Source organism: Vibrio sp. NC2 (genome assembly GCF_025195005.1).
Lineage (GTDB): Bacteria > Pseudomonadota > Gammaproteobacteria > Enterobacterales > Vibrionaceae > Vibrio > Vibrio splendidus.
Map to the genome: position 1 here is coordinate 173,015 of NZ_JANVFC010000007.1, position 57,191 is coordinate 230,205.

Here is a 57,191-nt window from a genome sequence, read left to right on the forward strand (position 1 = left end):
TCTTGCATTCCCTTTGATCATTTCACAGCTGATATCCATGGCTTTAGTCCTTACAGATGTTTGGATGATGTCGCGAATCAGCGTGTCAGCCCTTGCGGCTGGTGGCTTAGGCGCCTCTATCTACTTTTTCATCTTCATTATTGCGAGCAGCACCGTGGGTTGTGTCGCGAACCTGATCGCGATTGCTTATGGTCAGCGCGTCGCACGCCCAGAATTTGGTAATACGCAAATTAGATTGGCTGTGAAAGGCGCAACCATGTTGGCATTCGTGCTCAGCGTGACCTTAATGGCCAGCTTCTGGTTTGCTCCGTTGGTATTAGAAGCAGCCAAACAGCCGCCAGAAGTGATCACTTTAGCCATGGAATATGTACACGCCTTGAAGTGGGTGATGTTGCCTTCGCTTATCTTATTGGTGCTTCGCGGCTTAACCAGTGCGTTTGGCAATGTGCGCTCCATTCTTGTGATGTCTATTATCACCGTAATTCTGAATGTGCCAGTCAGCTACTTCTTAACCTTCCAATTAGACATGGGCTTAACGGGTTTAGGGCTAGGTACGGCTATCGCGGCATTTATCGTGATGGTTGGATACACAGTTTGGGTATTCAAGCGTGACGAATTCAAGCAGTTCGCCCCTTGGTTAAACACAGAAGAGTATTCAATCAAGTTGATGAGCCCGCTTTTAATGATGGGTTTACCTATCGGACTAGCAGCATTGCTTGAGCATGGCCTCATTTACGGCGGCACCTTGATGGCGGGAACGATCAGTATTGCTTCGCTAGCCTTACACCAAATTCTACTGCAATGCTTAAGCTTTACTTGGAACTTCAATTTCGGTTTCTCACAAGCTGCGGCGATTTTGGTGGGGCGTGATTTCGGTGCGGGAAACTACGAAGGTATCAAAAGAACCTCGATTCTCAGCTTTATCTTGGTGTCGGTGTTGAGCGTTGCGTTGTCTGCCGTGTTCATCATATGGCCGGAAATGATCGCGTCTATCTTTAAGCTGGACGATGGCACGGGTGCGATGACTTCACTATTGGCTTCTGTTATCTGGGTAGTGGCGTTGTGCTTTATTGTTGATGCTTGGCAACTATTGGCGATTAACTTGTTGAGAGGGATGAAGATTGTCTCCATGCCAACGGTGATGACTGCTATCGGTTACTGGATATTTGGCCTACCTGCCGCTTGGTATTTGATGCCAAAATTTGAATTGGCAGGGATCTGGGGTGGAATCGGCGTTGGTTTGGGCGTGACAGGTATTCTGCTGCTTATCCAATTGATGCGTGTCATTCAAAAGAACAACCAATCTCCAGATTTGTCGAATCATGCTTATACGTGATTTGCTAATGGTGTACTGAACACAAAAAAGCCGCAGTCATCATAATGACAGCGGCTTTTTGTTGTCTATTCAGATTATCCCTTTTCTGGGGGAGATGGGAAGAATCAATATCAGAATTAGGGGCAGCTATTGTCTACCAGACGATTTATTGCCAAACTATTTTCCACCAGACTACTTTCCACCAGAGAGCGCAGACTTCATCATGGTTTTGAACTGCTCTTTCTGCTCTTCAGTTAACACATTATAAATGTTGTTCTTGAGACGCATCTCTTGCATCACCATCGACTTCTCGGTTGCTTGAACGGTGTCGATGATCTTTTCCATCTCGGCTTCATTGAAATCAGGTTGAGTCACAAGGCTGATCTGTCTCTTCTTGAGCTCGATCGCGCTATCCATGTCAATCTGTGTTCTATCAGATTGGTAGCCTTCAACAAGGGAGATGACTTCCGCGTGTTGCTCTTCGCTTAGGTTTAAAGAAGCAATAACCATTTGCAGTGGGCTCACTGCGGGTTGTGGCGGTTGTTGTGGTGATGAAGCACTCACAAACGGAGCGGTAACGAGTAGAGCTGAAGCAGTTAATACACAAAGCGACTTTTTCAGTGATTTCATTGAATTTCTCCTGTTAGTGGAAACATGAGTATAGATGGCGAAGCTGAACTCGATATGAACACGCTGTTCAGTTAAGTGTGCTCAACGATTTATGTTCACTTAAATTCGTTCAGATAAGTACCTTCAAGTAAGTAGAGAGTGGGTTAGACCTTGGTCTTACAGAAACTGAGCGTAAAGGTGACTAGAATGATTTGAGTTGCTCACCGTTTTATCAAGGAATACACAAATGGAAGTTGGATTGTTCTGGGCTGAAAAAGGAATGTTAGTGCTTGGCGCACTGTTTGTTTTGACGAGCATGATGCAGTACGGAAGACGCAGTAGCGATTGGAAGGGCGTGATTACGATGTTTTATAAGCGTATCCCAATGAGTATCGCGGAATACAAATGGTATCGTTTGGGTATCGCTTTATTGGTGTTTGCTGTGGTTATACGTTTCGCATTACTGATCCTATGGCCTTCATATCAGTTCTAGTTATTCACATTACGTCTCTTATTATGGCTACATAAAGCCGATAAATGAATGAGCAAACCTAGCCTTAATAAACTCACTTATTAAGGCTACCATTTCATAAATTAGCTCTATTACTCTACCAAAAGTGCTATTACTCTATAATGACGAACGGTTATTACCTTTGTAGCATATTGTTTTTCATGAAGAATAATGCCGGATAATAGCTTACCTGCTTGTTTCATCATTCTTACTAATAATCTACACATAAATCCATTCACCCCGTACCTGATACCATAATGTTCTGTTACACTCGACCGAATTAGCTTTAATTTGTCGGTGGTGCATTTATGTCGTTCCCAGTTCTTATATGTGATGATTCTGCGTTAGCAAGGAAGCAGATGGCTCGATCACTGCCTAGTTCTCTAAATGCAGATATAACTTTTGCTGTTCATGGGCTTAATGCACTTGAAGAGTTAGCTCAAAACCAATTTAAATTGATGTTCCTCGACCTCACCATGCCGGAATTAGACGGCTATGGCACTTTGGAAGAGATGCAACGTTTGGGTGATACCACGCCCGTTGTCGTTGTTTCGGGTGACATACAACCAAAAGCACAACAGAAGGTTCTGGATCTCGGCGCCAAAGCGTTTTTACAAAAGCCAATCGATAAAGAAGCGCTAAAAGCTATTTTACGTGAGCATGTCGAGCCGCCAAAACAGCCTCAGATCATTACTCCAACCGCCTTAGAACTGCCAATACTTCGCAGACGCGATATCTATATGGAAGTCGCGAACGTGGCGATAGGCAGAGCAGCCGATGCATTGGCCCGTCACTTTAATGTATTTGTTCATTTACCACTGCCGAACGTCAACATCTTCGAAGTGAGTGAATTGCACATGGCACTTCGTGACCTAGCCGACAACGACCAAGTGTCGGGTGTTTGCCAAGGCTTTAGCGGAGAAGGCATTGCAGGCGAAGCATTAGTCTTGTTGAGTGATTCTAGTGTGAGCGATCTTAAGAAGCTCATGAAGGTACCAACTGAAAGCGAGCAGCTAGAAGAGTTAGAGTTGCTGATGGATGTGTCGAACATCTTAGTTGGTTCATTCTTGAATGGGTTAGGGGAGCAATCAGAAGTTCGTTTCTTCCAAAGCTCACCTGTGCTGCTTGGGCAACATATCTCGATTGATTCTGTCATTGAAAATACCAGCGGCTCGTTTAAGAAGACCATGACCTTTGAAGTCAGTTACAACATTGATGGCACTTCAATCCGTTGTGACCTTCTATTTATGTTCGTTGATGAGTCTCTGCCTCTTCTAGACAACAAATTGGCCTACCTAATGGAGGAGTTTTAATATGCTGAATCTTCCTGCTGAATTTGAACAGTTCCACTGGATGGTGGACATGGTTCAAAACGTCGATATGGGGCTGGTGGTCATTAACCGTGATTTTCAGGTACAAGTCTGGAATGGTTTCATGACGCACCATAGTGGTAAGCAATCGCATGATGCGATCGGTAAGTCGATCTTTGAACTGTTCCCTGAGATCCCAGAAGAGTGGTTTAGGCTGAAAACCAAGCCAGTCTACGATTTAGGCTGCCGTAGCTTCATTACATGGCAACAACGGCCTTATCTGTTTAAGTGTCGTAACGTTAGGCCTGTAACTCAACAAGCTGATTTCATGTATCAGAACGTGACGCTAAACCCGATGCGCTCACCAACAGGACAAGTCAGTTCATTGTTCTTGTCTATTCAAGATGCGACTGCAGAAGCGTTAGTCTCTCAAAAGAACTAACACTGCTCTATTTACTAAACAGCACTTTTCTATGTGTGTATTAGCATCAGTCTAATCAGCGAATAAAAATGGCTAAGGTTAATTACCTGAGCCATTTTTTTGCTTTTATTCTTCAAATCTTATCTTTTCCCCCAGTTTTTCACGTCAACCAATCCTCTTTTTTTGAGCGCTTTGCAGAGTATTCTAGGTTACATGAACGAAAGGGCGACGACGAAACGTGCTTTTGGAGCCGTAATGCTATGGGTGAGTAGAAATTGGATTTATAAAGTCCAAGCTTGAAAGCTTCATTTAATGGAGTGCGAGGGCTCGACTCTCAAACCCAAGTGAATATTGGTCTCTAGATTGAGTCCTTTTCACTCTACTTTTCCAAGTGACCGCAAAACAGAAACGTCACGAGATTAGCCAATTTGGTCAAAAACAGATAAAAATTGGAAAATAATCGAATTTATTTAAGAAAAAAGGCACTTTTTTATTGGAGAAAAGTGTGGTTTTTATGTGATTTCGAGGCACTTTCTTCACATATTTGCTTTGTGAGGGGGACATTACGTAAAAAAGGGACGAAAACGGTTGCGCAATAAACCAACAGTGTTTGCGTGAATGGTTCGCTAAGTTATTAATTAATAAGAATTTAGTTGGGAAGTGTAACTGAGAGGGTTTTAGCGGATATGGAATCTTTGAGAGGATAGCATAAAAAAAAGTGAAATATCAGACTTGCTGTTACTAAATCACGACCTATAATGCTGAAAACCGGAGCGTCTGCCAACGCTCCGGTTTTTTTGTGTCCGAAGAAAAGTAAACTCGTCTGCCAACGGTTTTACTACGCATTTCGCGAGAGACACATAATTTTATGAATCAAGGAAAACACCATGCGTATCGAACAAGAACTTAAGTTAGGTTTCAAAGATGTACTCTTCCGTCCGAAGCGTTCTACCCTTAAAAGCCGTTCTCAAGTTGAATTAACCCGCGATTTTACATTCAAGCATAGCGGTCGTCAATGGTCTGGTACTCCAGTAATTGCAGCTAACATGGATTCGGTAGCAAGCTTTGAAATGGCAGCTGCTCTAGCAGAGCACGGTGTTATGACTGCAGTACACAAGCACTACACAGTAGAGCAGTGGGCTGAGTTCGCTAAAACAGCAGACAAGAAAACACTGAACAACGTATTTGTATCAACAGGTACATCTGAAGCTGAGTTCGAGAAAGTTAAGAAGATCATGGCTCTTAGCGAAGAGTTTGTATTCATCTGTATCGATATCGCTAACGGTTACTCAGAGCACCTTGTTGAGTTCGTACAGAAAGTACGTGCAGAATTCCCGACTAAAGTTATCTCTGCGGGTAACGTTGTAACGGGTGACATGGTTGAAGAGCTAATTCTAGCTGGCGCAGACATCGTTAAGGTTGGTATCGGCCCTGGTTCTGTTTGTACTACACGTGTTAAAACAGGCGTAGGTTACCCTCAACTTTCTGCAATCATCGAGTGTGGCGACGCGGCACACGGCCTTGGCGGCATGATCATCGGTGACGGTGGCTGTTCATGTGCGGGTGACGTATCTAAAGCGTTCGGCGGCGGTGCTGACTTCGTAATGCTAGGCGGCATGCTAGCAGGTCACTCTGAGTCAGGCGGTGAAGTTGTAGAGCAAGACGGTAAGCAATACATGAAATTTTACGGCATGTCTTCACAGTCGGCTATGGACAAGCACTCAGGTGGTGTTGCTAAGTACCGTGCTGCCGAAGGTAAAACTGTTTTACTTCCATACCGTGGTTCAGTTCATTACACGATTTCTGACATCCTTGGTGGTGTACGTTCAACTTGTACATACGTAGGCGCAGCAAAGCTTAAAGAGCTAACTAAGCGTACGACTTTCATCCGTGTACAAGAGCAAGAGAACAACGTATTCGGTAAAGAGTAATCTGAACGAGTTCGAATAGTTTGAAAATCAAGGGCCGCTTTTTAGCGGCTCTTTTTTTGGGATGTACCGTCCTAAATATGGTTGACACACTTCCAACATGAAATTGGAGAGTGTCATGAAAACAACAAGTAGACGTACTCAACGAGATTATTCTCTTGCTTTTAAATTGGCAGTCGTAAGCCAAGTTGAAAAAGGCGAAATGACTTATAAGCAAGCTCAAGAACGTTATGGGATCCAAGGTCGCTCTACCGTTTTAGTTTGGCTTCGCAAACATGGTCAACTAGATTGGTCTAAAGGAATAGAACAATCGAGAGCGTTAGGAGCGACTATGTCAAACTCTTCCTCAACTCAAACCCCAGAGCAACGAATCAAAGAACTCGAGCAGCAATTAGAAGAGACTCAGCTCAAAGCTGAGTTCTTTGAAGCGGTTGTAAAAGTCATGGATCGAGATTTCGGTGTCCGAATCTCAAAGAAGCGCAAGGCCGAGTTATTAAGGAAAAAACGGTCAGAAAGTTGACCGTCACTAAAGCTTGTCACTTCATAGGTATTACACGACAAGCTTTCTACAAGCGCTGTGTTGCAGAAATTCATCAGACAAAGAAAGATGAATCAGTACTCGGTTTTGTGAAGGATCAAAGGATGATGCACCCTCGTATAGGGACTCGTAAGATCAAGTATTTACTTGCTCAGAACGATATTGAAATCGGGCGAGACCGCTTATTCTCTCTGCTGAGAATGAATCGATTATTAGTGCAGAATCGAAGGGCTTATCATCGAACCATTGTCAGTTAGTGTAAAAACTCATACATATCCTGTTGATGTGTATTTGCATTACCTATAGTTATCTATAAGAAGCTGCCTAGAGTGCTTCATTACATTTATAGTTACTAACTTTCTTAATTTACTTTTATATCCTTTGCTTACGGAAGAACAATTAAAAAGAGGCTCTACATGTAGAGCCTCTTTTCATATCAGTAATATATTGATCGTTATACTCGCTTTGGCTGAAGATCTTTTTCTTCAACTTCTTTTATGTCGAAGCGTTGCTTCAACTCTTTCTCGATGCTTTCTAAACTACGATTTGCCGTTTCAGGAAGAATTTTTACCGCAAACCAAATCTGACTAAGAAGGATAATCGCGAACATGATGAACAATGCCGATGTTCCAAATGATTCTCTAAAAGCTGGTGTAAATGAGTTCAAGATAACACCTTGAATCCAGATTGCTGCCGTTGTTATTGAGACCGCACGGCCACGGACTGAAGTTGGTAAAATCTCAGCTGAAATCGTGAACTTCAGAGGACCTAAACCTAGTGCTGTGAAGGCAACAAAGAACGCCATTAATCCAACAATCAACATCGGTGGAGTATCCGGTCTGTCGAAGAATATCGCTAGGCCGATAAGACAAACGAAACAACCAAGCGCAGAAGTTATCAGCATTTTTCTGCGGCCTACTTTATCAATGAATACCATTGAAAGTGAGGTGAAGATGACACTTACTAGACAAATCCAACCAAATCCGCCAAGTGCTGACCCCTGACTTCCCATAATTTCTTCTAGCATGACTGGACCGTAGTACATAACAACAGTCACACCAGACCATTCAGACCAGATTGCCAGTAGTACACCCGTCATCAAGCCAAAGCGCATTACAGGATTTTTGACTAATTGTTTGTACGATCCTGCTTTTTCAGAGCGAATTACCTGTCGACATTCAATGATAGCTTCTTCCGCTTCGCCTTTAGTTAGGAGCTTTTTAAGAATGTTAGCTGCTTCTCTCTCTCTCGATTTAGATATCAACCAACGAGGGGACTCTGGAAAAAATACGACCAAAGCAAGGAAGATGACTGCCGGCAGAAACTCAACAGAGAACATGCCACGCCAGTTTTCAGTAATAAAGAAGTGATCAAGGTAATGACCTGTGACAACGGCAGATTGGCTGTAATTAACAATGAGTGTGTTGGTAACAACCGAACACGTTAAACCGATAACGATGGCAACTTGAAATAGGTTGCTTAGTTTTCCTCTATGTCTTGCTGGAGAAACTTCTGCAATGTACATCGGGCAAACTACAGTTGCGATACCAATACCAAAGCCACCGATGATACGAGCCCAGATCAGTAAGTTGAATGAGTCTGCGTACATACAACCAAGCACCGATACGATAGCTAATAAAGCACCTAGCATCAGAGGTTTTTTACGCCCAGCATAGTCCGCAATAGGGCCAGCAATTATACTACCAAATAGGCAGCCAACGAGCGCTGAAGATACATACCAGCCCTGTTGTAAGGACGATAACTCGAACTGTTGTGTGATTTGTGTAATCGTACCGCCAATAACTATAGTGTCCATTCCAAATAGGAATCCACCAATCGTTGCCGCGGCGCAAATGAATGTCAAAAAGAACATTTTCTTATTACTTTCACTAAGAATCATTTGATCTCTCCATGAGAATTGTAGGGTACATGGGACGCTGTTCTAGTGCGTCTGGATTACGTAGTCTGCGTTTGATTCGTATTGTTTTATTTTTAACGCATTGACTAGATCCACGCGCTCGGTTTTATCGAGCGCCTCTTGTTTCGACTTTCCACCAGCCAGATGTCTTGATATTAATCGCTCTCTGAGTACTTCTTCACTTGCTGTGAGAAAGATCTTCAAGTCAATTAAATCACTGACTGGTCGCCAGTCTTCGTCGGTTGAGTAGATGTAATTGCCTTCGAGTAAAATAATTTGAGTGTCTGGCTCAATTAAAAAACCTTCAACAATTGGATCGTGTAACTCACGACAGTATTTCGGCCAGAAGAATGCGTCAGTGTTTGGCTTCACCGCTTTGGAAAGCAAATGTGCCAATGAGGTTACATCAAATGTTTCGATGCTACCTTTGACTGACGTCAGTCCTTTCTCTTTCAGTACCGAGTTGGGGTAGTGAAAGCCGTCCATTGGACACAGTTGGGCTTTAAACCCTAACTGTGACAGTCCAGATAGTAGGGATTCAGACAACGTTGATTTACCCGTCGCTGGTGCACCAGAGATACCGATGACAAGAATCTGTTTCCCAGACTCTTGGTAGGTGTTGGCGACCAGTTGAGGAACGCTTGCAATGTCATCACCCGTTAGCGAATATGTTTTAGCCATGATCTGGTTCCTAATTCGGTACATGATAATGCCGCTATGTGACTGGCTTTCTTTAGAGAGTCACGGAAATCTTGACTCTCTGAGTAGTAGTGACAAAAAGCTCCATGGAAAATATCCCCGGCACCTAGCGTATCGATAGCGTCAACTTTAGGTGCAGGGATTACCCCGCTACCTGACTCATCACTATAAAAAACACCTTTGTCGCCCAGCGTCATTGCCCACTTTTTGATCCCGTATTGGTCGCAAAGTGCCTGCATTTTATCTTTGTCACCATTGGTGAATTCCTCTGAAACAATAGGAATAGTACAGAGAGATAAAAACTGTTCGCTGTGCGATTTCCAAGTACCAGCGTCTAACACAATATCCCCAGTAAACTCAGCCAAAGCTTGCACGTTTGCGCTAACAAACGGATGCTCATATTGATCAAGTAATACGAGCTTTGCATTATCTAGCCACTTAGGGTCTAAACTCATCACCTTTTCGCAATCAGGCTGACTGGCGTTAACGATGAGCCTAGATGCAGTTTGCTTTGCAGAGATAATGTTCGATAGTGGTAGCTGGTATTCATCGTCTAAACTTAAATCCACAACCGAAATTTCGTGTTCATTAAGCTCTGCTGTCACTATCGATTTATAGAGGTGCTCTTTACCTAAACATGTCCAAAGGTGTACATCAGAGCCTAATGAGTTGCATGCAATGGCAGCATTGAGTGCAGACCCACCACCACCAATAAAATCAGCAATCGCATTCACCTTTTGATCAGGATCAGGCATCACTTCAACAAAGCTCATCAAATCAATCGTGCTTCTGCCTATAAATACACAATTTCCCATACGTAGAACTCCTTTGAATTACAGCTCACCGCTGGCGTAGCGTGCAGCCATATCATCCATAGAAATTGGTGTAATCTTGTCACCGTGACCAGCACAACCAAATCGTTCAAATCGGTTTAAACAAAGTGTCGTTAGTTCATCCATTCCTGCTAATAGGAACTTACGAGGATCAAACTCTTGCGGATTTTTCATCGCTAATTCTCGGAAGCGACCAGACATCGCCATACGGCAATCAGTATCGATATTTACCTTGCGAACACCATGTTTGATACCGCGCTCAATTTCTTCGATTGGCACACCATATGTTTGAGGCATTTCACCGCCATTCTCATTGATCATATCTTGAAGGTATTGAGGAACCGATGAAGCACCATGCATAACTAGGTGAGTCGTTGGGAGCTTCGAGTGAATTTCTTCGATTACGTTCATCGCTAAGATATCGCCATCAGGTTTGCGAGTGAACTTGTAAGCACCATGGCTTGTGCCACAAGCGATCGCTAATGCGTCAACCTTTGTTCTTTTAACAAAATCAACGGCTTGATCTGGGTCTGTTAGCAGCTGGCTCTTTTCAAGGATACCAACAGCACCAACGCCATCTTCAGCTTCAGCTTCACCGGTTTCTAAAGAGCCAATACAACCTAACTCACCTTCAACTGAAGCACCAACCCAGTGCGCTGATTGAGCGATACGAGAAGTAATATCTACATTGTAGTCGTAGCTGCTTGGTGTTGATGCATCACGCTCCAATGAGCCATCCATCATGACCGATGTAAAGCCGTGGCGAATTGCTGACAGACATGTTTCTTCGCTATTGCCATGATCTTGATGAAGAACGATTGGTGTTTTCGGGAACATTTCAGCAAGTGCACAAACCATCTTGTAAAGCATCACATCACCTGCGTAGCTTTTACGAGCATTGATACTCGCCTGTAGGATGACACCTGAATTACATTTTGCTGCAGCGCGAACAATGGCAAGTCCTTGCTCCATGTTGCTGATGTTGAAAGCTGGAACTGCATAACCATTTTCTGCTGCGTGATCCAGTAGTTGTCTTAGTGTAACGATAGCCATTTTCTTCTCCAATTGAGGTTTAATTGTTTCTTGCAATTAAATCTATTTCATTTAATTGCAGCTGGCAATTAAATGAAATGTAGAATGTGAAAAGGATCGTGTTTTTGTTTTGAGGATCGTTATTTGAGTTGGATAAAAAGGACTTTTTTTCATGGAATACTTTTTGAGGAACAAAAAAGCCCAGCAATAAGCTGGGCTAAAAAGAAGAAGGGGGAAGCTGAATCAGTTATTCGGCAACACTTTTCATACCGAATGTTTTTAGTGTCTCAATTCTAGCATTGCCGTTCTTAGCGTATACATAGAGACCTGCACTGTCTTCATCAGAGAAGATGTTATTGGTCATCACAGTACGACCTCCATCGGTAAAGACTTCCACAGAAATACTGTCCATAAAGATACGGATGTTTGCTCGATCTTTACTCGCACACTCTAGTGGGCATGTTCTACGTAAGGCTGAACGACTGCCCGATTGAGTACGATCAAAGGCCAGTTCGCCTTTCTTTAAATCCAACTCAATCAGTGTTTTCTGCTCACCTTTACTGCGAATTTCAAATACAATGCTATCACAGTCGCTTGCGGCTAGATCGATGTCAGCAATGATTTCACAGTGAACATTATCACCTGCTTCAAATGCGAATTTTTCACCATCGTTTAACTTGAGTTCAGTATGCCTTTTTGGTGAATGACGCAATTTTTCAACTTCTTGTACTGGTGTGAATTTCAGTTTTCCGTCATGACATAAAGATACTTCACGAGCCAGAGAGATGCTCCCATACCAACCAAGTTCACTGGTGTCGTAAGTTCCATCACACCATGGCATGAACGGCCATGAACCAATCCATGCTTGGATTAGAGTACGCCCATTTTCATCATCGAATACTTGTGGTGCATAGTAGTCAAAGCCCCAATCTAATGAGCCCATTGTTGACCAATGGAATTTGCCTGTTTGGTAATCAAGGTCACCAACAAGGTAGACCACCTGACGTTGCTGCATACCCATAGGTGAATACATGAGTACGTGCTTGTCACCCAATTTGAAAATATTTGGACACTCAAGCATTGTGCCTAATTCACCCATACTCTCTACACAGTACCCTACGAATTCCCAATCGGTTAAGTTTTCCGAGCGGTGTAGACATACTTTACCGAAACCGTTGGTCTCGTAGTTTGATGGGTTAATTAGATCGCTCACGCCATCTGTAACACCCGTCACCATGTACCATGACCCATCGTGTTTCCAAACCTTTGGATCGCGGAAGTCATGCAGGTTAATTCCCTCTGGCGGATCAGATAAGATTGGATTACCGTCGTACTTGTCAAAGTTAATGCCATCAGTCGATGTTGCCATGCATTGAACTTGGCGAGCTTGAGCACACCCAGTGTAGAAAAGTGTCATCACACCATCATTGTTCACAGCACTACCAGTAAAAATACCTCCGCCATCCCAGCCGTCATATTCTTCACTTGGTGCTAAAGCTTCTGGCAGTGTTTCCCAGTGAATGAGATCTTCGCTGACTGCGTGTCCCCAGTGCATGGTTCCCCACTTGCCAGTGAAAGGATGGTGTTGATAGAAAAGGTGATATTTACCCTGATATTGAATCAATCCATGCGGGTCATTAATCCAGCCTACCGGTGCTTGGTAATGGTAATGCTCACGCCAATGGTGCTGCTTAACCGTATCTTTATGCTCAGCGATGTATTCTTCAACTTGATCAATAATTGCCTGATGCTTCTTCTTATCGAATACCACAAGGACCTCCAATGTTATCGAAATATATTTAATTGCAACCTGCAATCAAATATATTTCATTTAATTGCAGCTAACAAATATAGTATGATGAACTTGAGATTGCGCTCACATAAGTAAAGTAGGCTCAATTTCTAACTATATGATTTTATTGAATCTTAACTTTTTCTATATATTGTGTAGATCCATTGGAACGTTATTGCAGATCAAATTGGTCGGGAGAACTATGAATAAGCCTATGAGAAGCGGACTGGGCGTTTCGTTAGATGATGTACAAAATCATAATAAGCGCGTCATTCTCAATGCACTTCACAATAGTGGTAGTTGCTCCAGAAAAGAGATCAGCCAATTGGTTGGACTTGACCAAGCGACGGTGACGAGAGCGATAAAACCTTTAATAGAACAAGGGCTTATTGTTGAAACGGGTGTGCGAAAAGCGGCACGTGGTCGAAGCTCTATCTATCTGGGGTTCAATACCCAACATCTACGAATTGTGTCCGTTCGAATACAGCGTACTAACTTCTCAATTGATACCTACGATCTCAATGGTGTTTCGCTAACCAACGTAGTCAAACCCATTAATACTGATAATAGCCCAGAAGAGCTGATCGAGTATTTGACTAAGCAAGTGAGTGATGTTTTAAAAGAGCAGGAATGTGATATTTTGGGGGTTGCAGTGGCGATGCCTGGTCCATTCTTAGAGCAAGATAATAAAATAATGCTGATGACTGACGCTAAAAATTGGCAAGATATTGATTTCATTTCCCACATGCGAAAACAATTTCCAGACTATCCAATTTATGCTGGCCATGATGCAAAACTGGCAGCACTCGCGGTTTGGCGCCAGCTACAAAGCACTTATGAAGCAAGCGTTTTACTGTATGTCTCTCTTGGGCAGGGTGTAGGTTCGGGCTTAGTGATTGAAGGGCAGGTTTATCACGGCAGTTTAGGTACTGCCGGGGAGATTGGCCACACATCGATCAATTTTCAAGGGCCGCAATGTAAGTGTGGCAATCTAGGTTGCCTTGAGCTGTATACCTCGACGACGGCTTTAGTGGAACGCTACAAGCAAGAGGCGTCATTAGTATCCGCGGACTTTGAAATGGTAGTTAATGCATTTCATGACAGAGAATCTACTGCGATAAACGCAGTTGATTACTTAGCTAAGTGCTTGGCATATGGCTTAGTGAATAACATTAACCAATTAAACCCTGATTTAGTGGTGATTGGTGATGAAATGACGCAATTAGGGGCTGATTTCTTAAGTCGTGTAAAGGAATACACATTTCGTTTATTACTTCCGGATCTAGCAAGCAATATCGAACTGGTTCTTGATGAGAGTGATGAAGATTTGGTTCATAAAGGTAACTATCACAACGTGATGTCAAATGAGCTACTTCTGCCTTTGGCACACTTAGGAATAAAGGCGTCTAAGAGCTGTTAATATGCAGTTATATATTAAGACTTTGCCATACGTTACATAATTCATTAGTTACTAAATTAGCAATAGCGCTAACTCACTTTTGTCCAAAAGTGAGTTATAGCTGAAGCTAGAGCAACTTTTAAATGATAGGGAGGTGAGGCCTCCCTCCCTAGTGACTTACTCAGATATATCTGAGAAATTAACCCTCTACATTGGTCATTTTGTGTATTTCTGGCTCTTGAGCTAATGCGGTTTTATAAAACTCAAATATCGGTGTGATATATGGCTGGGCATAGTGTTCTTCTAGGGCAGCTTGGTCCACCCAGTTTTCAACCAAGATCAGCTGATCTTTCGCTTGGTTTTCATATAGCTCAAAACGCAAGCAACCCGCTTCTTCTCGAGTAGCAGTTAAAATGCCTTCAGCTTTTTGTTTGCACTCTGCATAAAATTCACTTTTTGGGGTAATAAAAGCCACAACACTAAGCATTGTTTTTCTCCTTTTGGGGTGTAAATTGACGCATCAATTTTTGGGTCAATACCATGATTGGTTTATTCAACAAGTAGGCCGCTGCAAACGAAGCAGGCCAAGCATTAATAAAGGCAAAGCCCCATCGGTTGATGAAATCTTCTGGTAAACCGAGATTGATGTAAGTGACCCACGCGGACACCATACTTGACATCGCGCATGAGAACAGAGCAGTGAAAAAAAATTTTGTCATAGCGCTTCCTCCTGTCTGTATACTGTATGGATATATCGTATCGTCGGCCATACGAGCTTTAGAACACTAAGATTGCGGAAAACCTTATGCTGGATGATTTTTTATTATTTGTTGAAGTAGCCCGTCGAGGCAGTTATTCAAAAGCGGCACGAGACTTAACAACTACCGCGCCTACCTTGTCCAAACGCATCTTATTGTTAGAAGAGAGATTAGGTGAGTCACTATTTATTCGCTCCTCTAGGGGAGTCAAACTCACTAGCTTTGGCAAAGGGTTATTTGAGCAGCTTGGCGAGACCACCCTAAATCTTCATCAGGCCGTGACTGAAAGCTCGAAAAGTGAAGCGGTTTCCTTCGTCTTACATTGCCCGCAAAACTTAATCATTGGCCAACTATACCCAGCGCTTGAAGCCTTTCTGCTAGAAAAAAGTCATGTGGATGTCGTTATTGAGCCTGCCAACACAAATGTGCTGCTTAGCCAAACTTCTTTTGATTTAGCCATACGTAGTGGAGAGCAAAGAGACTCGTCTTTTTACCAGAAAAAGTTAGCCAGCATTGCCGTATGCCTTGTCTCAAGACGAGACTGCAAAAGCCGAGAGCGACTCATTATGCCGTACTCTAAGACGCAAATTTCAGGGCAAGACTTGCTAAGTATCGAGCGGCAATACTCTAAGGTTTCTCGGGTCAACGACATTACCTTGGTACGTAAACTGGTCGCGTCAGGCATGGGTGTAGGCCTATTGCCTATGACAGAGATCGCCGATTTGTATAGTGAGATGTCCGGGCACGTTCAATACGACTCTGAGATACTTTTTACTCGGCCTATGTATGCCTTGTGGGCGAATAAACCAAAGCCTTCGTCACTGTCCCAAGATCTGATCACATGTATCGAGAGCTGTGTTCAAAACACTCCTGCTTTACAAGGGCGCATGGTTGATTTGACGTGATTGGGTTGGCTGCTACGGGAAGGTAATTTCTCCATATATCAACGATTGTTGGTGAGGTGATAATAAACCGACCGAGCCAAGGTTATTTGTCTTTATAGACCGCATCATACTGTTTTCCCTACAAAACTTAATATCAAGTTCATGGATAATTTACTTACCATCTTTAATCGAAGTAGATGGTGTCAAGGTTGTTGCAATAGACGAATTTGGGGGCGATAGATATTAAGCTGGAGAAAATATTGATATCCGTTTATCAGTCGGCCTCCACTATGAAGACGAAGAATGGGAGTCAATATTTTCAGGTAACCCCGAAGCCAAGAAAGAGCTAAAACATCATTGGGGCTGGCGCTATCGGGCATCGTGACAAGCATAGATCCTGAGGTAATAGTTGATGTGGGTATTGCACATCTATCAGCACCTATCGAGACTAGTGATCCAAGAGTGGTAGGAGAAAGCATTGCATTTACCATCGATAGACTTGATGCGCACAGCAGTTAGCAAGGCGCTGCTGTTGGACAACTTTTCCATACTCCAATTAATCCGTTACATTCTAATTTAGTAATGTAGCTAACAAACTTTTGTCCATTTCCTTCCAATTACAATCGTGATGACCAAATTAAAAAGGAGGTCATCATGGTAGTTTTCAACAAAACGAAACGAAGTGGCGTCAAAAAGCCTTTTCGGCTTGAGGAAATTTGGCGGATCAGAACCAGATTAGAAATTGAAAATAATTTGATGCAGCTTGCGTTGCTCAACTTAGCTATTGATAGCAAACTTAGAGCAAGTGATTTGCTCGTTCTCAGAGTTTGCGATGTATCTTCGCAAGATAGGATATTTAACCGCGTTAAGCATATCCAGCGCAAAACAGATATTGAAGTTCAATTTGAGATAACGACAAGAACTCAACAGAGTCTAATGAAATGGATTTTGATGGCTTCGCTACATGACAGCAATTTTATTTTCCCAAGCCAAAGGCGAAAGCAACAACCGATTAGCTATTCGTACTATCGATACTTAGTGAGGAGATGGGCTTCTAATCTGGGGTTGGATCCTAACTTGTATGGCACTCACTCGATGAGGCGAACAAAAGCGACGTTAGTCTACGCAAAAACGAAAAATATCCGAGCGGTGCAGCTACTACTTGGTCATACCAAGGTAGATAATACAATCCGCTATCTTGGGGTTGAATTAGAAGATGCATTGTTGCTTTCAGAAGGTACTGAGTGTTAATCGAAAAGGAACCTAAATACTTAGGTGTTTCAATTGCTATTACGCTGAAAGTTGTTACCCATTCACCGCTACACTTGATTATTTTCAATACGTTAAGTGCAAATACTACTAATCTGTCCAAGGTTTAGAGGACCTTGAACAGATTAGGTATACACAAGCTTAAATTAAACGTTGGAACGCGCGATTTTCTTCTTTGATTTATAGGCTTTCATTGAAATTTTTAAAGCAAGCTGTTTTTGTTTAATTGAAATGAGTTGTCTAGTTACGACCTTATGGTGTAACTCTGTGATAAAGTTTTTTTCCCAAGGCGTAAGGCGGTCAAACCTCAATAAAATAGTGTCATTGAGTACATTGAACAACTCGTATTGGCTTTTATCCATTCGACTGCTAAGCATTCAATTAGAGCACTTAGCTAGAGAAATGACGTTAAGGCTTTCTACTTTCTCATTTTTTCCTAAGGTAATGATTCGATAAGATATCCCACTCTCTAATAGTGGTCTTATTTCGATGCTGTCACAAAAACTAACGGCGACTTTTTCTACTAAGCGGTCCATATTCAAAGTTTTCTTTTTTACGAAAACAAGAGTGACACTATCGCCTTCTGACTGTGCATTTACGAGTGTGATTGAGCCTAACTCTTGTGGAAGTTGGCTTGAAATAACTGTCGCTCTATAATCGGCAAGTCCATTAGATTTTATTGGGCTTATCTGACAACCGTTAAGCATGACACTGACGAAGAGAATTACAGTTGTTCGTAGCATTATGCGCTCCTTCTTCCTTTCTTCTCCATTTAGGTGGCTTAAAATATTTATGGATATAACGTGAAGACATAGAAGATAAGAGCGCACTGTAATCTAAACTGAATGTGACTTTTTCCCCTACAAATAGTGGTTTCTGTGAGGATTCAAGGACAAGATGATCACTGGTTGAAGACATGATCTTAATCCCATTCGGAGCCTTAAGCCCGCTGACACAAACATCTTGGCGGCCTAATGCTAGAATAGCTTGTGAGACCTCCCCTCTATCTTGAAGGTTTTCTTTTTCACCAAAAGCATTTAACCCCCGACTCCCCCAAGGCAAAGTCGGTTTAGTCTTGGATTCAATCACTTCAGCGGTCAAAGAAACCGCATCCGTATGTAAGCCTTTGATATTTTCGTGCTCTAAAGGCTCACAGCCTAAAAAAATTGCTTCTCCTATACGAAGGTTATTGACTCGAGTTAAGCCTGTTCTCTGAAGAGCCCAGTTAACTGAAGCAGAATTACCCCCTGAAATAATTTCTAGACTGACCCCAAATGTAGCTTCAATTCCATCGGCAAGCTCAGAAAGAATACTCATATTTTGATCATCTGGAGCGACACCATACCGACAGGCTAAATTCGTACCAATTCCTTTTATCGTGATGTTTGGTAAAGAAATAATCTCTCGGATAAAATCAATCACGCGATTTGGCATCACACCTTCTCTGAGATCGCCAAGCTCAACCATAATAATGATACCGTGACAGCAATTTTGTTGTTCTGCTGCATGTGAAAGCCTCTGAATCACTTCAACTTCAGAGTTTAAACTCATATCACTGTATTTTATTACGCTCGCCACTTGACTGAGCATGGGTGTACGTATCAGCATTTTAGGGATAGCAATGCCAGATTCAGTCATCTTTTGAAGATTTTCGATTCTTGAATCGGCTAACATTGTTGCGCCAGCATCAATAAGAACTTGTGCGATGATAGGGTGGCCGAGGAAGGCTTTTGTTACAGGCGTAACGGATATATTTTTCAGTGAGAGCTGAGAAATCAGGAACTGAGCGTTATGATGAACTTTCCCACAATCGATGTCTAACCTAGGGTAGTTCACCCTTTTTCGGCCAGTTTACTTGCTATTATAGGAAAGGCTGACGTTACGATGTGCAGTAGATGTTCAACAGGCTGTGACAAGACATCAGTAACCGGTAAACCAAATTCGGTAGTGTAAGTGTCTATCGCACAACGTGTTTCATCCAACGACATATCTTCATGATTCAGTGTTAGTCCAATAACATTGGTATTAGAAAACGTTTCGATAAGATTGATTTCTGAGGCAATCGAAGGCATTGGGCAATCAGGAAAATCACTACGATATAAACGTTTAGGGGCATGTTGCAGTATCACACCCGTTGGACAACTGCCACGTAAGATAAAAGCGCTGGTTGAAAACGCAGGGTGACTCAAGGCTCCTTGCCCTTCAATAATAATCAGATCCGGATTTTCTTTTTCATAGGCCTGTACAATGACAGATTCCAACTCACCGGCACAAAATTGTGAAGGAACAGCATCGAGTGCAACGCAGTATTGTGCGCCCTGCATAATGCCTGTTTGACCAGTGGCAATCAGAACGACGTTAAGGCCTTTTTTAGTCAGTTCATTCGCCAATATTGTTGCTGTTGTTCGTTTTCCTAGCGCGCAATCCGTCCCCATTACAGCAATTCTCGGACATTTAACGTTGTGTATTTTCCCGCTAAACGTTTTCAGATCGCCTTTATTTTTGGGTTTGCGAGTATCGAATATTCGAACGTTATTCTTTAAGCTGGCTTCTAAAAATAGAGGATCATCGGTTAGGAATTCATGTAAGCCATTTACGATGTTCATTCCTAGTGACATGGCATTTAAAATGATGCTTTTATCTAAGTCAGATAAAAAACCACTTGATGGCGCAATGCCAAAAATGAAGTAATCGGGAATGCTTTCTGCGTGAATGATAGCTTCTTCAGCATTAGCAAGGATAGGTATTCCATTGGCTTTGTTATCAAGAACTTCACCAGCATCTAAGCCAGCAGACTCACTATCAATAACCGATAGAATACGATAGCTTAACGAATGCCTCACTAACCCGTTAGCGGTTTTACCATCAACTTTACCAAAATTACCTTCGCAATATATAATCGCAGAAGGGATGACAGGATTTACTTTTTGAGCAAGTGGTAACCAAGGTGCGAAATGGGGTACGTCGTTGTTGATTTCTACATTTTCAATTCTAGTGAGTTTGAAGATGTTTCTTAACTTTTGAGTTGAAATGGACATAATTAAAGCCTGCGGTGAGGCTTAGGAGGGCAACTAAGGAGTGCCGAGATGCGAGTTCGGAAAAGAAAAGAAGTCCCCACTAAGCGGTAGGGATAACAACCAAGGTAACACACTCACCAGACTTTTGTTGGTTATTATTCATACGCTTTCTAAGTCTATCATTTTCAGGCTTCACCCATACTAACGTGACTGATTAGAGATCTAAGACTCATTGTTCAACGTCGCCGTAGCAACCTCTCAGCTTTAAGGTTTCAAGATACTTTTTCTAATATCAGTTAAGTGAATTAGAGTTTTGAGTTTAACGCGTTTTTGTCCAGAAATGTGTTTGAGGTGCCCTGTAATTTCGGACAGTTAAACCTCAAGTCTCTTCTACGTCTCATCATTCGAAGGAAACAGTGCTCGTTTCGCTTCTTCATCACGTTCAGTTTTAAATTCAACGCAAAAAGCCTCTGATGGTATGTCAGAGGCTTGATGGTGTTCATTGTGTAGGGAAGGCTAGGGAGCCTTGATGATTACCCTATTAGAAGCGGAATTCAGCGCTTAGTGCGTAGCTGTTGTCTACGATTTTTGCTTCGTACATTGTGTATTCCAGTGCAACACGAACAGGACCTAGAGTAACACCCGTACCCACACCGTAGTAAATGTCGTCTGTATCACCTAGGTTACTTTGGAAGTGACCGATGCCTAGACGACCGTATACGTCAAAAATCGTAATAGGTAGTGTTAGTTTTGTACTTGCTAACCATGCATCTGAATAAATGTGTTCGAAGTCTTTGTGTGTATCGACAAAATCCGCGTATCCAGCTTCAACCGATAGTAGGTCATTAATCTGGTAGCCTAAGTAAAGGCTGTAGCCGCTATTCTCATCACTGAAATCTGTATTGTCGCTTTCAGCTTGGTACTCAGAATATAGGTAGCTAGCACCAATATATGGGTCAGCGCTTGCTTGAGTTACGAAGAAGATAGCAGCGATAGGAAGAATAAATTTGTTCAGTTTCATGGTTTAAAGCTCTTAATATAAAGGTTAACTAATGTTCCCTAATCCTTCAGCGGGTGATGTGTCTACATCAATTCTTATGTCCTTATTGCAAGTGACTACAGGGAACGTTATGCCTTTCTCTCGTTTGCATGTCGCCCCTCACTTGCGGTGTGGAGCTATCATGCAGATTTTGTAATTCACTGACATAACGTAAAGCTCACCAGTTCATAAAATTTCATAACTTCAATATCAAGAAAATATAAAGTTAATTATTACAGCTAGTTAGGCTCCATTTTAATTGAGAAAATTTTAAGGCAACTCGTATTAATTTTTTCTTGTTCTGGGTTTTCACGATAACCGCCGTGAATTTTATGGAAATGCCTCTGAATGATGTCGGCTGAAACGAAAATTGTGAAAAATCACACACAACAGGTCGAAATTATCAGCAAAATCATTGGATTGCAGCTATGTTTAGACGATAAGAAGAGCCATAAAGAGTGAGTGAACGTGAATGCTTGAGAAAAACATCAGTTTTATCGTAGATGAGTGGCAGTTTATGCCTAACGAAGGGCAGATTCAGTTTGCTGATTCGTGTATTACGATTGATAACCGCCTCACTAAATTGCTTGAGTTCTTATGTTTGAACCCGGGTTTGACTCATACGCGTGATGAGTTAATTGAGGAGGTTTGGAATGGCAGTGTATTAACTGATCAAGTTGTCACTCAGGCGGTATTTGAACTACGAAAAGTTCTGAAAACACACAGTAAAAGGACAAGTAGTTATATTGTTACCGTTCCAAAGCGTGGCTACCGATTTGATGGTGAAGTGAAAGTTGAGAAAGTAGAGCTCCAAAAACCTGATTTCCTAAAACCAGCTTCCCAAAAACCTGCTCTCCAAAAAACTGAGCAGCTTGATGTTAATGAACGCCAAGCAACGCTTGAAACCCAAGAGTTTGTCGAAAGAGAAGGTCGGGAAGAGAGATATGTAAAGCCATCAGAAAATTCTCCAAGAAGTAGAAAGCTGCATTACATACTGGCGCTTTTGGCGGTTGTCATTGTTTTACAATCATCATATATGTGGTTTTCTCAGAACAAACAAAGCCCTTCGCAAGCAAGTTCGACTCACTCATTAAGTCATTATGAATTTCGTTATGTTGTATTGAATGTAACGGAAGAGGTTAAGGCACAGCCAGAGCTCTATGGGATCGTAATTAAGCTGATTGAACATATTGGTTTTTATAGCAATATCAGAGTGGTTAAGTCTGATGAGCATAAGAAGTTGGCCGCGATTGAGTTTAATATCTCTACGGCGAAAAGCAGTGACGGGAAGAAAACACGGCTATTGGTGAAGTATGTCAACCGAGCGTCGGGAGGCGTGCATTTAAATCGTCGTTATTCCACCAACTTTGCTCGTTTCCATGAGACGTTTCCAGCGATGATCGACGATCTATTGCGTGCTATGTATATCGATGTACCTGAAGAAGAGTTACAGCGCAATATTTCTGTGTTCCCACAGGATAAAGAGTCGGTTAAGGCGTTGATGTCTGCGACTGGGGTTTCTTATAGCACCGTGGATTTTGATATGGCGCTTAAGCATTTTCGAGAGGCCAGAGCGCTGGCTCCAGATAACGCTTATGCTATTTCAGTGAGTTACATAAGTGAAGTGCTGGCGGTTTTCTCTAAAGATGAGGAAAATATTCAACCTAGAATTAAGGCGTTGAACGAGCAATATTCCTCATCTTTGTCTGCCATTCTTAAGCGAGGAAACAATCCTCGTGTTTGTGAAGCGAACGCAATATTAGCGCTGTCTCAAAGTGATCCTGATAAGGCGTTACAGATTTTGTTGTCGATTCCTTACAATCAACATACCCCTCTGACTTATCTGTTAATGGCTAAAGCAGAAGAGGCGCGTGGCCATATCACGGGTGCCAAAGAGTTGTATCTGCAAGCGACACAAAATACCTCTTCACCGATTGCATTGACGCTAGCCGGTCCGTTGTTCTTTGACAGTAATTTAGACAAACTGATTGAACAACTTCAGGGCGTCAAACTCGATGTTGACGGTAAATAGTGAAAGTTAAAAGCAGATAAAAGCGGTAGCACTAGAATTAGCAGCCGCACTGGAAATAGCAATCGCACTAGATACAGCAATCAAAAGCTAACTAACGCGTTTCGTTTCTCTACTACATGATAAGGCCTCGGTTACCGAGGCCTTTCTGTACGCGGAGAGTTCTTCTTTAAGACCTTAGTTACGCTTTTCTGCAACAGCAGAGAATTTGGGTAAGCAATTAAGTTACCGCTTGGGTGCTTGATTAGGGTATGAAACATCTTAATCTCAAGGATTTTTCCTTCGATATCATCCCCATCTGCAACAATTATTGAATCGCCAATTCGGTAAGGGAATACGAAGAAGATCAGAAAGCTCGCGGTGATATTACTCAGAATTGACCATTGGGCGATGAAGGCGACACCAAAAACCGTCACCAAGGACGAGATGAAAATGGTGAAGTTCCCATAGCCAATTCCACTGACGATGATATAGGTCGCAAACAGCAGTATGAACGAGAAAATGTTGAAGCAGCGAATGATGAACATTGTTCGTGTCGATGCGACAGACTTTACCTGTGCAAGGTTGATAACGGTTGTCGAAATAAAGCGCTTGAGAAGCCAATAGGCAAGAACAAATACAAGGGCAAGCAACAAGTCATATTGCTTTAGTGTATTAAAAATATGGACTAGAAAGTTCGGCATAACGACCTCTATTGTGATGAGCCGTTATTGTGCATAGTTGTTTGAATGTGCGCATCATCAAACGATTATCGTTTTATAATATGAGAAATGAATAGAAGTCTTTTTTGATTTCAACAAACCTGGTCGTTATGGGTCCGAGTGACAAGTTATTGATAAATATTACTTTATCTTTTGTTTATATTTTTATAACTGATATGTAAGCCTTCTGTGATGTCTGATGTCATTCAATTTGTAGAATAAGCGCCCCTTTGTTCATCATCGAGTTAGTCATGACAATCATAGTTATAAAGTTAGTGTTTATTTATATCCATAAAAGGCGAAAAACCAAGCAGTCAAAGCCGTTAGAAATGAGGTTCTTTTAAGATGCTGACCTTACTCATTACTCAATTTGTTATTTTCTGGACAGTGGTTGGTCGTATTCGCGCAACGTCTGTTTCTACACGCTTGAAATCGAGAATCGGTACTGCTTCTAAAGGCTTTAAAGGAAATAGATAAGAATTGCTTTATAACAGGCGAACTTGATTGAAGGATGAGCCTAACTCACCATTCAAGCTCAGTTTTGACAATACGGCTCAGCACGGAACTGAGCTTCGTATTCATGTTCTGAACGCTTAACTGGTGAGTGTCGGTAATAGAGTTCTTGTTACTGTTCTTGTTGCTATTATTGCTATTCAGCGAAGTTAGACGGGAATAACGCTCTAAGCGCCTCTTCATCACGTTCGGTTTTAAACTCAATGCCTTTGCCGATTTCGCGGGCGCGGAGTGCAGCAGGGCGAGTGTTGATTGCATCGAACCAGCGCTTCAAATTCGGGTAAGGTTCTAGGCCTTCTTCACCAAGCACAACCGGTGCTTTATCAATCCAACCCCATGCCGCGACATCGACGATGGTGTACTCATTTCCGACGAAAAACTCACGGCCTTCCATATGTTTCTCTAACACTTCGTAGTGACGTTGCGCTTCGCGTAGATAACGATTTACCGCGTAATCTAAGCCTGCTGGCGCAGCATGACGGAAGTGTACTGCTTGGCCAGAGTATGGACCAAGTCCGCTGGCGATAAACATCATCCAAGATAATAGTTCAGCTCTGTCTTCTGGCTGACCAGCTAGCTTGCCTGTTTTCTCAGATAGGTACAGCAGGATAGCGTTAGAGTCGAATACACGTTGTCCTTCGTCTTCAATCGCAGGCGTTTTGCCATTTGGATTGATTAAGCGATATTCCGGTGAATGCTGCTCACCCTTTAAGGTATCGACAGGAACAAGTTCAAAATCTAGGCCTGTCTCTTCCAAAAACAGAGCGATCTTCATTGGGTTTGGTGTTTGGTGAAAATAGAACTTAAGCATGGGGTAACTCCTTGTATTGGTCATTTATTAAAGCATCACTTGAACGATCGTTCAATGATTGATTTTTGAATTTTCTGTGAATTGACTGATTTGATATCACACTCTGTGCTTTTTGAACTTGGTTGAGCAAACGTGAATGAGCGTCGACTTGTAGAGAGATAGCGTTTTAAGTTGCTGAAATAATGAACATAAAATGCACATTTAAGTTTGATGTTGAGCTTCGAAACTTACGGATTTAGATGGAATAGGCAGGTGGGATTCGAAGTTAAATATTCCAAAGTAATCAAGGGAGTTCCTCATAACTCGAAGCTATCTGGATATTTGAGCCTACTCTGGCGCATAAAGTCGTGATCTGCAGCCACATCTTATGCAACAAATGAATATAAACCTTGGAGAATAAGGTTTGGTTCACGGTTTTTTAATCTTGGCGGCTTACATTGGTGAGCAAATCTGATGTGAACACTTAACGACACAGGATCTTTCCATGAAAAAGAACATTATCGCCCTCGCTCTTGGTGGCATGCTCGCTTTTGGCGCAACACCTTACTCTTTTGCTGCTAACGATGGCGCTGTACAGGCTTCTGCGGATTACGCGCAGTTGGTGACTAAGCGACAAGTTGTCGACCAACTACTTCTTGATGCGTTGCAGGCGTTTAAGTCTCCGGCAAGAATTTCACACGCGGGCTTCACGGCTAAAATGCCAAGCAACATGGAAATTGTGACCAACCGATTGTTAGAAGCGTACCAGTTAGAACCTTACCGTACCGATTTGCTGATCTCGGCTGCGAACGCTCAGATCTACAACAAGAATGCAGAGCGCGCTATTAAGCTATTTGAACAAGCATTGACGGTTGCGCCAGACGATGTCGACCTTCATGCGTATCTAGCGGTTTGGCAGAGATTTGAAGGCAATGACGGTGAATCCAACAAGCACATGGAGAAACTGGAAAGCCTGAACAAGGGCAAAGCAGAAGACATCAAGCGTATTTTTGCTACGGTTGACCGCGTGTTAGAAACACCACTGAAAGAGTCGGCAGACAAAGGTTTATTGGATGACCACGGTGCCATCGTCACTTTGGGTTACGCGCTTAACCCTGATGGTTCTATGCATGAGATCTTGATTGAACGTCTTGAAACGACATTAGCAATGTCTAAAGCTAACCCAGACGCGATGATCGTGTTAACCGGCGGCGTGCCTAAGAACCACAAGACTGAAGGCAAGTTAATGGCGGATTGGCTTATCTCAAAAGGGGTAAGCAAAGATCGTATCATTGAAGAGAACTACGCGACCAGCACGGTGGGCAATGCCTTGTTCAGTAGCTATGCGCTTGCTCGTCATGATATTAAACATGCGACCATTATTAGCTCAGCAAGCCATGTTCGTCGTGGTCAAACTCTGTTTGAGATCGCGAGCTGGCAAACGGGTCCTCAGGGCATTACCTTCGATACGGTTTCTTACCCAGACAAGCCGCTAGAAGATCTTAAGAAAGCGAGCAGTGGTGAGCTATTAGGTATCTACCGTGATGCTCTAAGAACTTATGGCATGTGGAGCTACCGTTCTTACCCATTGGAATCTCGTTAAGCCCAAGCATTATTTGCGTTTGGGAAAAGCACAGTTCGCGTTAAACCAAAGCTTCACTTGTTAGTACAATCGAGCACAGCTAGATGATATGCTGTGCTCCTATTTAATTTAGTGTTTCAAAGGCAAAAAAATGAACCCGATTTTAGCAATGTTGAAAGAGAACAATATCAGCGACGAGCAGATCAGCGAGATTTTCAAGACGTTGACAGAGAACCCTCTTGCAGCAATGGCGACAATCAGCCAACTTGGTTTACCTCAAGATAAACTTCAAATGCTGATGGGTCAGGTAATGCAAAACCCTGCGCTAATCAAAGAAGCAGTTGAAGAGCTCGGCCTAGATTTTTCTAAGGTTGAAGCGGCTAAAGAGCAACTTCAAAAATAATCGAGTGTGATCTAGCGATTGAGATCATGAGCGATAGCCGGTTTGGCTAACGGTTCTTGGCAGCGCTAATTAGACTCTAATAAAAAGCCGTTTGAGCATTGTGATTGATGCTTGAGCGGCTTTTTTGATCGCCATTAGAATGGGTTAGGGTACTAACAAATGCCAACTCGATGTGACTCACTTGTTCAAATCATGTACTTTCGTGCTTTAACTCGTTCTGAACCGATCTACTCTGGCGTTGCTCATGAAATCTAGCTTAAGCATTCGATCTTACACCAAGCAATTTAATACTCATGCTCATGATGACCATCATCAATTGGTATTGCCGATCCAAGGCAGTATCAATATCGAAATGGTGGGGTATGTAGGCAAAGTGGCCGTGGGAGAATGTGTGGTGATTCCGGTAACCACAGCGCATGCGTTTAAGGCGGATGAAGCAGCGCGGTTTATTGTCGCGGATATGGCGGAGTTGCCGCAGCACTTGTTAGAGCATGAGCTCTCGGTTTTCACGATCACACCACCTTTGATGAGCTTCTTGCTGTTTGTTGAGAAGCAGTTGGAGTATCAGGTCGATAGTGGTATTGAGTCATCAATCGTGGAGGTGTTTTCACTGCTGTTAGAGCAACAACAAGTGAGTAAGAGCATCGACCCAAGAATCCGGGCGGTACAAAGGTTGATAGCGGATAACTACACCCAGCCGTTATCCATTCCACAACTTGCAGAAACGGCCTGTTTGAGTCCCACTCAATTCAAAAAACGCTTCAAAGAGTGCTTGGGCATCAGTGCGCTTAAATACATCACTCGCTATCGTATGGAGAAAGCCCAAGCCTTGTTAACTCATACCGATTTACCGGTTCAATTGATTGCTGAAAATGTGGGCTATAGTGATGTGTCTGCTTTCAGTCGTCGCTTCTCTCAGCACTTTGGCATGTCTCCAAGGGCGTTTCTAGGCTCAATGAAAGACAGTCTTTAGAAACAACAATAGCGTCCTTTCGGCAAACTAACTTTTATCAATCTTCACTATTATCTATTTCAGAACTGAAAATTGGGTAATAGAAATGAATCTTGCCATCAATCGCGTTAACGAATTCCAAACGGGCACTTTAGCCATCTTGTTTGCTTCTATTTTATGGGGCACGACAGGCACCGCTGCAAGCTTTGCTCCTGATCTAAGCCCATTAGCAATTGGTGCTTTCTCTATGGGCGTCGGTGGCCTAATGCAAGCCGGCTTGGCGTATCGAAAAATCCTATTCGCTTTCGATAAACTTTTGCAGAACAAGAAGCTGCTGACAGTGAGCGCTTTGGCTTTGGCGGTCTATCCTTTAGCTTTCTATTCTTCAATGAAATTATCAGGCGTAGCGGTTGGTACCGTGGTTTCGATTGCAACCGCACCTTTCTTTTCGGCACTGTTAGAGTGTCTGATTAGCAAAAAGAATAATATCAACAAACGTTGGCTCACTAGCTTTTCGATTGGTGTGGTAGGTATTGGGTTGTTGGTGTTTTCAGAATCTTCATCGACGAATGAATCCGGTGATGATCTCAAGCTGTTAGGTATTGCTTTAGGTCTGGTCGCTGGGTTGTGTTACGCCATTTATTCTTGGGCGACAAAAGCACTGATAGATAAAGGGATTAAGTCACAAGCGGCGATGGGCAGTATTTTTGGCCTCGGCGCGATGCTGTTGCTGCCGACGCTCTGGTTTACGGGTGAGAACCTGTTTTCCTCGCAGATTAACGTATTAGTCATCAGTTATCTGACGTTAATCCCACAATGCTTGGGCTATGTCTCCTTCAGTTTTGGTTTACGCCATGTGACCGCGAGCAGTGCCAATCTGCTGACTCTGTTTGAACCAGTAGTCGCAGCGGTGCTTGCCGTCTGCGTTGTCGGTGAGCTGATTCCTTTTATAGGTTGGCTAGGTATGTTTCTGATTGTGCTGTGCTTGTTGATACAGTCGAAGCCAGCTAAAGGAACGCTATAAGTATTTGTTTTGTAGTGCCTAATTGAAATTTATTCATGCGTAATTCTTATAATTGAATAAAATCAGTATCTCAGTTGTGAGAGTGCTGTTACTATCGCTATCAATAGTCGGGGGGCATATACCTTATTTGGTGTTTGCTGAGATCGTTAGTCGAGACCCGTTGAACCTGATTCAGTTAACACTGGCGTAGGGAACTATAAGCACTCGATCTACGTCTGCACTCATGAAGACTGTTCATGAATCTATTGCGACTTCTCCTTCGATCGGTGTTCGTTCTCCTACGTCTTGTAAGATAGTAGGAGCGACAATGACACACAGTTCTATTTCAAAAGATTTAACGCCAAAAGCCTCAACATTACAGCACTCTGCCGAAGACACGATTCGCACGAACACTCCGATTGTTTTAACTATCGCGGGTTCTGACAGTGGCGGCGGTGCGGGTATCCAAGCGGATATTAAAGCTATGTCTGCGACAGGTAGTTTCGCTTGTTCGGTAATTACCGCTATCACTTCCCAGAACACTCAAGGCGTGTCAGCCATTTTCCCTATTCCACTCGACCATGTTGCTAGCCAGTTAGATGCGGTTTTCACTGATCTGAATATCGTGGCAGTAAAAGTCGGCATGTTGGCTGATTCTCAAATCATCAAAGTCGTCGCGGACAAAATCAAACAATACCAACCTAAACACTTAGTGATTGACCCTGTAATGGTCGCGACAAGTGGTGACCTGCTGTTAGAAAACTCGGCTATCACGACGCTAAAGCAAGAGTTGATTCCGCTGGCAGACATCATTACTCCTAACTTGCCAGAAGGTGCGGCGCTAACAGGCAAGCCGGTACCTGAAAGCGAAGCTGAAATGCAGGGCATGATTGAAGATTTACGCGCACTAGGTGCTAAAGCCGTTCTTCTCAAAGGCGGTCATTTAGAGAAAGATGAAAACAGTAACGATCTACTGATTCTCCCGACGACGTCTGCCTTGATTAGCGCGAAGCGTTTCCCGACTAAAAACACCCACGGCACGGGCTGTACGCTTTCATCTGCCATTGCTTCTTTCTTGGCTCAGGGCAACACGCTCTCAGACGCTGTTGACCTAGGCAAACAATACATTTCTCAGGCGATTGCTCACGCTGATGAGTTACAAGTCGGTCAAGGTCATGGCCCGGTAAATCACTTCTTCCCTGGACACGGTAATGTTCGTTAATACCGTTGGTGTTCAGCTCAGCAATGCCTCCTTACGTTATAACGACAGTGAGCACGCGACCTTATCTGGGTTGTCGCTTAGCTTAAACGCAGGTAAGTGGACGGTATTGCTGGGTCGAAGTGGTTGCGGAAAAACCACGGTATTGCGTTATCTGGCAGGCTTGCTGGACGATAAGGTGGAGTGTCAGGGCACATTGGCAACGTCTGATGAATTGCCTTTAACGGATCGCATCGCTTACATGGCGCAGCAGGATTTGTTATTGCCGTGGCTATCGGTCATCGACAATGTTTGCCTGAGTCATCGTTTTCAAAATCCAGCTTCTGATAAAGCCCTGCAAACCAATCAAGCACTCGAGTTGTTAGCTGCGGTTGGTTTGGCTGATTACGCGAATGCGATGCCGGATCAATTGTCTGGTGGTATGCGTCAGCGTGTTGCTTTGGCTCGAACCTTAATGCAAGACAAGCCAGTGGTGCTGATGGATGAACCGTTCTCTGCGCTGGATGCGGTAACAAGACACAAGCTGCAAAGTTTAGCGTGTGAACTGCTAAAAGGTAAAACCGTTGTGTTGATCACCCATGATCCACAAGAAGCGGTGCGTTTGGCGGACAATTTGTATGTGTTGAAAGGCACCCCTGCGAACGCTCAGTCTTTATCTGTGCCCAACACGGCCACACCAAGAGTGTTAGATGGTGAATGTGCTGAGTTACAACAAGCGATCTTAGATCAGTTGGAGCGTGACTATGAATGATCTAACGCGAAGCGAAGCTGTGGCTCGTTCAACCGACATACAGGCTAGCACTGAACGTCCTCGCCAGATGAATCCCGTTATGCGTTTGCTTATCAGCAGTGCTGTGATTCTCGGTTTGTGGCAAATGGTGGTCGTTATCTTCGAGATGCCGAGCTTCATTCTGCCAGCGCCTGCAGAAGTCTTTATTAAGCTAATCGAACGTTACGATGTGTTACTCAAACATACATGGGTGACTGCGCAAGAGATCTTACTTGGCTTGCTACTCGGTTTGTCGATGGGGCTATTTTTCGCCCTGCAGATGTTGATGTTCGAACCACTAAAACGCTGGCTGTTACCTATCTTAATCGCTAGTCAAGCGATCCCTGTGTTTGCGATTGCGCCAGTATTGATGCTGTGGCTTGGTTATGGCATCGCCTCAAAAGTGGTGATGGCGGCGATCATTATCTTCTTCCCTGTGACCACATGTTGCTACGACGGCTTACGTAATACACCGACAGGCTATCTCGATCTTGCCAAAACGATGGGCGCATCGAAATGGCAATTACTGCGTTATATCCAACTGCCTGCTGCGCTGCCAACATTAGCGTCTGGCATTCGTGTAGCGGTGGTTATTGCCCCAATTGGCGCGGTCGTCGGGGAGTGGGTGGGTTCGAGTGAAGGGTTAGGTTACCTAATGCTGCAGGCCAACGCGCGCATGATCATTGATGAGATGTTTGCCGCCTTGTTTATCTTGGCGGTGCTGTCTATCTCGCTCTACTTCATCACAGACAAGTTACTCAAAAAAGCTATCCCTTGGGAGAACCAGTAATGGTTCGATAACACTTGTTTAATAAAGCTTCGCTCACGCTATTTATCTAAACAAAACTTCGTTAAAAATTAGCTCTATAAACACAATAATAATATTCAAAAGGAAAGGTTAACCGTGAAAAATACAAAATTGATAGGTGCAGTGGCACTGCTTGCTTCATTGGTTTCAGGTCATGCTCTAGCGGACTCTGAACAAAAGAAACTGACACTGATGTTGGATTGGTTTGTGAACCCGAACCATGGCCCAATTGTGATCGCTCAAGAGCGTGGCTACTTTGCTGACCAAGGCTTAGACATTGAAATTCAAGAACCAGCTGACCCAAGCACGCCAGCAAAATTGGTTGCGGCAGGTAAGGTCGATTTAGCGGTAACTTACCAACCAAGTTTAACTATGGATGTGGCAGCGGGTCTTCCTTTGGTTCGTGCATCAACCCTTATCGCGACGCCACTGAACACACTAATGGTACTGGATAATGGAAAGAACGATTCACTAGCGGATCTGAAAGGCAAAAAGATCGGTATTGCGATTGCGGGTAACGAAGAAGCGACTATCGGCACCATGCTAGCACAAGAAAATGTTGCGTTTACAGACGTGCAAACCATCAATGTCGGTTGGGCACTTTCATCTTCATTGGCATCAGGCAAGGTAGATGCAATCTGGGGTGGCCTACGTAACTTCGAAACTAACCAGCTAGCCCTTGAAGGTTTTAAATCAAAAGCGTTCTTCCCAGAAGAGCACGGTGTCCCAGCTTACGATGAGCTGATCTTTGTTGCGAACGCAAAGCAGCACGATGATGAAGCGATCAAAGCGTTCAACAAAGCATTGGAGCAAGCAACAACTTACATCGTGAACCACCCACAAGAATCATGGAGCGAGTTTGTTGCGTACTCTCCAGATACGTTGAACAACGAACTTAACCAACGCGCATGGAATGATACGCTGACTCGTTTTGCACTTCGCCCTTCTGCTGTTGACCTAAAGCGTTACGACGATTACGCACAGTTCATGTTCGACAAAGGCATCATCAAATCACTACCAAAAGCCGCTGACTACGTACCGACTTTTGATTAAGGAATCTCATGAAATACCAAGACTTAATCCAAGCCTGTCAACAAGATTGGCAAGACTACACAGAGCATGATTTTGTTAAAACGCTAGCAAACGGCACGCTCGCTCAACCATGTTTTCTGCATTATCTGAAGCAAGATTTTCTGTTCTTAAAACAGTATGCTCGCGCTTATGCATTGGCGATTTACAAGGCAAAAACCTTGGCTGATATGCGTCGTGCACTGCCAAGTGTTCATGCTCTGCTAGATTCTGAAATCTCTCACCACGTGACTTACTGTGGTCAGTGGGGTTTAACCGAATCTGACCTAGAAAATGAGCCGGAAGATTTCGGTACAGTTGCTTACACGCGCTACGTTCTGGATGCAGGCATGACGGGTGATCTTGTCGACTTATATGCGGCACTGGCTCCGTGTTCCATTGGTTACGCTGTGATCGGTAAAGCGCTGTTAGAAAGCAGCGATACTGTTTTAGAAGGCAACCCATACGCGAGCTGGCTTCAGCTTTACGGCGGAGAAGAGTTCCAATCTGGCGTGGCATCGGGCGCAGAATACTTCAATCAGCTGCTTGCTGAAATTGATATCAACAGCGAGCGCGGTCAGAACATCGTTCATATCTTCAAAACGGCAACGCGTATGGAAGTGGCTTTTTGGCAGCAAGGGCTGAATGCACTTAATGACTCAACCTCGGCTTAAAAGCGACTTTTACGAATAAGGATTTATCCATGCTAACTGAACAAATCATCCAATCGTTGCGCGCAGTACGAGAGCAAAAACCACTGGTTGTGAACATCACCAACTACGTCGTGATGAACAATACGGCCAATGCGTTATTGGCGATTGGCGCTTCGCCTATCATGGCGCACTCGCAGCAAGAACTGGCTGAGATGATGTCTTTCTCTGGCGCGCTTGTGATCAACATTGGCACGCTCGACAGTGTTTGGACGCCAAGAATGTGTTTTGCTGTTGAGCAAGCGAACGCGAACAACAAGGTGGTGGTTCTTGACCCTGTGGGTTGTGGCGCAAGTACGCTGCGTACCGAGACTTCTCGTGAAATTGCACGCTTAGCCGATAAGTTGATCATTCGTGGTAACGCGTCTGAGATTATCGCGTTAGCGGGTGAGCAAGCACAGAGCAAAGGCGTTGATGCACTAGATAGCAGTGATGCTGCATTAGGCGCAGCGCAATGCTTAGTGGCTGAATACGGTGCGAATGTGGTGATTTCTGGCGAGACAGATTACGTTGTCACTAAAGACAGCGTTGTGACGTTAAACAACGGGCACCCAATGATGCCGTATGTGACGGGCATGGGTTGTACCTTAACGGCATTGACTGGCGCATTTGCTGCTGTTGGTGATGAAAGTGGTTTGGCAGCCGCAGCGGTATTGGGCGTGGTTGGCGAAATCGCAGCTGAAAACTCACGTGGCCCAGGTAGCTTGCAGATGAACTTACTCGATGAGCTGTATCAACTAGATGAAGAGACACTGATTCAACGTTTGAAGATTCAGTAGATTCAATCTAGATCTGCATTCGTAGCTTATTAAAAAGCCCTCAACACATATGTGTTGAGGGCTTTCTTATTATATAAACCGTGTTCGCCATGTTTTCAATAAACGAGGCTCTAAATAACAGAGACAGAAAGTCAGCTAGGTTCTAAATCGATTTACTTGGCTCTCTAGGTGATGAGCAACCTCGGTTAAGTCACTCGCGGCACCAGAAATGCTGCTGACCGACTCTTGGTTGCTTTGTGCGATGGTATTTGCACCTTGCGCGTTTTCACCTAACGACTTGGTCAGACAATCTTGCTCGTCTACAGATACTGCGATCTGGCTGTTAGCCTGATTCAGATCTTGGATGTGTTGGTTAATCACATGCAAGTTTTGAGAAGCTTGTTGTGCCTGAGTCGAAGCATCTGAAACAGTGCTGTGGCTCTCTTTGATCGACTCTAACGCATCTTTAGCGCCGCGTTGTAGCGATGTGATGAGTTCATCAATTTGGCTAGCTGAATCTTGGGTACGCTTAGCGAGCGTTCTTACTTCATCGGCTACGACAGCAAACCCACGACCTTGTTCACCTGCGCGCGCAGCTTCGATAGCCGCGTTCAATGCCAGTAGGTTGGTTTGCTCAGAAACGCCTTTGATTACTTCAAGAATGGCGCCAATATTCATCGACTCTTTGTGTAGGTCAGTCACTTTTTGGCTGCTCACCTGCATGCTTTCATCGGCGCTGCCAATTTCATGCAGTGTTTTGTCTACTTCTTTGAGTCCCATCGCGACATTCTCGGTTGCTTGGTTGGCAACTTGAGACGCGTGGTTAGCACTTGCAGCAATTTCTGATGTGCTTGAAGCCAATTGATCAACGGCAGAAGAGATGTTGATCATTTCACTGTTCAATTGTGTTGCATTGGTCGAGCTGTTGTTTGTCACTTGATTGAGTGACTCCGACATCTCACCAATACGCACGCTAGAGCGGTTCACTTGGCCAACAATATCGCGCAGAGATTCAATGGTGATCTCCATATTAGTCAGCAGTTCACCAATCTCATTTTTGCTCTCAATGTTCACTTCCACATTCAGGTTGCCCTGAGAAAGCTCATTGGTGATCTGTTTAACTTGTGCGATGCCTTTGGTGATAGAGCGAGTCACCAAAACGGCGCTCGTCATGCCAATAACTAAAGCGACACCCGTTAGCAAGAAGATGATTTGAACTGAACGTTTTTCACTGGCTTGCAGTACCGGCGTGAGCGCTTGTTTCTGTTGCTCGAGAATACTTTGAGCATCCGCGACCGCAATCGCTAAGCTGTCACCAATAGAGGCAAGGCTAGCGGTTCTTTGAGTGTTCTCAAGCATCTGTTGATGAACTTGCTCAAAGCCTTTTGCATACGCTTCACGTTGGTTTGAGAAGTCTTCAATCAGCTCACTTTGATAAGGCGATGATTTGAGAGATTCAATATCGCCTTCAATACCTGGTAGCGCGTATTCAAAGATATCTTTACCCGCTTCATAGGTTTTGAGGTCATTGTTGTTTGAATAACTGAGTACGGTGATCTTGGCTGCGAGGAAATTCTCCATCAACATGCCCGCGTATAAGCTCGCGTTAGGATCATTGTTATTGTATGACTCATACAACAAACTCTGAGCCGCTTTCAGTGCGTTGGTTTCTCGTTGGACCATCTCAACGTTGACCAGTTGGTCTATGAGAAGCTCACTCTGTTTCATTGAACCATAAGCCACATCAAACGCCGCCACACTGTCTTGCACTAATTGCAGGCTAGCTAGGCTATCGGTTTTGGTGGTGGATTGGATTAAGTTGTAGAGCAGTTCATCAATCGCAAGTTTGCTTGATTGATAATTCGTTTCGTACTGTTCATCCAATGACTCTAAGTAACGTTCAGAAGCTAAACGCATCTGAAGAAAGTGCACTTGAATGTTGCTTGATAATGTCGCTTTTTGGCTGAGCTCACTGTATTGGCTAAAGCCGTTCGACAAGGTTTGGATACCTTTGTAACTCACAAAGCCTGAAATGACGAAAAAGAGCAAGCAGATGGCATAACCTAGCTTGATCTTAAACGCTATAGAAAGGTGGCGCATAACTATCCCTATATTTACCTGATTCCTTCACAGCGGAGTATTTCATAAAACAGCGTTCTGGGCATGCTTGAAGTGAATACTTTGTGTAATAAGTAACGCTTTAGTTAAAAGATTCAGGTTTTTCGGCATGCTTTCAACGAGTTGCGTATTCGATGGTGCGTGTGTAATTGAGCTAATTTAGTATTAACTTCCATGCACATGATGCGATTTGTCGGTAAAATAGTATAACGCCAATTTTAGACATCGACTCCAAAGGTACGATATGAACCCTTATAAGCTCTATTTAGTAACGGATGACCAGCAAGATTTAGAAACGCTTAAGTTTGTGGTTGAACAAGCGGTCGCTGGTGGCGTCACTATGGTTCAAGTAAGAGAGAAACATGGGGATGTAAGAGCCTTCATTGAACGAGCACAAGCCGTAAAGTCGATTTTGGTTGGCTCAGGTGTTCCGCTGATCATCAATGACCGAGTGGACGCTGCATTGGCTGTCGATGCCGATGGTTTGCACTTAGGGCAATCGGATATGCCTGCAGAGTTAGCACGTCAGTTGATTGGTCCGGATAAGATTCTTGGGTTATCGATTGAAACTGAACAACAGCTACAAGAAGCTGATAGCTTGCCGATCGATTACATTGGCCTCAGTGCGCTTTTTGCCACACCGACTAAGACAAATCTTAAGAAACATTGGGGCTATGATGGAATTAAAATGGCGTTGGAGACAACGAAGCTACCGATTGTCGGTATTGGTGGAATTAACGAATCGAACATCCCGCAGTTAGTTGAGAGCGGTATTCATGGGTTAGCACTGGTATCTGCGATATGTCACGCTGAAGATCCAAAACAAGCGACGCGGGATCTGTTGTCTCTGATGGGAGAGTGAAGGGGTTATAGACTAGAAAACAAATGAGGTTAACCATTTGTTTTCTAGTTAAAGAACAGGCTCATAGAAAGGCTAAATTGGCCTATCGCTTGAGCTTTTAAGACAATTTATTTAATACACAGTTTGGTTTACTGAGCGCATAAAGCAACAGTACCGATGATCATAATAACGATCGCGGCATACCAACCGTATTGTGCGGTCTTATCAGCAACAAACACCTTAATATAGTTGAGCTCTTCATGCGCCATTGCAATGAAGTCTGTGTAGTTAATCGATAACTCACGGCTCGCTTCTTTCAAGTCATGCTGAAGTTTGTTGAAAGCCTCATCGATGAAGCCTTTTGTTTCTGAAACAGACGGAGTAGCAACCAAAGTTAAGCTATTCCAAACTGCCATACGCGATTCATACTCGCTTTCACTGACACAATTAAGTACGCGTAAATCATACTCTCGTTTGTTACGCTCTTTACCCATTTTCTCAGGGCAAATATTTCTTAAAACGTTCACGACAAATTTTCCAAAAGGTTCATTTAGATATAAAAAAGCACTCGAAGAGCGCTCATAAACTGGGTGCGAATCAATATTCAAAAGTGATCTATTTGAAACCGGCATAAGCGACTGCAAGACAGAGCGTTTATCTGGGAGATTTGAAGTTGGGTCAGTGGTGTTAAAGAGCGATTTGGGTCTGTCTAAATTCGTTTGAAAAGACACACCCGGTTGGGATCGCAGTGTAGTTAGGTCACTTTTGGACATCAACTAAGGTGTTTTATCCAGACGACAAAGATATTTATCGGCACGACAAGCGGAAATGAGGTAGTGCTGGAGAAAACACCACCGTCATTGACTTAGGATTCAGTTGCTAAAATAGGCTGAACTCAAGAATTGGGGGAGATTAGTTGGCTTGCCATTGATTGTTCTCTAATGAGTGGCCTTTTAGTTTTTGAAGTAAACTTGTTAACACTGGGCCATTGATATGGCTGCGAGACACTAAGCAACCCACTGGAGTAATCCAACCACCATGCTCGTGTGCCACTGGCAGTGCTACGAGATCGCCTTTCTGAATGCCTTCCATCACCATCATTTCAGGCACATTTGCCCAGCCAACGTTCTGTTCAACGAGATCGATGATCGTTTTGTGGTTGTTGGCATACCAAAGCATCGAGCTAATGCCATAGGTGAACCACAGTTCGCGCTGCTTTGAACTTCGATGCACACATTGGCGGTAACGCTTTAGATCTGAGTCTTGTACTACCGACATTTGGCTGAGTTCGTGGGTGGCGGAGCTAACCGTAAGAAAGCGGGCTTGGCCCAGTAAGAAGAAGTCCATATCCACTTTAAGTTCACCATCCGCATAGATGATGCCAATCTGCGCTTCGCCACGTCTCACCAGGTCTTCAACATCGAAGGTTGAGGTCGTAATAATATCGAAGTGTGTGATTGGGAACTGATCGGCCAGTGAGCTGATTATCTTAATGAAATTCTTATCTATGATGCTTTCATCAACCGCAATGATCAGTTCGTGCTCATCTTCTTGTGTGAGCGATTCTACTTTTTGGTCGAAGTACTTTTGTTGGTCGAGAATCGACTTAGCGACAGGTAATAACGCTTTACCTGTGTTGGTCAAAACGGGGATGTTTTTCTCTCGGTTAAACAGCTCTTGGTCGATGGCAATTTCTAGGTTGGCGATCGACTGGCTGACTCCAGACTGAGCGCGTTTCAGTTTGCGAGCGGCGGCAGAGAAAGAGCCACTTTCACACACAGTGACGAAGACTTTTAGTTGCTCAAAACTGTACATGTTATCTCTCGCTCAATTCAAAATGGGGTGTTTATACTTAAGCTATCACTATTCGTGATGGCTGTTAACTTTCTCTTATTATTTCAGGTGACATAATCTCGACCAATCCAACACGTAATAGATTATTTAGAGGAATGTATGAGTACGTTAGAAAGAGTGTTCCACTCTGTGTTATTTGAAGTACTGGCCGTAACACTATCAATTATAGGCTTAGCGATATTTACCGATCATGATGTGAATACCTTATCAGGAACCATGATAGTTGTTGCGACCATCGCCATGATTTGGAACTACTGTTTCAACCGCATTTTTGATCGCTACTTCACGGGTGAAAAATCAAAGCGTTCGCTAAAGTTACGTGTTTTTCATGTCGTGCTATTTGAGGCAGGCTTGCTGGTGGCGACGATCCCAGTGATGGCTTACTTACTTGATGTGGGGATTTGGCAGGCATTTTTAATGGATATCGGCGTGACCATTTTTATTACCATTTACGCGTTTGTGTTTAATCTGATTTATGATCATATACGAGCATTCTGGGTACGCAGAGCGGACTTAGCCGTTCAGTAATCTACCAAGTCAGTAAACACGAGTTTGGCTACTAACCGTTTGTTTATTCGTTATTTTGACGGAGACATCCGGTTAGTAGGTCTAGGTAACGCGGCGTTTGTTCTGCTATCTTAAAAAAGGTGATAATTTGAGTTCGTGAACGAATAGATAAGGGAAAGGATGCCAAATACCCCTCAGATAATGACAGTTGTCGATAAGAAAGAAGTCGAATTGTTCGCGGAACTGTTCAAACATATTGATGGTGAAATCTACACCTTACTACGCAGTGCCCAAATCCCTAATGATATTCTCACCAGTAATGACCATTACGATTATCTCCCTGAGACAACGGTTAAGAACGTGGTCAAGATTATGGGGGAATCTGCGTCGAGAGAAGAGTTTTCGCTGTTTATGTGGAGTTTTTGCAAGCAAACCTATGTACCAAGGTTTGTGGCTAAGCTAAGTCAGCAGGATTCATTGAAAAGCGCGCTAGACCAATTTGGTGAGCAGCTGAAGCTCGTATCCAATGGTGCGAATGTCTATACCAAGCAATCAGGAGGCAAGTGGTGGTTGGTTCGCGAGAAGCCGTTTACTAACGCGCCTTGGTTTAAGTTCGCTGAGCTGTTCTCTGTCATTTTCATCAACGAGCTACTTTTAGTATTAACGCAAGGGCGTTGGAAGCCGTCTGAGGTTGGCATTCAGAATGGCGATCTCGAATGCTTTCAATCTCTACCACAAATGGGCAGTGCTCAGTTTTATACGCATAGGCCGGTCACTGCCTTTGAGATCCCTGAAGATATCATGCTTGCGCCGATTGTTTTACCCAAAATTGCTCAAGTACCAGATCTCACTAAGCCTTTACCTAGCTCATTCCTGAGCGCTTTTAAGCTTGTTATTAAACCTTATCTCACGATGGGGAAACTCCCAATTAGCTTAGCTTCTGAGATTCTGAATATTCATGTCAGAACGATCCAGCGTCGATTGGAAAGTGAAGGGGTGGTCTACAAAACCTTGATTGAAGAGATGGTTCTTGAGCAGGTTTTAGAATTGCTTAAGCAGTCAGATCTATCGATCACGCAAGTAGGTGCGAAAATGGGCTATTCCGATTCTTCCCACTTTACCCGAGCGTTCAAACGACAGATGAACATGACGCCAAGACAGTACCGAAAAGAGCACAGCTAACGTCGGTAAGCAACAGTACCAAGCTACCAGTAAGAGCTTCGGCAATAATAGCTCCGCAGCGAAACTCTAGCCAATAAGTAAAAACTCCAGCTATTAAGCAGAAACCGGAGCCTGAACGCATAATTATTTATTGTCACCAAATGGCCATTTATCAACCTTGAACACTGGCAGTATCACTACTAAGTTATTGAATGTTGATGAGTTGTTTTTGCCTCGACTTTTCCCGGAATGTTGATTAGATTTTTGTGATTATCGCGGCTGACAAAAACACCTTTGAAACCTCATGACACTCATTAGTAGTTACGGAATCGTTATGGGAAGTGGACTCCACTCATAAACGGAATCAAGGTGTATAAATGAAAAATGCAGGCTTAAAACTCTCTGTTGTTGCTCTTTCGTGTTCATTTGCTCTTTCTGCAAATGCCGCATCAACGCTATTTACTAACGTCGATGTATTCAATGGTACTGAAAACAAATTGTACGAAGACCATCATGTATTAGTCGAAGATAATCTTATCAAACAAATCTCTGCGAGCCCGATATTGGCTGGTGATGCTGTAGTGATTGACGGCGAAGGCAAAACGTTAATGCCAGGTTTAATCGAAGGCCACGGACACTTATTGCTTAACGGCGGTAACCTAAGCGACCACGAGAACAACCGAACGATCGAAGAGTTAGCTGCGCGAGCGACAGTCAACGCGAACGCTGCGTTTCAATCAGGTTTCACCACGTGGCGTGATGCTGGTGGCTTGAATACTGGCTTACGTAAAACAATCGATTCTGGCATGTTGCCGGGCCCACGACTTTACACATCAGGCGCGTTTATAGGCCCGACGGGTTCGCATGCCGATTTCAGTAACCTAACCACGGCTAACCAACACTTCTTTGGTTCATCGACCAGTATGGCGCGAAATAGCGTTAGCTTTAATGCCGACGGTATTACCGAAATTAAAGCGGCTGCTCGCCAAAACTTCAAGCAAGGCAATACGCAAATTAAGATCATGTCATCAGGTGGTGTTGCATCATCATTTGACCCTTGGCAGCTGAATGCGATGTCTGCGGAAGAAATTGAAGCTGCCGTAGAAATTGCTGATGCGTATGGCTCTTACGTGATGTCTCACGCTTACAGTAAAAAAGCGATCATGCGTAATTTGGATGCGGGTGTTAAAACGATCGAGCACGGTTTCATGTTCGATGGCGATATCGCCGACAAGATGGAAGACAAAGACGCCTACATCACAACCAACATGACCGCGTTTTCACCTTACCTGACGCAGATCGAAGCGATCAACTCGAACCCTGCCTCTAAGCGTAAAGCGGAGTCGGCAACCAAAGCATTCAAAGACTACATCTCGAATGTAAATAAGTACCAACCGAAATGGGGTTTCCACACAGACTGTGTCGGTGACGTGGTTTCTTGTATCAAACAAACCGACCACACGATCTTCCTAGCGGGTAAGGAATTAGGTAACTTCTTCACTTTGAAAGGCATGACATCGGTAAATGGTGAGATCGTTAAGTTATCTGGCGTGATGGACCCATACCCAGAGGGTAAGTTAGGCGTGATTGAAGCGGGTGCATACGCCGATATCATTATTGTTGAAGGCAACCCACTTGAAGACTTGTCAGTGATTGGGGCAAACGAAAAATGGTTCGATGCAGAGCCGCGTAGCCCTGAAATCGATACCATTAAAGTCATCATGAAAGATGGCAAAGTCTACAAAAATACGCTGTAACTCAGTTCGACAACTTAGTTAAAAATTAAGCTTTAACGGGTGACCTATTTGGGTAGGTCACCTCTCTTCAAGGTGTTCCTTATGCAAAAAGTGCTTTCTCTTATCCTGTCAGTGGTATCACTGACGACCGTTGCTTTTCCTACTTTTGCTGAAACTGCGATGAATCTTGAGTGGCAAGATCTGAACTCAGAGTCTCACGAAATGAAAGTAGAAATGCCGGATCTCACCGATCAACAAATGCGTCTATTACAAGGTGTGATAGCAATGAGTGCATCAGAGGAAGAGCAAGCTCAACAACAGGTTTTATTATTTAAACAAACGCTAAAAGAGCAGGGTGTAGACGCAGACGAAGTGATCGCACTGCGTGACGAATACATGCAAACCATGAAAGCAAACGCCGAAGCTATCACGACAGAGTTTGATGGCAAGAAAGTACGAGTTCCCGGTTTCATCGTTCCACTGGAGTTCTCAGAGGGAATGACAGCAACAGAGTTTCTGTTAGTGCCTGTGGCGGGTGCGTGTATCCACATGCCGCCACCACCTGCAAACCAGATTGTGCGCGTGTCTTTCCCTGAAGGCTTTCAGGTACAGAACGTTCAGTATCCAGTGTGGGTAGAAGGTGACTTTAGCTCCAACAAAGTGACTGAAGAGGTCTTCCTAGTCGATGGAAAAAGTAACCTCACTATGGGTTATGAAATGAAAGCTTCGATGATCGAAGACTATTATGAAAAAGAAAATTAATGGTTGTCATCAAATGACAATTTTCAATGTGAGTAATGAATAAAATAAAACTAACTTAAAAAGCACTGGTGACATGATGAACTCAAGATTCTCTAAAGTAAGTATGGCAATTGTGATGGCAGCGAGCACAATGAGCGGCGTTGTTTACGGCGCTAACTTTGAAGGCCCAGATTCTGTTGAAAATACAATTGCAGAGCAGAAAGCACAAAAGAAATCTTGGAGGGAGTCATTAGCTGAAGATGGTTTTACATTTGGTGCAGATTACTTTGCTTTGGGGCTGACCTCTGGGGATGGGGTTGGCGGCGATAGCGTTGATGCATCGTCGGGTGTGGCACGATTATACGGTTCATGGCATCTATTAGGTAAGGACACACAGAACTCAGGTAGCCTGGTTTGGAAGGTGGAACATAGGCATGCCTATGGTGATACTGCGCCAAAAGACTATTCATTCGGCCCGCTTGGCTATGTTGGTGCAATTGGCCCTGCATACAGTGACCAAGGGTTCCGTGTTACGGACTTAAACTGGAAGCAAAAAATCAATGATGGCAAAGGCACCATTGTCGTTGGTTGGCAGGATGTAACGAACTATGCGGATGTTTACGCTCTAGCAAGCCCGTGGTCTGGCTTTACTAACTTGGCATTCTCGACAGGCTCAGGTGCGATGGGCTTACCGGATGACGGTGTATTGGCCCTTTCTGCCGGTCATATGCTAGGCGAAAACTTTTATGTGGTCGGTGGTATCGCTGATGCAAATGGTCAGTCAGATGATATTTTTGATGGCTTTGATAGCGCTTTTGGTAGTGATGCGTCTTACTTTACAACCTTGGAGTTAGGTTGGACGGCTTCACAAGAACTGATTTATACCGATAACTTCCATGTGACGTTCTGGGACTTTGGTGACGATACTCGCCACAGTAATAGCCTTGCTGCGGAAGGTGGCTCGGGCGTTAACTTTTCATGGAGTCAGTTCATGACTGATCAAGTGATGCCGTTTGTACGTGGTGGTTTCTCTGAAGGGGACGTTGCCCTTTACGATAAATCGATTTCTGTTGGTATGGGTTACTTTGGATTAGGAAAACCAACCAACAATTTAGGCGTGGCACTTAATTGGGCAGAAGTGAATGGTGATTCTTTTGCAGCTGATGCGAAAGCAATAAGTGGTAGCACAGAGCAATGGACTGCGGAGATCTACTACAACATGCAGTTTGGCGACCATTTCCAAGTAACGCCTGACATCCAGTACATAAAGGATCCTGCGTTCTCCAATGAAAGTAGCGCTTGGGTGTTTGGTGTTAGAGCGAGAGTCTTTATCTAACTTCTCTGTTTGTTAATCGCTGAAACGTAAAGAATAGATGTAAAAGTGAACCTGTTTGGCTCACTTTTTTTGTCTTAGGTCTGTAGTCTTAGGTGTGTATGAAAAGCGGCTATGCTTTTTCTGTTTTGGGCGTGTCATCGAGTGCGAAGTAGATCTTTGAAACAATAATCTCTGCGACCAAAATCGTGAATACCACAGCGAAGAACGCCACCACACCATTCCAAGGGCCTGTGAAATCTACCTTGTCGCCAAACAAGATATTGATGGCTTCCAGCATTACAAACTTAGAACCTACTAAGATGACGTAACTGGATAAACCACGATAAATCTTAGGCGCAGTCCCCGGTTTAGATTTGAAGTAATCAGCCAGCTTATGTTCTAAACCGATAGACAATTTGAGCAATAGCTGGAGCAGAATCGCAGCTGAAAATGAGATGGTGAAAGACTCGATATTGACGAAGTCCCAGTATTCATCAAAAAAATTAAGAACGGTTAAATCGACGAGTACCGCAAGCGTGTATCCGACAAATAGTCGTTGGGGCGTATTAAATCCGTATACTTTTTCTATATTGCTCATCTACTTCTTCCTGAGTAAAGGGTTATAAAAAACTTAGGAGTTAATCCTATAATTTTCAAACGCTTATTGTTTTATATGCGAAACAAGTCTTAAAGTCAGTTTGGCGCATTATGGTAAGTAAGGGTTTTAAGAATGATCCAAGATAAGACTCCAATTTAGACAGAGGCACATATGATTATTCATTTTAGAATCCAAGACGTAGAAGAACTTTGGGGGGCCATCGATTTAGCAACGCTCTTGCAGTTGGAACTGAGAGCAGTATCAACCACACAGTTAACTCTCTGATTGAATTAGTTAAGTTACCAATTACACTTGAAGCATAAGTTTGAATGGAGTCAACTTAATGCTTTCACCCCTATCGCACTATCCCCGTTCTATTATTCTGCTCTTAATGGGCCTCAGTTCTTCCTCGGCCTATGCATCCAATGAATTGATTCAGAACCGCTTAGAGAAGATATTTTCTGTGTCAATTGCGTTGACTGACAGCGATGCTATTTCAATTGGCTTTGTGGATTTTGATCCTAATTCGTTTATCAATTTAAACGACAGTGGTTTTGGCTCAGATAAAACCATCGATACTTGAAGCCAAGTGAGTGTGGGCTCCATCCCTTACTCTTCCGTGATTAAAACGGATGACCCTGACTTCGACCTTATTTGGTCTGTGCGAGGGTCTTATGCGCTTTCTGAACAGGATATTGAGATCTCATCAGGTGTGACTCCTGACCGTCGTGTTAACCCAAATGAAGACTCGGTATTGGGCCTGTATGGCTTTTTTGGAGGGCAAAACCATTTAAACCAGCATTGGTCTATCGCCTATGGATTAGGCACTCACTTGCTCTATTACCGCAATAAATACGAATACAACAACAGCTACTCTCAAGCATTTCAATCTCAGCTAGACGGTTACGCGTTGAATACATCAGCATGGGCGCTTGTTGCAGAACCTTCAGTCAAACTTCAATACTTGCAACCAAAGGAGTGGGGCAGTTGGAATGTGTCTTCAAGAGTTCGTTACTTTTATGGAACAGGCTGGGGCGAAGCGAGCGATGGCGATATCGGTAACCCAGAAGGGATGCGATTCATTAATGAACTCGAGTTTAGGCAAAATGTAGCGCTCGATGCTTGGTCGCTGAATAACCCTCAAATCCACTATAACTTAACAAGAATCGATGTCGCGGGTGATTTGACGGCTCCTTTAGATACGCACTATTACTATGAATTTGGGGCAGGATTAGTATTTGATGTGCCTTATGACTCTTACTTTTTTGACAACTTCGGGATTGGAATTAACTTCAATTATGGCAGCTCACTCAGTGGCGGTAGCTTGCTATTCTTACTCAATAATTAGCATAAATTGTTGATCTTAATGGTACTCATATAATTTGAATTTGTATGTGTCGTAAAATGGTAAATATCTTAGTGAAAACTTAGCCATCATAGTCATTCGCCCATCACTAGAGCAGACTATGAATAAGTTAAGTTTGGACCGAAAAATGCCGCTATACGTGGTGTCTACACTTGCCCTTAATATGGCAGTTAGCTTGTGGTTATTGAGTATGGCTTCTTCGGCAGTCATGGCTTTTTCTGTGTGCGCGTTGTTTTTGCTCAGCACCCTCATTACTGCACGCCTATATCGACATGAAATGGCTCAAAGCAAGAATAGCTTGTCGGAAGCGATCATTGATGGCGTCGCTGGTTTTATCATCCTCGATAGTCAATTGAGGGTAATACAAGTCAATCAACAGTTCTCTAGAGTTTCAGGTTATGCCTTTAATCAAGTCGAGTCTCGCCCGATTTCTGATCTCTGTTTTATGAATAACAGCAGTTTAATATCGACCATTACTCGCTCACTCAAGGAAAACCAGAGATGGAAGGGTGAGTTGAGTGGAGTCAGTCGACTTGGTGAACATTTTACTGTGAATGTGGTTGTCGAAAAGTTAGCTGAAATACTGTCGCACAATAATAAATATGTGGTGACCTTTACCGATATTAGTCGACGCAAAGTATTAGAACGTCGATTAAGAATGTTGGTGGACACAGATTCTCTCACAGGGTGCTGGAACCGTCGCCGTTTTGATAAAGATCTTAACCATTATTCAAACTTAGCGGAGCGCTATGGTTATACACATTCCTGTTTGGCGTTGATCGATTTAGATCATTTCAAGGCCATCAATGATAATCATGGTCATGACCAAGGTGATTCAGCGTTGAAAGAGGTCGCAGAACTGTTGAGAAATAACAGTCGGGACACCGACATAGTCGCGCGAGTCGGCGGCGAGGAGTTCGCTATCTTAATGCCCGAAACTAATTTGGCAGAAGCGTTTGAGGCGATGTATCGATTGAAAGAAGTGATTGCCAAAGGAACAACATTGAACCTGACTGTGAGCAGTGGTGTGTCTGAAATACAGGCACAAGCCGAAGCGACCTATCGCAGCGCGGATAAGGCGCTTTATCGTGCCAAAGGTAATGGGCGAAATAGAGTGTGTAGCTCTAGCCCAGGCTGTGCTACTCCAATTGCCCTTGGTTAGATGCAGGCCGTGCTTGGTTAATCAATCGAGCGGAGCCTAAGCCGAGATTGAGCGTTGGTAAATCTTCGGAGTAAGACCAGACACACGCTTAAACGCACGAGAAAAATGAGATATGTTGGTGTAACCGAGCTGGCTAGAGATGTAGGTCAGCGTATGGCCCTCTTCCATCAGTTCGCAAGCTACCGAAAACATCAGGTTCTCTTTGATCTTTCGATATGTGGTGTTTTCATTTTTGAGTTTGCGTTGGAACGTTCGCACCGAAAAGTTGAGTAGCTCAGCGGCTTCTTCAAGAGAGAGATCTTGTTCTTTCATGTACGGCTTTAGAAGCTCATAAACGCTATCGGTAAAGCTGGTATGCCACTCAATCAGTGTCGGTTTAGCACTGAGTTCTTTAGAGGTTAGGCGAATTGGGAGTTGTAATATTTCTTCAGGAATAAGTACAGCCGTCGACGATTGATCAACAAACAGTTGGCAGCTACTTGGCACCAGTGTTTTGACGACATCGATGTCATGTCCTTGCAGACGCACCTTATTAGGTAACCATGGCGATTGGGATAAAATAGTTATTAATTCAATGATATACGTAATCGCAAAAGCTTCTCCCCATTGAAACATAGGGGAATTGTCTTCCGGGGCAGTACGGCAAAACCAGCTCTGACCGTGTTCTTGAATAAACTCGACTTTGCTGCCTGGGGAGTCGTAGGCAAAGATTGAATTGATCTGTTTTAGTGCATCACCAATGGTTTCGAATTCGGTAAATTGATGCAAGACATTTGGGATGATTCGACGTCGAAATGCGAGTCCAAGAATATCGGTGAACCGAGATACGCCGAGTTGTGCCGATGTAAGATAAATCAAACGCTTAATGGATTCCGATGGCACAAAATCACTTTCTGATTCGATAAGGTCGGGTGGTAAACCGGAATCTTTCAGCAACAGATGTAAATCAAGACCATAGTCAGAAAAAACCTGAACCAGAATTTTAGCGTAGTTCGTTTGAATTACCGGGACTTGGTAGTGACTAGTGGTCATTGGAATACAATCCTGTATATATTGTTGCATTATTAGACGTGCATATCATTTGCAACGTTTTGTTTACTAAATCTAACCCTATTTACTTGAGTTTTCCATCGCTGGGTTTATTTTTAAAGTATTAATTTTGTTGATCTTAGTTATCTAGAAGGGAGTCCCATGTCAGAAACCAAAGGGAATAAGCAAGAAGCCAATGAAGAAGTTGGCCAGCAAGAAAATGGAAAAGATAAAGTAAGAAAGGTCACAAACTACCTACTGTTGTTTGTTGCATTCATGTTGATCTTCAGTGTCATTTCAGACCGAATCATCCCTATTACTGATAATGCTCGTGTAAAAGGTTATATCGTTCCAATCAAGCCAGAGGTGTCGGGTAAAGTACTCGATATTCTTGTTCAACCTAACCAACTCGTTAATCAGGGCGACAAGTTAGCCATTTTAGATGAGTCTGATTACCAAATAGCGGTCCAACAAGCTGAGCAAAATTTAGAGATTGCAGGCCAAAATGTCGGCGCTCAAACCGCGAGCATTGCTTCAGCCCAAGCGAAACTCACCTCAGCCATTGTTGAAAGACAAAACACCAAACTGCAAGCCAAGCGTGTTTTAGAGATGGCCGACAAAGGTGTGGTTTCTAAATCGGATGCAGATAAAGCGCGAGCAGCATTAGCGACCTCTCGAGCTGCGGTTGTTAATGCAGAAGCTGACCTTGACCGTGCTAAGAAACAAATGGGTAAAGAAGGCCAAGAAAATAGCCAAGTGAAAGCGGCGTTGTTGGCACTTGAACAAGCTCAATTGAACCTAGAGCGCACCGTGATTACCGCACCGACACAAGGTGGTGTTTCTAACTTTAGTTTGTCTGAAGGTTTCTATGCATCAGCAGGGCAAGCAATCATGACCTTTGTTTCAACCGAAGATATTTGGATTGAAGCTTATTATCGTGAGAACAGCCTAGGTAACGTTGCTGTTGGTGATGAAGTTGAAGTGGCGTTAGATTTCGCACCGGGCAAAGTGGTAAAAGGGCGCGTAAGTAGTATCGATTGGGGTGTTGATTGGGGGCAAAATGACCAAGCAGGTAAGCTTGCTCAAGCTAGCCAACAAACGGGTTGGTTGCGCCAAACACAGATGCTTCCTATCACCATTGAATTTGATAATGAAGAAGTGACAGGCATGCTCCGAGTGGGTGGCCAAGCGGATGTGATTGTTTATAGCGGTGACAACTTTGTGTTCAACGCGATAGGCAAGGTATGGATTCGTTTGATTAGCGTATTGTCTTATGTCCGATAAGCCGATTCCTGACCAACAAACACAGCAACGGATCCTGCGATTTACTGTCGGGGTCACGTTGGCTGTTTTCTTGGCGGCGTGGATAAACTGGCCACTTGCGTTTGTGGCGCCAGTGTTCACGGCTAAGTTCTTAATTGATAAACCAAATCTCCATAAGGAAACGGTCTACGAATTGCTCTTGGCCGTTGTGGTAACAATGGGGTTAGGTTTATTGCTGTCGCGAGGAATTACCCATTATCCAATCCCATTGCTGATTTTAGTGGGGCTAATGATGCTTTGGGGCTACTACTTGTTTGTCGACCCAAAATGGAACCTGTTCGCCACCATACTGTTGATTGCGGTCTTGATGTTGCCATTCATGGCGATTGATAACCCCGGCGTGTCAGTAATGCTGGCCTCTGGCTTAGCGACCTCTGGTGTGGTTTCAGTCATGCTTTTTGCGTTAGTGCATGTGTTTTTTCCTGAGCCTAAATCGGAGTTCTCAGGCTTCGCTGCTGCACAACTCGAAAAGAAACAGCGTTGGTATGCGGCCTTTAGGGCGATGATTATCTCCTATCCAGTGGTTTGTTTTTTCTTTATTTTTCAAATATCTGAAGCTTTACTGACAATGATGTTCATTGCGTTGTTATCGTTGATGATTACGTCAGAGAAGTCGATAAAGTTGAGCGCTTTTCTGGTGATAAGTAACGGTATCGGGGGATTGCTGGCGATTGCTGCTTTTTCAATCCTTTCGATTGTTCCTAATATTATCTTCTACTCTTTATTCATAGGCTTGGTCGCTATTGTGATCGCCAAGAAGATCTATACGGTTCCCGAAAAAGCGCCAATTTTCGCCACTGCATTTAGTACGTTGTTAGTACTTGTCGGTAGCACTTTGATGAGCTCAGGCGACATCGATAGCAACACTCTTATACGCATATTCCAATTAGTGTTAATTGGTATATATATGATTTTGGCTTCTTTATTCCTAGAAACTCGGAATTGGAAGTTCCTACAAAATCAGCCTTAATTATGTCTTACAAGGATGTCTCATGAAGTTAACCGATGATTTTTCAAAACAGGCGATAGACGCTGCCATCAAGATCGCAGCAATTGCCATGCTCGTGTATTGGTGTTTCTCGATTTTGCGCCCATTTATTCTATTGGTTATTTGGGGGGCGATCATTGCGACTGCGCTCTATCCAGTTGCTGTCGCCATTTCAAATAAGACGGGAATGTCGAAAGGAAAAGCCAGCGCGTTACTGAGCTTTATCGGAGTACTGTTACTGCTCATTCCTTTAGTTGCGCTCTCTTCCGGTATTTACACTAGCGCTTCGGACCTAATGACAGGGCTACAGGACGGAACCTTGTCTCTGCCGAAACCCAAAGAGTCCTTGCAAGATATCCCATTAGTTGGCGAAAGAGTCTATGCCGCCTTGGTCCATGCTTCTTCGAATATAGAGGGCGTGTTTATCACGTATGCAGACGAACTTAAGGTATTTGCTTCTAAAATGGCATCGATCTTAGGCTCATTGGGCGGTGGTTTTGTCCAATTTATTATCTCAACCATCATTGCAGGTGCGTTCATGAGTAATGCCGAAAAATGTCAAACCGGTGTGACTCACTTAGTGGTTCGTTTAACGGATGGCAAAGGCGTAGAGCTTGTGCAGTTATCTAAATCGACTGTGCGCAGCGTTGTGCAAGGTGTGATTGGTGTTGCTGTGATTCAATCTATCATGTCGGCAATTGGTTTGGTTATCGCGGGTGTTCCAGCCGCGGCATTGTGGGCGCTAGCGGTGTTACTGGTCGCTATTATTCAGTTGCCGCCGATTCTTGCTTTGTTACCTGCCATTATTTACATGTTCAGTGTTGAATCGACACTGGCGGCGAGCTTGTTCTTAGTGTGGTGTATTTTGGTAAGCGGCAGTGACGCTATCTTGAAGCCAGTACTACTGAGCCGTGGCTCTCACATTCCAATGTTGGTTATTTTACTCGGCGCACTGGGCGGAATGGCAATGTCGGGAATTGTTGGTCTGTTTGTTGGTGCTGTGATACTGAGTTTAAGCTATGAGCTGATGATGGCGTGGCTTGGGCTTGAAGAGAAAAACCAACAAGAAACTGAGAAAAAACCAGCAGAGGCAGAGGAAAAATAGATGAAGCCAGTCTCTAAAGACGACAACTTCTACTTCTTATTCTATGCACTGTTGGTGTTGTTTTTTGGTTGCGCGGTGATGCAGCAGTTTTATCCGCAAGGCCAAAAAACAATCCTATTTCTCATCATCATTACTCTGGCGAGTTCAATTGTTGGTATCCATAAAGAGCGAGCCTTGTATCGCTCTTGGTACGGGCTGTTATTGATTACGGCGCTAGTGTCTGGTGTGTTTTCGTTTTTGGAAGGCTATAACCTGTCGATAGTGACGCTATCAGCGTTGGCTGTGTTCTTATTTTCACACATTTACTCGGCGTTAAAACAGGTGATGAAAGCAAAAACGGTAACACCCAATCACATTATCGGCTCGATCTGTATTTACTTGTTGTTGGGGTTCGCTTGGTCGACCATCTACTTGTTGATTTTAGAAATATTCCCCAACGCCTTTAATGGGTTAGAAGAGCAAATCTGGCTAACCAATTTGTTTAATGCGATGTACTTTAGCTTTATCACGTTGACTACGGTTGGCTATGGTGACATATCACCAGCATTGCCTATTGCTCAGTTTTTTGTGTTTATGGAATCCATTATCGGCAGTTTTTACTTGGCCATAATGGTGGCGAGTTTGGTGAGTATTCGGCTTACACAGTCTCAATCCCAATAGAGCGGATACAAATAATAGATCATATACAAACAAGCCCGGCAATTGCCGGGCTTGTTCTGTTTTACGCTTTTTAAAGTCAAACCTAGCTTTGAGATTGAACTCCCTATGGGCTACGAATCTTATGCCTTAGTGTGAGCTACAAACCTTAAGCTTCAGTGCCTTGTATCTTCTCTAATTCAGCTATGGTCGTTTGTGACACAAGCTGACCATCCATGTAATAGCTAACGTTTTGACCCTCTTTGATACCTGTCAGAGTTGCCGTTTCACCAGAGGTATAGACGATGTCCATTTGAACCGTGTTTTCGTCAATCTTAATCATCTCACCCGTTTCAATCGTGCGATTGTTTGAAATTGGCCCTACAGGTGCTTCTTTCAGGCTTGGGTCTAGGTCGTCGTTCACTTCGAAGTGTGTATCTGTTTTTGTATCAAATACGTGTGGTGAGCCACTGATTGGGTTTTTGCCTGTCCAAAATTCAAGTGAGTTGAATACGACATAGTCGGCTGCGGTTGTAATACCGTACACAGGCGCTAATAAGAAGTTTACACCTGCACGAGCATAGCGGTTATCGACAACTTCAACGTTAAATTTCATCACTTTCCCTGTTACGGCGTTGCTGCCGATACAACCAGTTAGCGCAGAAGCCAAAACCGTTAGTCCTACAATTTTAAGTGCAATCTTTTTCATTTTAGTACCTGTATAAGTTAGAAGTCTGTTTTGTTGGAACAGGTGTAGTATGGTTTTTATTCGATTCATAGTTTTACCATTTAACGCCACTGACGATAGAAAATTGGTTATGTACTTTAAGCATCACAAGCTAGATCTAGAAAAAACGGACATGGAAAAGCTGGCTACAAAAATCGGAGCATAAAAAAAGCGCGACCTAATAGGGCGCGCTTTTGAGTATTTGGATAAGTCGTAATGAAAACAACGACTCCAATACAGAATTACTTCATCACATATGAATAGGCCGATACGACAAGCCAGCGGAAAAATCGAAATAAAAGGGTAGTGGCTTTAACGGTAAACTTGGCGATTGATACCGTTGCTTCTGCACCAACGCTAACGCACTTATGCAGATCGGATTCTTTGTATTCTGAATAGGTCATATGGTTTCTCATTTCTCGCGGTTGTCTTTCATATGTAAGTAATGACTCCTGTCTGGCGATATACCCTGAGCACGTAATGTACGAACTTTCGCAGAGAGAGATTTACCATTTCATGCCATATGGATTAATAACTAGCCAAAAGAGAAAGGGTTGAGAGAATTTAACGGCATAGCGAGGTGTAACTGATCAAGTTACCGAAAAAATGAGGTTGTATAGTGGTATGATCGCGGGCTCAGCACCATAAGTGATAAAGAATAGGAAACAGAATGACTCACCTTACCGATCAGCAAGAAGCTGCAATGGTGACGTTTAAGGAAAACTTACACCTTCCAAATGGTGGTTTTCATAAACTGATTATCGATCTAAGTAAGGAATATCAGCTGCCTTTTCAAAAGGTGCGCGCCGTTTTAAAGAAAGCTCAAAAAGACGTGGAGCGACAGATACGAGAAGACTTTACCAGTGTTGATGACGCGGTACTGAGCCAAGCCAATTGGGTAAATATCATTAAGTCGAAACTTGTTGAGTTAGCGGAAGAAAATCAAACGGTTATGGATAAGTTGCAACAAAATCTGAAGTATCAAAAAGTGTTGTCGGCAACTAATGGTTCAATTGCAAGTGAAGACGAACGTGATGAGTTGATTGAAGAATTGATTCAAGCTTATGAAAAAGAGGTATTCAAACCTTTACTGGCTATGCTGCATACAACAAAGCTGTATTGGAAATTAATGCTGGTGGATGAGACATGTAAGATGAATGAGGAGAATCGTGAGAAATTCAGTGATTACCCTCAACACATGCAAGCTGGAGAACACTTATATACTCTTGATCAGAAGTTAAGGTCGATGCCGTTAACTTATTAGTCCATGAATGCAATGATAATGACTCATTGGCGATTCAGAGTTTGATATAAGTTGGTTTCAATAGAAGTACGATAACCTAGCTAGCGTTAGCCGCGTGTGAAATGCAAAAAGGGCTAGGTTTCTGTTCTGTTTTACTTCTACTCTATTTTGTTCTGCTAGAGCGAATTGAGGGTGATATCTTTTACATCTTTGGGACTAAACGGTGTTTCTTTTTGTAGCCTATGGGAAATGCTATAGGAGTGTGAAATGTCCTAGGGTGTTTCCGTTGCCTGAAACAATAGTTCCGATGCTTTCTCGTTCATTAAATTCAAAATCGATGAGATAACTGTGATGTTGTAGCTTGGGCAATATGTGGCGGTGGAGTATATCGCTATTGAGCTGTCGAATCTCTGTGACCCATGAAATTTCTTCTTTGTGTAAGTCTATTTTAATCTTGAGCATTTATTACCTTTTAGTTTATTGACTGATTTGTCGCGTGATAGTTGGTACCAATGGGTTTGTCGTGTTGTTCTGCGTGACATAACTGTGCCTTGTGTTTATTACATTTATATTTAAGTGATCGATCTATTTTGACTTCGCTAGCAAAAGAGCAAATGACGATAGATCGGTAGTGAGGATCGAATTTAAAAGCTATTGAATGACTATCTAGGTGAAAGCTGACGCAGAGATGGTGTAACGAGGAAATCGAGAACTGTCTTTGAGGAACTTGGACTTACTTTAGCATTAACAGCTCTATAGATTAGAGCCAAGTGGCGCACTATACGCCTAGTTTTTTGAATTGCAACTCTATTTTTAATTAAATTTAAAAATATTTTTGAATGATTTGCCGTCGCTTGTTGAGAGTTAAATGAGCGAAGGACCGATAATTTGACCATGATACCTGACCGATGTTTGGCTTTGCACCGCTTTGTGTTCTTTGTCATTAGTGGTTTTATTTGTTCAGCTAATTTAGTGATGATTAAGCCTCTGTTATATATGATCTTTACATTGTAAATTTCAATTCGTGACTCTGAGGTTGAGCGTTGTGATTCTGGAGTTTAGCGTTGTAATTTCAGGGTTTTCGAGCACTTTTCCCCATCAGTTTATTCTTCAGATTGATGATCATTTTCCTCTTCGCGTCTTTTTGTTATTTCTGATGCCTAGTATCTCTCCTGACTACGCAAAATATGAATACTCACTTTTACGTTTCTGAATAATAAAGTTGTTGTGCCGCCAGTTTAACGCAAATATAATTGATAATAGTTCTCACTTGCGTTACGGGTTTGTTATCAAAGCAATGACAGACTTTAAATTATCGTTATTTAGCCGTTGTGTACGCACCATACTCGCCTATGAGTAATGTGACTTTCATTGTCATGAGTGGTGGTTAGTATCAATGGCAAAGGAAGAAACATGAAGAAAACAATCAATTCAGTTCGCCAGTTGTTAAGCGGGCTTGCCATCGTTCTTGCATCATCATTACTGATGACCGCTCAAGCGAAAACCGTGACCATTGAACACGTAAAGGGCACGGCGCAGTTTACTGAAGTACCACAGCGCGTTGTGGTACTTGGCTTTGGTAGCTTGGATGTGCTTGATCAAATTGGTGTACAGCCAGTTGGTGCGCCTCATAGCTTGCTGCCCGATTACCTAGCTTCGTACAAAGAAACGACAGCAAATACAGGATCATTGAGTGAACCTGATTTTGAAGCTATCTACATGTTGAAGCCTGACATCATTATCGCGGAAAACCGTATGCTTAAGGTTTACGACAAGCTGGCACAAATCGCTCCAACGGTCATGTTCTCTATTGAAGGTGATAAATACTGGGCTGATGCTCAGCAAAACTGGCGTGCGCTAGGTGACATCTTTGGTAAGCAAGCTGAAGTAGAAGCGATCATTAAAGAGACTCAAGCGTCTATCACGGCGGTAAACGACAAAGTCGCGTCTGACGAAACGTCTGCAATGATGCTGATGAACAACGGTAACAACATTGCGATGTTCAATAAGGGCAGTCGCTTCTCGATCATTTTTGATGATTTTGGTTTCGAGGAGTCAAAGAGTGCGACAGTCGCTCCAATTAAAGGGACTCACGGCAACCTAATCTCGTTCGAATACATTGCTGACGCAAAACCTGAAGTGCTTTACGTTCTTGACCGCGAAA

Annotated in this window: 56 protein-coding genes, 2 pseudogenes and 1 riboswitch (2 of these 59 running past the window's edge); of the genes and pseudogenes, 35 read left to right on the top strand and 23 right to left on the bottom strand. The window is 43.4% G+C overall.

Annotated elements, in window-relative coordinates; genetic code table 11:
* Positions 1-1,336, top strand: partial view of an MATE family efflux transporter gene (locus NX845_RS11995; RefSeq protein ID WP_065681687.1) — the 3' portion only. Its footprint begins 17 nt before the window's first position; 1,336 of the gene's 1,353 nt are visible here — the last part of the coding sequence; its start codon lies off the left edge, out of view; it ends in the stop codon at positions 1,334-1,336.
* Positions 1,337-1,507: 171 nt separating this feature from the next.
* Here NX845_RS11995 and NX845_RS12000 read toward each other — a convergent pair whose 3' ends face one another.
* Positions 1,508-1,945 carry a Spy/CpxP family protein refolding chaperone gene (locus NX845_RS12000; protein WP_065681688.1) on the bottom strand — a complete coding sequence of 146 codons (438 nt, stop codon included), beginning with the start codon at positions 1,943-1,945 and terminating at the stop codon, positions 1,508-1,510.
* 226 nt (positions 1,946-2,171) lie between these two features.
* Between NX845_RS12000 and NX845_RS12005 the strand changes: the two genes are divergently transcribed.
* From NX845_RS12005 to NX845_RS12025, 5 genes and pseudogenes are all read left to right on the top strand, one after another.
* The gene (locus tag NX845_RS12005) at positions 2,172-2,417 is read left to right on the top strand and encodes a hypothetical protein (RefSeq protein WP_004731665.1); all 246 of its coding nucleotides are present in this window, start codon (positions 2,172-2,174) and stop codon (positions 2,415-2,417) included.
* Between the two features lie 326 nt (positions 2,418-2,743).
* A complete protein-coding gene (locus NX845_RS12010; protein ID WP_004731662.1) occupies positions 2,744-3,748 on the top strand; it encodes a response regulator in 1,005 nt (334 codons plus the stop codon).
* A gap of 1 nt (position 3,749) precedes the next feature.
* Positions 3,750-4,187 (top strand): PAS domain-containing protein, encoded by a 438-nt coding sequence (locus NX845_RS12015; RefSeq protein WP_004731659.1) that lies wholly within the window; start codon positions 3,750-3,752, stop codon positions 4,185-4,187.
* 866 nt (positions 4,188-5,053) lie between these two features.
* Entirely contained in the window at positions 5,054-6,097 is a 1,044-nt protein-coding gene (locus tag NX845_RS12020; protein WP_004731658.1) for a GMP reductase, read from the top strand.
* A 115-nt stretch (positions 6,098-6,212) separates the two neighbouring features.
* Positions 6,213-6,877: pseudogene (locus tag NX845_RS12025) on the top strand (IS3 family transposase); the annotation flags it as partial.
* Positions 6,878-7,086: 209 nt separating this feature from the next.
* On the opposite strand, the gene NX845_RS12030 reads toward NX845_RS12025, so the two are convergent.
* The 5 genes from NX845_RS12030 to NX845_RS12050 all read right to left on the bottom strand — a co-directional run bounded on the left by NX845_RS12030 (position 7,087) and on the right by NX845_RS12050 (position 12,885).
* Positions 7,087-8,532: a sugar porter family MFS transporter gene (locus tag NX845_RS12030; RefSeq protein ID WP_065681690.1), complete on the bottom strand. Its 1,446-nt coding sequence runs from the start codon at positions 8,530-8,532 to the stop codon at positions 7,087-7,089.
* Between the two features lie 42 nt (positions 8,533-8,574).
* Positions 8,575-9,231 (bottom strand): hypothetical protein, encoded by a 657-nt coding sequence (locus NX845_RS12035; protein ID WP_065681691.1) that lies wholly within the window; start codon positions 9,229-9,231, stop codon positions 8,575-8,577.
* A complete protein-coding gene (locus NX845_RS12040; protein ID WP_017091816.1) occupies positions 9,210-10,064 on the bottom strand; it encodes a PfkB family carbohydrate kinase in 855 nt (284 codons plus the stop codon). The genes NX845_RS12035 and NX845_RS12040 overlap by 22 nt, the downstream gene beginning before the upstream one ends.
* An 18-nt stretch (positions 10,065-10,082) precedes the next feature.
* Positions 10,083-11,135, bottom strand: coding sequence for a class II fructose-bisphosphate aldolase (gene fba / locus NX845_RS12045; RefSeq protein WP_004732628.1), 1,053 nt, complete (start codon positions 11,133-11,135; stop codon positions 10,083-10,085).
* A 226-nt stretch (positions 11,136-11,361) separates the two neighbouring features.
* Entirely contained in the window at positions 11,362-12,885 is a 1,524-nt protein-coding gene (locus NX845_RS12050) for a glycoside hydrolase family 32 protein (RefSeq protein ID WP_004732627.1), read from the bottom strand.
* Between the two features lie 223 nt (positions 12,886-13,108).
* Here NX845_RS12050 and NX845_RS12055 point away from each other — a divergent pair, with 223 nt between their 5' ends.
* Entirely contained in the window at positions 13,109-14,326 is a 1,218-nt protein-coding gene (locus tag NX845_RS12055) for an ROK family transcriptional regulator (RefSeq protein ID WP_017091817.1), read from the top strand.
* Positions 14,327-14,504: 178 nt separating this feature from the next.
* On the opposite strand, the gene NX845_RS12060 is transcribed toward NX845_RS12055, so the two are convergent.
* Positions 14,505-14,792 carry a putative quinol monooxygenase gene (locus tag NX845_RS12060; RefSeq protein WP_017092321.1) on the bottom strand — a complete coding sequence of 96 codons (288 nt, stop codon included), beginning with the start codon at positions 14,790-14,792 and terminating at the stop codon, positions 14,505-14,507.
* Complete coding sequence (locus tag NX845_RS12065) at positions 14,785-15,024, bottom strand: DUF2798 domain-containing protein (protein WP_065681692.1); 240 nt, start codon at positions 15,022-15,024, stop codon at positions 14,785-14,787. The genes NX845_RS12060 and NX845_RS12065 overlap by 8 nt, the downstream gene beginning before the upstream one ends.
* Positions 15,025-15,110: 86 nt before the next feature.
* Here NX845_RS12065 and NX845_RS12070 point away from each other — a divergent pair, with 86 nt between their 5' ends.
* Both NX845_RS12070 and NX845_RS12075 read left to right on the top strand, forming a co-directional pair.
* Positions 15,111-15,968, top strand: coding sequence for a LysR family transcriptional regulator (locus NX845_RS12070; protein WP_017092319.1), 858 nt, complete (start codon positions 15,111-15,113; stop codon positions 15,966-15,968).
* Positions 15,969-16,601: 633 nt separating this feature from the next.
* Positions 16,602-17,198, top strand: coding sequence for a tyrosine-type recombinase/integrase (locus NX845_RS12075; protein WP_016792302.1), 597 nt, complete (start codon positions 16,602-16,604; stop codon positions 17,196-17,198).
* Between the two features lie 164 nt (positions 17,199-17,362).
* On the opposite strand, the gene NX845_RS12080 is transcribed toward NX845_RS12075, so the two are convergent.
* From NX845_RS12080 to NX845_RS12100, 5 genes are all read right to left on the bottom strand, one after another.
* Positions 17,363-17,593, bottom strand: coding sequence for a hypothetical protein (locus NX845_RS12080; protein WP_016792303.1), 231 nt, complete (start codon positions 17,591-17,593; stop codon positions 17,363-17,365).
* Positions 17,594-17,959 (bottom strand): type II secretion system pilot lipoprotein GspS-beta, encoded by a 366-nt coding sequence (gene gspS2, locus NX845_RS12085; RefSeq protein ID WP_016792304.1) that lies wholly within the window; start codon positions 17,957-17,959, stop codon positions 17,594-17,596.
* The gene (locus tag NX845_RS12090) at positions 17,916-19,052 is read right to left on the bottom strand and encodes an alanine/ornithine racemase family PLP-dependent enzyme (RefSeq protein ID WP_017061827.1); all 1,137 of its coding nucleotides are present in this window, start codon (positions 19,050-19,052) and stop codon (positions 17,916-17,918) included. Before NX845_RS12090 ends, gspS2 begins: the two co-directional genes overlap by 44 nt.
* Positions 19,049-20,254, bottom strand: coding sequence for a DUF1611 domain-containing protein (locus NX845_RS12095; RefSeq protein WP_065681693.1), 1,206 nt, complete (start codon positions 20,252-20,254; stop codon positions 19,049-19,051). Before NX845_RS12095 ends, NX845_RS12090 begins: the two co-directional genes overlap by 4 nt.
* A 520-nt stretch (positions 20,255-20,774) precedes the next feature.
* Positions 20,775-21,254 (bottom strand): porin, encoded by a 480-nt coding sequence (locus NX845_RS12100; protein WP_017094086.1) that lies wholly within the window; start codon positions 21,252-21,254, stop codon positions 20,775-20,777.
* Positions 21,255-21,744: 490 nt separating this feature from the next.
* Here NX845_RS12100 and NX845_RS12105 point away from each other — a divergent pair, with 490 nt between their 5' ends.
* Positions 21,745-23,304 carry a winged helix-turn-helix domain-containing protein gene (locus NX845_RS12105; protein WP_065681694.1) on the top strand — a complete coding sequence of 520 codons (1,560 nt, stop codon included), beginning with the start codon at positions 21,745-21,747 and terminating at the stop codon, positions 23,302-23,304.
* 131 nt (positions 23,305-23,435) lie between these two features.
* On the opposite strand, the gene NX845_RS12110 is transcribed toward NX845_RS12105, so the two are convergent.
* Positions 23,436-23,984 carry a mechanosensitive ion channel family protein gene (locus NX845_RS12110; RefSeq protein WP_017094089.1) on the bottom strand — a complete coding sequence of 183 codons (549 nt, stop codon included), beginning with the start codon at positions 23,982-23,984 and terminating at the stop codon, positions 23,436-23,438.
* 363 nt (positions 23,985-24,347) lie between these two features.
* On the opposite strand from NX845_RS12110, the gene NX845_RS12115 reads away from it, so the two are divergent.
* Complete coding sequence (locus tag NX845_RS12115) at positions 24,348-24,479, top strand: hypothetical protein (RefSeq protein WP_260256846.1); 132 nt, start codon at positions 24,348-24,350, stop codon at positions 24,477-24,479.
* 172 nt (positions 24,480-24,651) lie between these two features.
* Here NX845_RS12115 and NX845_RS12120 read toward each other — a convergent pair whose 3' ends face one another.
* Positions 24,652-25,326 carry a glutathione S-transferase family protein gene (locus tag NX845_RS12120; RefSeq protein ID WP_065681695.1) on the bottom strand — a complete coding sequence of 225 codons (675 nt, stop codon included), beginning with the start codon at positions 25,324-25,326 and terminating at the stop codon, positions 24,652-24,654.
* A 484-nt stretch (positions 25,327-25,810) separates the two neighbouring features.
* Between NX845_RS12120 and NX845_RS12125 the strand changes: the two genes are divergently transcribed.
* From NX845_RS12125 to thiM, 10 genes are all read left to right on the top strand, one after another.
* Entirely contained in the window at positions 25,811-26,908 is a 1,098-nt protein-coding gene (locus tag NX845_RS12125; RefSeq protein ID WP_108155441.1) for a YdcF family protein, read from the top strand.
* Positions 26,909-27,038: 130 nt separating this feature from the next.
* Positions 27,039-27,290 (top strand): DUF2999 family protein, encoded by a 252-nt coding sequence (locus NX845_RS12130; protein WP_009844829.1) that lies wholly within the window; start codon positions 27,039-27,041, stop codon positions 27,288-27,290.
* Between the two features lie 244 nt (positions 27,291-27,534).
* Positions 27,535-28,263 (top strand): AraC family transcriptional regulator, encoded by a 729-nt coding sequence (locus NX845_RS12135; protein ID WP_065681697.1) that lies wholly within the window; start codon positions 27,535-27,537, stop codon positions 28,261-28,263.
* Positions 28,264-28,348: 85 nt separating this feature from the next.
* A complete protein-coding gene (locus NX845_RS12140) occupies positions 28,349-29,266 on the top strand; it encodes a DMT family transporter (protein ID WP_065681698.1) in 918 nt (305 codons plus the stop codon).
* A gap of 98 nt (positions 29,267-29,364) precedes the next feature.
* Positions 29,365-29,476: riboswitch (TPP riboswitch) on the top strand.
* A gap of 97 nt (positions 29,477-29,573) precedes the next feature.
* Positions 29,574-30,467, top strand: coding sequence for a bifunctional hydroxymethylpyrimidine kinase/phosphomethylpyrimidine kinase (gene thiD / locus NX845_RS12145; protein WP_065681699.1), 894 nt, complete (start codon positions 29,574-29,576; stop codon positions 30,465-30,467).
* Positions 30,457-31,215, top strand: coding sequence for an ABC transporter ATP-binding protein (locus NX845_RS12150; RefSeq protein ID WP_065681700.1), 759 nt, complete (start codon positions 30,457-30,459; stop codon positions 31,213-31,215). The genes thiD and NX845_RS12150 overlap by 11 nt, the downstream gene beginning before the upstream one ends.
* Positions 31,208-32,023 carry an ABC transporter permease gene (locus NX845_RS12155; protein WP_065681701.1) on the top strand — a complete coding sequence of 272 codons (816 nt, stop codon included), beginning with the start codon at positions 31,208-31,210 and terminating at the stop codon, positions 32,021-32,023. Before NX845_RS12150 ends, NX845_RS12155 begins: the two co-directional genes overlap by 8 nt.
* Before the next feature lie 114 nt (positions 32,024-32,137).
* Complete coding sequence (locus NX845_RS12160) at positions 32,138-33,094, top strand: ABC transporter substrate-binding protein (RefSeq protein ID WP_065681702.1); 957 nt, start codon at positions 32,138-32,140, stop codon at positions 33,092-33,094.
* A gap of 8 nt (positions 33,095-33,102) precedes the next feature.
* Positions 33,103-33,783, top strand: coding sequence for a thiaminase II (tenA, locus tag NX845_RS12165; protein ID WP_017094097.1), 681 nt, complete (start codon positions 33,103-33,105; stop codon positions 33,781-33,783).
* Positions 33,784-33,812: 29 nt separating this feature from the next.
* Entirely contained in the window at positions 33,813-34,598 is a 786-nt protein-coding gene (gene thiM / locus NX845_RS12170) for a hydroxyethylthiazole kinase (protein ID WP_065678825.1), read from the top strand.
* A 135-nt stretch (positions 34,599-34,733) separates the two neighbouring features.
* Here the strand turns inward: thiM and NX845_RS12175 are convergent, their stop codons facing one another.
* Positions 34,734-36,677: a methyl-accepting chemotaxis protein gene (locus tag NX845_RS12175; protein ID WP_065681703.1), complete on the bottom strand. Its 1,944-nt coding sequence runs from the start codon at positions 36,675-36,677 to the stop codon at positions 34,734-34,736.
* Between the two features lie 262 nt (positions 36,678-36,939).
* Between NX845_RS12175 and thiE the strand changes: the two genes are divergently transcribed.
* Positions 36,940-37,557, top strand: coding sequence for a thiamine phosphate synthase (gene thiE / locus NX845_RS12180; RefSeq protein ID WP_065681704.1), 618 nt, complete (start codon positions 36,940-36,942; stop codon positions 37,555-37,557).
* Positions 37,558-37,685: 128 nt separating this feature from the next.
* On the opposite strand, the gene NX845_RS12185 is transcribed toward thiE, so the two are convergent.
* Complete coding sequence (locus NX845_RS12185) at positions 37,686-38,030, bottom strand: thiamine-phosphate diphosphorylase (protein ID WP_065605451.1); 345 nt, start codon at positions 38,028-38,030, stop codon at positions 37,686-37,688.
* A 418-nt stretch (positions 38,031-38,448) separates the two neighbouring features.
* A complete protein-coding gene (locus tag NX845_RS12190) occupies positions 38,449-39,351 on the bottom strand; it encodes a LysR family transcriptional regulator (protein WP_065681705.1) in 903 nt (300 codons plus the stop codon).
* A gap of 138 nt (positions 39,352-39,489) precedes the next feature.
* Between NX845_RS12190 and NX845_RS12195 the strand changes: the two genes are divergently transcribed.
* The 5 genes from NX845_RS12195 to NX845_RS12215 all read left to right on the top strand — a co-directional run bounded on the left by NX845_RS12195 (position 39,490) and on the right by NX845_RS12215 (position 44,871).
* Positions 39,490-39,918 carry a PACE efflux transporter gene (locus NX845_RS12195; protein WP_065681706.1) on the top strand — a complete coding sequence of 143 codons (429 nt, stop codon included), beginning with the start codon at positions 39,490-39,492 and terminating at the stop codon, positions 39,916-39,918.
* A 180-nt stretch (positions 39,919-40,098) separates the two neighbouring features.
* A complete protein-coding gene (locus tag NX845_RS12200) occupies positions 40,099-41,079 on the top strand; it encodes an AraC family transcriptional regulator (protein WP_102456572.1) in 981 nt (326 codons plus the stop codon).
* 356 nt (positions 41,080-41,435) lie between these two features.
* Complete coding sequence (locus tag NX845_RS12205; RefSeq protein WP_102456573.1) at positions 41,436-42,815, top strand: amidohydrolase family protein; 1,380 nt, start codon at positions 41,436-41,438, stop codon at positions 42,813-42,815.
* Between the two features lie 81 nt (positions 42,816-42,896).
* Positions 42,897-43,556 carry a DUF3299 domain-containing protein gene (locus NX845_RS12210; RefSeq protein ID WP_108092271.1) on the top strand — a complete coding sequence of 220 codons (660 nt, stop codon included), beginning with the start codon at positions 42,897-42,899 and terminating at the stop codon, positions 43,554-43,556.
* Positions 43,557-43,671: 115 nt separating this feature from the next.
* Entirely contained in the window at positions 43,672-44,871 is a 1,200-nt protein-coding gene (locus NX845_RS12215) for a carbohydrate porin (RefSeq protein WP_260256852.1), read from the top strand.
* A gap of 109 nt (positions 44,872-44,980) precedes the next feature.
* Here NX845_RS12215 and NX845_RS12220 read toward each other — a convergent pair whose 3' ends face one another.
* Positions 44,981-45,448 carry a hypothetical protein gene (locus tag NX845_RS12220; RefSeq protein WP_260256847.1) on the bottom strand — a complete coding sequence of 156 codons (468 nt, stop codon included), beginning with the start codon at positions 45,446-45,448 and terminating at the stop codon, positions 44,981-44,983.
* A 343-nt stretch (positions 45,449-45,791) separates the two neighbouring features.
* Here NX845_RS12220 and NX845_RS12225 point away from each other — a divergent pair.
* Together NX845_RS12225 and NX845_RS12230 are read left to right on the top strand one after the other, a co-directional pair.
* A pseudogene (locus NX845_RS12225) lies at positions 45,792-46,796 on the top strand (Solitary outer membrane autotransporter beta-barrel domain).
* A 118-nt stretch (positions 46,797-46,914) separates the two neighbouring features.
* On the top strand, positions 46,915-47,976 hold the full coding sequence (locus NX845_RS12230) for a sensor domain-containing diguanylate cyclase (protein WP_108208054.1): 1,062 nt from the start codon (positions 46,915-46,917) through the stop codon (positions 47,974-47,976).
* A 36-nt stretch (positions 47,977-48,012) separates the two neighbouring features.
* Here NX845_RS12230 and NX845_RS12235 read toward each other — a convergent pair whose 3' ends face one another.
* Positions 48,013-49,008: an AraC family transcriptional regulator gene (locus NX845_RS12235; protein WP_017086385.1), complete on the bottom strand. Its 996-nt coding sequence runs from the start codon at positions 49,006-49,008 to the stop codon at positions 48,013-48,015.
* A 159-nt stretch (positions 49,009-49,167) separates the two neighbouring features.
* Here NX845_RS12235 and NX845_RS12240 point away from each other — a divergent pair, with 159 nt between their 5' ends.
* From NX845_RS12240 to NX845_RS12255, 4 genes are read left to right on the top strand one after another with little or no spacing between them, the layout of a single operon-like run.
* On the top strand, positions 49,168-50,289 hold the full coding sequence (locus NX845_RS12240; RefSeq protein ID WP_102495089.1) for an HlyD family secretion protein: 1,122 nt from the start codon (positions 49,168-49,170) through the stop codon (positions 50,287-50,289).
* On the top strand, positions 50,279-51,298 hold the full coding sequence (locus tag NX845_RS12245; RefSeq protein ID WP_260256848.1) for a DUF2955 domain-containing protein: 1,020 nt from the start codon (positions 50,279-50,281) through the stop codon (positions 51,296-51,298). The genes NX845_RS12240 and NX845_RS12245 overlap by 11 nt, the downstream gene beginning before the upstream one ends.
* A 22-nt stretch (positions 51,299-51,320) precedes the next feature.
* Entirely contained in the window at positions 51,321-52,421 is a 1,101-nt protein-coding gene (locus tag NX845_RS12250; RefSeq protein ID WP_017090544.1) for an AI-2E family transporter, read from the top strand.
* Entirely contained in the window at positions 52,422-53,081 is a 660-nt protein-coding gene (locus NX845_RS12255; RefSeq protein ID WP_004731606.1) for a potassium channel family protein, read from the top strand.
* Between the two features lie 145 nt (positions 53,082-53,226).
* Here NX845_RS12255 and NX845_RS12260 read toward each other — a convergent pair whose 3' ends face one another.
* Together NX845_RS12260 and NX845_RS12265 are read right to left on the bottom strand one after the other, a co-directional pair.
* Positions 53,227-53,766: a DUF3332 domain-containing protein gene (locus tag NX845_RS12260; RefSeq protein ID WP_029222428.1), complete on the bottom strand. Its 540-nt coding sequence runs from the start codon at positions 53,764-53,766 to the stop codon at positions 53,227-53,229.
* A 260-nt stretch (positions 53,767-54,026) separates the two neighbouring features.
* A complete protein-coding gene (locus tag NX845_RS12265) occupies positions 54,027-54,188 on the bottom strand; it encodes a hypothetical protein (RefSeq protein WP_162838714.1) in 162 nt (53 codons plus the stop codon).
* A 266-nt stretch (positions 54,189-54,454) separates the two neighbouring features.
* Between NX845_RS12265 and NX845_RS12270 the strand changes: the two genes are divergently transcribed.
* On the top strand, positions 54,455-55,048 hold the full coding sequence (locus NX845_RS12270) for a hypothetical protein (protein ID WP_260256849.1): 594 nt from the start codon (positions 54,455-54,457) through the stop codon (positions 55,046-55,048).
* Positions 55,049-55,279: 231 nt separating this feature from the next.
* Here the strand turns inward: NX845_RS12270 and NX845_RS12275 are convergent, their stop codons facing one another.
* Positions 55,280-55,489: a hypothetical protein gene (locus tag NX845_RS12275; protein ID WP_004731601.1), complete on the bottom strand. Its 210-nt coding sequence runs from the start codon at positions 55,487-55,489 to the stop codon at positions 55,280-55,282.
* Between the two features lie 951 nt (positions 55,490-56,440).
* Here NX845_RS12275 and NX845_RS12280 point away from each other — a divergent pair.
* Positions 56,441-57,191, top strand: partial view of a siderophore ABC transporter substrate-binding protein gene (locus tag NX845_RS12280; RefSeq protein WP_004731599.1) — the 5' portion only. The gene runs 182 nt beyond the window's last position; 751 of the gene's 933 nt are visible here — the first part of the coding sequence; it begins with the start codon at positions 56,441-56,443; the stop codon falls past the right edge of the window.

Bases quoted from the DNA above. Each gene is read 5' to 3' on its own strand.
- thiE (WP_065681704.1), top strand. From the start codon at position 36,940: ATGAACCCTTATAAGCTCTATTTAGTAACGGATGACCAGCAAGATTTA.
- NX845_RS12135 (WP_065681697.1), top strand. From the start codon at position 27,535: ATGAAATCTAGCTTAAGCATTCGATCTTACACCAAGCAATTTAATACT.
- NX845_RS12275 (WP_004731601.1), bottom strand. From the start codon at position 55,489: ATGCTCAAGATTAAAATAGACTTACACAAAGAAGAAATTTCATGGGTC.
- NX845_RS12115 (WP_260256846.1), top strand. From the start codon at position 24,348: ATGCTGACCTTACTCATTACTCAATTTGTTATTTTCTGGACAGTGGTT.
- NX845_RS12265 (WP_162838714.1), bottom strand. From the start codon at position 54,188: ATGACCTATTCAGAATACAAAGAATCCGATCTGCATAAGTGCGTTAGC.
- NX845_RS12260 (WP_029222428.1), bottom strand. From the start codon at position 53,766: ATGAAAAAGATTGCACTTAAAATTGTAGGACTAACGGTTTTGGCTTCT.
- NX845_RS12000 (WP_065681688.1), bottom strand. From the start codon at position 1,945: ATGAAATCACTGAAAAAGTCGCTTTGTGTATTAACTGCTTCAGCTCTA.
- NX845_RS12055 (WP_017091817.1), top strand. From the start codon at position 13,109: ATGAATAAGCCTATGAGAAGCGGACTGGGCGTTTCGTTAGATGATGTA.
- NX845_RS12190 (WP_065681705.1), bottom strand. From the start codon at position 39,351: ATGTACAGTTTTGAGCAACTAAAAGTCTTCGTCACTGTGTGTGAAAGT.
- NX845_RS12010 (WP_004731662.1), top strand. From the start codon at position 2,744: ATGTCGTTCCCAGTTCTTATATGTGATGATTCTGCGTTAGCAAGGAAG.
- NX845_RS12140 (WP_065681698.1), top strand. From the start codon at position 28,349: ATGAATCTTGCCATCAATCGCGTTAACGAATTCCAAACGGGCACTTTA.
- NX845_RS12030 (WP_065681690.1), bottom strand. From the start codon at position 8,532: ATGATTCTTAGTGAAAGTAATAAGAAAATGTTCTTTTTGACATTCATT.
- NX845_RS12150 (WP_065681700.1), top strand. From the start codon at position 30,457: ATGTTCGTTAATACCGTTGGTGTTCAGCTCAGCAATGCCTCCTTACGT.
- NX845_RS12100 (WP_017094086.1), bottom strand. From the start codon at position 21,254: ATGAAACTGAACAAATTTATTCTTCCTATCGCTGCTATCTTCTTCGTA.
- NX845_RS12175 (WP_065681703.1), bottom strand. From the start codon at position 36,677: ATGCGCCACCTTTCTATAGCGTTTAAGATCAAGCTAGGTTATGCCATC.
- NX845_RS12120 (WP_065681695.1), bottom strand. From the start codon at position 25,326: ATGCTTAAGTTCTATTTTCACCAAACACCAAACCCAATGAAGATCGCT.
- NX845_RS12245 (WP_260256848.1), top strand. From the start codon at position 50,279: ATGTCCGATAAGCCGATTCCTGACCAACAAACACAGCAACGGATCCTG.
- gspS2 (WP_016792304.1), bottom strand. From the start codon at position 17,959: ATGCTACGAACAACTGTAATTCTCTTCGTCAGTGTCATGCTTAACGGT.
- NX845_RS12095 (WP_065681693.1), bottom strand. From the start codon at position 20,254: ATGTCCATTTCAACTCAAAAGTTAAGAAACATCTTCAAACTCACTAGA.
- thiM (WP_065678825.1), top strand. From the start codon at position 33,813: ATGCTAACTGAACAAATCATCCAATCGTTGCGCGCAGTACGAGAGCAA.
- NX845_RS12185 (WP_065605451.1), bottom strand. From the start codon at position 38,030: ATGGGTAAAGAGCGTAACAAACGAGAGTATGATTTACGCGTACTTAAT.
- NX845_RS12270 (WP_260256849.1), top strand. From the start codon at position 54,455: ATGACTCACCTTACCGATCAGCAAGAAGCTGCAATGGTGACGTTTAAG.
- NX845_RS12130 (WP_009844829.1), top strand. From the start codon at position 27,039: ATGAACCCGATTTTAGCAATGTTGAAAGAGAACAATATCAGCGACGAG.
- NX845_RS12075 (WP_016792302.1), top strand. From the start codon at position 16,602: ATGGTAGTTTTCAACAAAACGAAACGAAGTGGCGTCAAAAAGCCTTTT.
- NX845_RS12210 (WP_108092271.1), top strand. From the start codon at position 42,897: ATGCAAAAAGTGCTTTCTCTTATCCTGTCAGTGGTATCACTGACGACC.
- NX845_RS12200 (WP_102456572.1), top strand. From the start codon at position 40,099: ATGACAGTTGTCGATAAGAAAGAAGTCGAATTGTTCGCGGAACTGTTC.
- NX845_RS12060 (WP_017092321.1), bottom strand. From the start codon at position 14,792: ATGCTTAGTGTTGTGGCTTTTATTACCCCAAAAAGTGAATTTTATGCA.
- NX845_RS12015 (WP_004731659.1), top strand. From the start codon at position 3,750: ATGCTGAATCTTCCTGCTGAATTTGAACAGTTCCACTGGATGGTGGAC.
- NX845_RS12215 (WP_260256852.1), top strand. From the start codon at position 43,672: ATGGCAGCGAGCACAATGAGCGGCGTTGTTTACGGCGCTAACTTTGAA.
- NX845_RS12080 (WP_016792303.1), bottom strand. From the start codon at position 17,593: ATGCTTAGCAGTCGAATGGATAAAAGCCAATACGAGTTGTTCAATGTA.
- NX845_RS12105 (WP_065681694.1), top strand. From the start codon at position 21,745: ATGCTTGAGAAAAACATCAGTTTTATCGTAGATGAGTGGCAGTTTATG.
- NX845_RS12125 (WP_108155441.1), top strand. From the start codon at position 25,811: ATGAAAAAGAACATTATCGCCCTCGCTCTTGGTGGCATGCTCGCTTTT.
- tenA (WP_017094097.1), top strand. From the start codon at position 33,103: ATGAAATACCAAGACTTAATCCAAGCCTGTCAACAAGATTGGCAAGAC.
- NX845_RS12065 (WP_065681692.1), bottom strand. From the start codon at position 15,024: ATGACAAAATTTTTTTTCACTGCTCTGTTCTCATGCGCGATGTCAAGT.
- NX845_RS12255 (WP_004731606.1), top strand. From the start codon at position 52,422: ATGAAGCCAGTCTCTAAAGACGACAACTTCTACTTCTTATTCTATGCA.
- NX845_RS12205 (WP_102456573.1), top strand. From the start codon at position 41,436: ATGAAAAATGCAGGCTTAAAACTCTCTGTTGTTGCTCTTTCGTGTTCA.
- NX845_RS12155 (WP_065681701.1), top strand. From the start codon at position 31,208: ATGAATGATCTAACGCGAAGCGAAGCTGTGGCTCGTTCAACCGACATA.
- NX845_RS12240 (WP_102495089.1), top strand. From the start codon at position 49,168: ATGTCAGAAACCAAAGGGAATAAGCAAGAAGCCAATGAAGAAGTTGGC.
- NX845_RS12035 (WP_065681691.1), bottom strand. From the start codon at position 9,231: ATGGCTAAAACATATTCGCTAACGGGTGATGACATTGCAAGCGTTCCT.
- fba (WP_004732628.1), bottom strand. From the start codon at position 11,135: ATGGCTATCGTTACACTAAGACAACTACTGGATCACGCAGCAGAAAAT.
- NX845_RS12005 (WP_004731665.1), top strand. From the start codon at position 2,172: ATGGAAGTTGGATTGTTCTGGGCTGAAAAAGGAATGTTAGTGCTTGGC.
- NX845_RS12250 (WP_017090544.1), top strand. From the start codon at position 51,321: ATGAAGTTAACCGATGATTTTTCAAAACAGGCGATAGACGCTGCCATC.
- NX845_RS12235 (WP_017086385.1), bottom strand. From the start codon at position 49,008: ATGACCACTAGTCACTACCAAGTCCCGGTAATTCAAACGAACTACGCT.
- NX845_RS12020 (WP_004731658.1), top strand. From the start codon at position 5,054: ATGCGTATCGAACAAGAACTTAAGTTAGGTTTCAAAGATGTACTCTTC.
- NX845_RS12070 (WP_017092319.1), top strand. From the start codon at position 15,111: ATGCTGGATGATTTTTTATTATTTGTTGAAGTAGCCCGTCGAGGCAGT.
- NX845_RS12195 (WP_065681706.1), top strand. From the start codon at position 39,490: ATGAGTACGTTAGAAAGAGTGTTCCACTCTGTGTTATTTGAAGTACTG.
- NX845_RS12220 (WP_260256847.1), bottom strand. From the start codon at position 45,448: ATGAGCAATATAGAAAAAGTATACGGATTTAATACGCCCCAACGACTA.
- NX845_RS12110 (WP_017094089.1), bottom strand. From the start codon at position 23,984: ATGCCGAACTTTCTAGTCCATATTTTTAATACACTAAAGCAATATGAC.
- thiD (WP_065681699.1), top strand. From the start codon at position 29,574: ATGACACACAGTTCTATTTCAAAAGATTTAACGCCAAAAGCCTCAACA.
- NX845_RS12040 (WP_017091816.1), bottom strand. From the start codon at position 10,064: ATGGGAAATTGTGTATTTATAGGCAGAAGCACGATTGATTTGATGAGC.
- NX845_RS12230 (WP_108208054.1), top strand. From the start codon at position 46,915: ATGAATAAGTTAAGTTTGGACCGAAAAATGCCGCTATACGTGGTGTCT.